Annotated in this window: 58 protein-coding genes, 1 other RNA gene and 2 pseudogenes (2 of these 61 only partly in view); 30 read left to right on the top strand and 31 right to left on the bottom strand. The window is 66.5% G+C overall.

Annotation, left to right across the window (positions count from 1 at the left end; translation table 11 throughout):
* The 3 genes from ACVJNE_RS21445 to ACVJNE_RS21435 form a co-directional block, all read right to left on the bottom strand.
* Positions 1-188: the start of an extracellular solute-binding protein gene (locus ACVJNE_RS21445; protein ID WP_499568820.1), read on the bottom strand. Its footprint begins 1,690 nt before the window's first position; the window shows 188 of its 1,878 coding nt (coding positions 1-188); it begins with the start codon at positions 186-188; its stop codon lies off the left edge, out of view.
* Complete coding sequence (locus ACVJNE_RS21440) at positions 185-2,062, bottom strand: extracellular solute-binding protein (RefSeq protein WP_499568854.1); 1,878 nt, start codon at positions 2,060-2,062, stop codon at positions 185-187. Before ACVJNE_RS21440 ends, ACVJNE_RS21445 begins: the two co-directional genes overlap by 4 nt.
* Before the next feature lie 152 nt (positions 2,063-2,214).
* Positions 2,215-3,027, bottom strand: coding sequence for a c-type cytochrome (locus ACVJNE_RS21435; RefSeq protein ID WP_499568853.1), 813 nt, complete (start codon positions 3,025-3,027; stop codon positions 2,215-2,217).
* Positions 3,028-3,241: 214 nt separating this feature from the next.
* On the opposite strand from ACVJNE_RS21435, the gene ACVJNE_RS21430 reads away from it, so the two are divergent.
* Positions 3,242-3,982: a 3-deoxy-manno-octulosonate cytidylyltransferase gene (locus tag ACVJNE_RS21430; protein ID WP_499568819.1), complete on the top strand. Its 741-nt coding sequence runs from the start codon at positions 3,242-3,244 to the stop codon at positions 3,980-3,982.
* On the top strand, positions 3,979-4,848 hold the full coding sequence (locus ACVJNE_RS21425) for a prephenate dehydratase (RefSeq protein ID WP_499568818.1): 870 nt from the start codon (positions 3,979-3,981) through the stop codon (positions 4,846-4,848). The genes ACVJNE_RS21430 and ACVJNE_RS21425 overlap by 4 nt, the downstream gene beginning before the upstream one ends.
* A gap of 20 nt (positions 4,849-4,868) precedes the next feature.
* Here the strand turns inward: ACVJNE_RS21425 and ACVJNE_RS21420 are convergent, their stop codons facing one another.
* The 5 genes from ACVJNE_RS21420 to ACVJNE_RS21400 all read right to left on the bottom strand — a co-directional run bounded on the left by ACVJNE_RS21420 (position 4,869) and on the right by ACVJNE_RS21400 (position 7,867).
* Entirely contained in the window at positions 4,869-5,579 is a 711-nt protein-coding gene (locus tag ACVJNE_RS21420) for a GNAT family N-acetyltransferase (RefSeq protein WP_499568817.1), read from the bottom strand.
* An 81-nt stretch (positions 5,580-5,660) separates the two neighbouring features.
* Positions 5,661-5,888, bottom strand: a complete 228-nt coding sequence (locus ACVJNE_RS21415) for a hypothetical protein (RefSeq protein ID WP_499568816.1) — start codon at positions 5,886-5,888, stop codon at positions 5,661-5,663.
* Between the two features lie 41 nt (positions 5,889-5,929).
* Positions 5,930-6,370, bottom strand: a complete 441-nt coding sequence (locus ACVJNE_RS21410; protein WP_499568815.1) for a hypothetical protein — start codon at positions 6,368-6,370, stop codon at positions 5,930-5,932.
* Positions 6,371-6,487: 117 nt separating this feature from the next.
* Complete coding sequence (gene nudC / locus ACVJNE_RS21405; protein ID WP_499568814.1) at positions 6,488-7,429, bottom strand: NAD(+) diphosphatase; 942 nt, start codon at positions 7,427-7,429, stop codon at positions 6,488-6,490.
* Positions 7,430-7,444: 15 nt separating this feature from the next.
* Entirely contained in the window at positions 7,445-7,867 is a 423-nt protein-coding gene (locus tag ACVJNE_RS21400; protein ID WP_499568813.1) for an HIT family protein, read from the bottom strand.
* Between the two features lie 142 nt (positions 7,868-8,009).
* Here ACVJNE_RS21400 and ACVJNE_RS21395 point away from each other — a divergent pair, with 142 nt between their 5' ends.
* The 6 genes and pseudogenes from ACVJNE_RS21395 to ACVJNE_RS21370 all read left to right on the top strand — a co-directional run.
* Positions 8,010-8,345 carry an ArsR/SmtB family transcription factor gene (locus ACVJNE_RS21395; RefSeq protein WP_499568812.1) on the top strand — a complete coding sequence of 112 codons (336 nt, stop codon included), beginning with the start codon at positions 8,010-8,012 and terminating at the stop codon, positions 8,343-8,345.
* Positions 8,342-8,827, top strand: coding sequence for an SRPBCC family protein (locus tag ACVJNE_RS21390; RefSeq protein WP_499568811.1), 486 nt, complete (start codon positions 8,342-8,344; stop codon positions 8,825-8,827). The genes ACVJNE_RS21395 and ACVJNE_RS21390 overlap by 4 nt, the downstream gene beginning before the upstream one ends.
* Positions 8,828-8,939: 112 nt before the next feature.
* An RNA gene (gene ffs, locus ACVJNE_RS21385) (signal recognition particle sRNA small type) lies at positions 8,940-9,037 on the top strand.
* A gap of 124 nt (positions 9,038-9,161) precedes the next feature.
* Entirely contained in the window at positions 9,162-10,997 is a 1,836-nt protein-coding gene (locus ACVJNE_RS21380) for a DNA polymerase III subunit gamma/tau (protein WP_499568810.1), read from the top strand.
* An 18-nt stretch (positions 10,998-11,015) separates the two neighbouring features.
* Complete coding sequence (locus ACVJNE_RS21375; protein WP_173187899.1) at positions 11,016-11,339, top strand: YbaB/EbfC family nucleoid-associated protein; 324 nt, start codon at positions 11,016-11,018, stop codon at positions 11,337-11,339.
* 161 nt (positions 11,340-11,500) lie between these two features.
* A pseudogene (locus tag ACVJNE_RS21370) lies at positions 11,501-12,007 on the top strand (cell wall hydrolase); the annotation flags it as partial.
* Between the two features lie 156 nt (positions 12,008-12,163).
* Here the strand turns inward: ACVJNE_RS21370 and ACVJNE_RS21365 are convergent.
* Positions 12,164-12,673, bottom strand: coding sequence for a GNAT family N-acetyltransferase (locus ACVJNE_RS21365; protein ID WP_499568809.1), 510 nt, complete (start codon positions 12,671-12,673; stop codon positions 12,164-12,166).
* Positions 12,674-12,774: 101 nt separating this feature from the next.
* Between ACVJNE_RS21365 and recR the strand changes: the two genes are divergently transcribed.
* The 10 genes from recR (at position 12,775) to ACVJNE_RS21315 (ending at position 22,266) form a co-directional block, all read left to right on the top strand.
* Positions 12,775-13,380 carry a recombination mediator RecR gene (gene recR, locus ACVJNE_RS21360; RefSeq protein ID WP_368801800.1) on the top strand — a complete coding sequence of 202 codons (606 nt, stop codon included), beginning with the start codon at positions 12,775-12,777 and terminating at the stop codon, positions 13,378-13,380.
* 26 nt (positions 13,381-13,406) lie between these two features.
* Complete coding sequence (locus ACVJNE_RS21355; RefSeq protein ID WP_499568808.1) at positions 13,407-14,642, top strand: lytic murein transglycosylase; 1,236 nt, start codon at positions 13,407-13,409, stop codon at positions 14,640-14,642.
* A gap of 104 nt (positions 14,643-14,746) precedes the next feature.
* Positions 14,747-15,313 carry a Kazal-type serine protease inhibitor domain-containing protein gene (locus ACVJNE_RS21350; protein WP_499568807.1) on the top strand — a complete coding sequence of 189 codons (567 nt, stop codon included), beginning with the start codon at positions 14,747-14,749 and terminating at the stop codon, positions 15,311-15,313.
* A 134-nt stretch (positions 15,314-15,447) separates the two neighbouring features.
* A complete protein-coding gene (locus tag ACVJNE_RS21345; protein WP_499568806.1) occupies positions 15,448-15,831 on the top strand; it encodes a DUF6481 family protein in 384 nt (127 codons plus the stop codon).
* Positions 15,832-15,985: 154 nt separating this feature from the next.
* A complete protein-coding gene (locus tag ACVJNE_RS21340; RefSeq protein ID WP_368801804.1) occupies positions 15,986-17,014 on the top strand; it encodes an ABC transporter substrate-binding protein in 1,029 nt (342 codons plus the stop codon).
* Positions 17,015-17,329: 315 nt separating this feature from the next.
* Positions 17,330-18,154, top strand: coding sequence for an ABC transporter permease (locus tag ACVJNE_RS21335; RefSeq protein ID WP_039711742.1), 825 nt, complete (start codon positions 17,330-17,332; stop codon positions 18,152-18,154).
* A complete protein-coding gene (locus tag ACVJNE_RS21330) occupies positions 18,151-18,942 on the top strand; it encodes an ABC transporter permease (protein WP_499568852.1) in 792 nt (263 codons plus the stop codon). The genes ACVJNE_RS21335 and ACVJNE_RS21330 overlap by 4 nt, the downstream gene beginning before the upstream one ends.
* A 9-nt stretch (positions 18,943-18,951) precedes the next feature.
* Entirely contained in the window at positions 18,952-20,013 is a 1,062-nt protein-coding gene (locus ACVJNE_RS21325) for an ABC transporter ATP-binding protein (RefSeq protein ID WP_499568805.1), read from the top strand.
* Between the two features lies 1 nt (position 20,014).
* Complete coding sequence (locus tag ACVJNE_RS21320; protein ID WP_499568804.1) at positions 20,015-21,346, top strand: amidohydrolase family protein; 1,332 nt, start codon at positions 20,015-20,017, stop codon at positions 21,344-21,346.
* Positions 21,346-22,266: a nucleoside hydrolase gene (locus ACVJNE_RS21315; protein ID WP_499568803.1), complete on the top strand. Its 921-nt coding sequence runs from the start codon at positions 21,346-21,348 to the stop codon at positions 22,264-22,266. The genes ACVJNE_RS21320 and ACVJNE_RS21315 overlap by 1 nt, the downstream gene beginning before the upstream one ends.
* A gap of 445 nt (positions 22,267-22,711) precedes the next feature.
* Here ACVJNE_RS21315 and ACVJNE_RS21310 read toward each other — a convergent pair whose 3' ends face one another.
* Positions 22,712-23,887 (bottom strand): amidohydrolase, encoded by a 1,176-nt coding sequence (locus ACVJNE_RS21310; protein WP_499568802.1) that lies wholly within the window; start codon positions 23,885-23,887, stop codon positions 22,712-22,714.
* Between the two features lie 83 nt (positions 23,888-23,970).
* On the opposite strand from ACVJNE_RS21310, the gene ACVJNE_RS21305 reads away from it, so the two are divergent.
* Positions 23,971-24,681: a phosphoribosyltransferase gene (locus ACVJNE_RS21305; RefSeq protein ID WP_499568801.1), complete on the top strand. Its 711-nt coding sequence runs from the start codon at positions 23,971-23,973 to the stop codon at positions 24,679-24,681.
* On the opposite strand, the gene ACVJNE_RS21300 is transcribed toward ACVJNE_RS21305, so the two are convergent.
* The 5 genes from ACVJNE_RS21300 to ACVJNE_RS21280 form a co-directional block, all read right to left on the bottom strand.
* On the bottom strand, positions 24,668-25,873 hold the full coding sequence (locus ACVJNE_RS21300) for an efflux RND transporter periplasmic adaptor subunit (protein WP_499568800.1): 1,206 nt from the start codon (positions 25,871-25,873) through the stop codon (positions 24,668-24,670). The two genes, ACVJNE_RS21305 and ACVJNE_RS21300, sit on opposite strands and share 14 nt — an antisense overlap.
* Before the next feature lie 3 nt (positions 25,874-25,876).
* The gene (locus tag ACVJNE_RS21295; protein WP_499568799.1) at positions 25,877-28,234 is read right to left on the bottom strand and encodes an ABC transporter permease; all 2,358 of its coding nucleotides are present in this window, start codon (positions 28,232-28,234) and stop codon (positions 25,877-25,879) included.
* 4 nt (positions 28,235-28,238) lie between these two features.
* Positions 28,239-28,952 carry an ABC transporter ATP-binding protein gene (locus tag ACVJNE_RS21290; RefSeq protein ID WP_499568798.1) on the bottom strand — a complete coding sequence of 238 codons (714 nt, stop codon included), beginning with the start codon at positions 28,950-28,952 and terminating at the stop codon, positions 28,239-28,241.
* A 95-nt stretch (positions 28,953-29,047) separates the two neighbouring features.
* Positions 29,048-30,058: an LLM class flavin-dependent oxidoreductase gene (locus ACVJNE_RS21285; RefSeq protein ID WP_499568851.1), complete on the bottom strand. Its 1,011-nt coding sequence runs from the start codon at positions 30,056-30,058 to the stop codon at positions 29,048-29,050.
* 443 nt (positions 30,059-30,501) lie between these two features.
* Positions 30,502-31,563, bottom strand: coding sequence for an Atu2307/SP_0267 family LLM class monooxygenase (locus ACVJNE_RS21280; RefSeq protein ID WP_499568850.1), 1,062 nt, complete (start codon positions 31,561-31,563; stop codon positions 30,502-30,504).
* 154 nt (positions 31,564-31,717) lie between these two features.
* Here ACVJNE_RS21280 and ACVJNE_RS21275 point away from each other — a divergent pair, with 154 nt between their 5' ends.
* Together ACVJNE_RS21275 and ACVJNE_RS21270 are read left to right on the top strand one after the other, a co-directional pair.
* On the top strand, positions 31,718-32,392 hold the full coding sequence (locus ACVJNE_RS21275) for a DUF1028 domain-containing protein (protein WP_368801813.1): 675 nt from the start codon (positions 31,718-31,720) through the stop codon (positions 32,390-32,392).
* Positions 32,385-33,257, top strand: coding sequence for an N-formylglutamate amidohydrolase (locus tag ACVJNE_RS21270; protein ID WP_499568797.1), 873 nt, complete (start codon positions 32,385-32,387; stop codon positions 33,255-33,257). Before ACVJNE_RS21275 ends, ACVJNE_RS21270 begins: the two co-directional genes overlap by 8 nt.
* Before the next feature lie 8 nt (positions 33,258-33,265).
* Here the strand turns inward: ACVJNE_RS21270 and ACVJNE_RS21265 are convergent, their stop codons facing one another.
* Entirely contained in the window at positions 33,266-33,748 is a 483-nt protein-coding gene (locus ACVJNE_RS21265; RefSeq protein ID WP_499568796.1) for a CAP domain-containing protein, read from the bottom strand.
* 62 nt (positions 33,749-33,810) lie between these two features.
* A complete protein-coding gene (locus tag ACVJNE_RS21260; RefSeq protein ID WP_499568795.1) occupies positions 33,811-35,091 on the bottom strand; it encodes a DNA recombination protein RmuC in 1,281 nt (426 codons plus the stop codon).
* Positions 35,092-35,159: 68 nt separating this feature from the next.
* Here ACVJNE_RS21260 and def point away from each other — a divergent pair, with 68 nt between their 5' ends.
* The 4 genes from def to truA are packed head-to-tail and all read left to right on the top strand — an operon-like array spanning position 35,160 to position 37,894.
* Complete coding sequence (gene def / locus ACVJNE_RS21255; RefSeq protein ID WP_173189950.1) at positions 35,160-35,687, top strand: peptide deformylase; 528 nt, start codon at positions 35,160-35,162, stop codon at positions 35,685-35,687.
* Between the two features lie 28 nt (positions 35,688-35,715).
* Positions 35,716-36,651 (top strand): methionyl-tRNA formyltransferase, encoded by a 936-nt coding sequence (fmt, locus tag ACVJNE_RS21250; protein ID WP_499568794.1) that lies wholly within the window; start codon positions 35,716-35,718, stop codon positions 36,649-36,651.
* A complete protein-coding gene (locus ACVJNE_RS21245; protein ID WP_499568793.1) occupies positions 36,648-37,148 on the top strand; it encodes a GNAT family N-acetyltransferase in 501 nt (166 codons plus the stop codon). The genes fmt and ACVJNE_RS21245 overlap by 4 nt, the downstream gene beginning before the upstream one ends.
* A gap of 2 nt (positions 37,149-37,150) precedes the next feature.
* Positions 37,151-37,894 carry a tRNA pseudouridine(38-40) synthase TruA gene (gene truA / locus ACVJNE_RS21240; protein WP_499568792.1) on the top strand — a complete coding sequence of 248 codons (744 nt, stop codon included), beginning with the start codon at positions 37,151-37,153 and terminating at the stop codon, positions 37,892-37,894.
* Here truA and ACVJNE_RS21235 read toward each other — a convergent pair.
* Positions 37,875-38,438 carry an Lrp/AsnC family transcriptional regulator gene (locus ACVJNE_RS21235; RefSeq protein WP_368801820.1) on the bottom strand — a complete coding sequence of 188 codons (564 nt, stop codon included), beginning with the start codon at positions 38,436-38,438 and terminating at the stop codon, positions 37,875-37,877. The two genes, truA and ACVJNE_RS21235, sit on opposite strands and share 20 nt — an antisense overlap.
* Before the next feature lie 48 nt (positions 38,439-38,486).
* Here ACVJNE_RS21235 and ACVJNE_RS21230 point away from each other — a divergent pair, with 48 nt between their 5' ends.
* Positions 38,487-39,659 (top strand): MFS transporter, encoded by a 1,173-nt coding sequence (locus tag ACVJNE_RS21230; protein ID WP_499568791.1) that lies wholly within the window; start codon positions 38,487-38,489, stop codon positions 39,657-39,659.
* Positions 39,660-39,666: 7 nt separating this feature from the next.
* Here the strand turns inward: ACVJNE_RS21230 and ACVJNE_RS21225 are convergent, their stop codons facing one another.
* The 4 genes from ACVJNE_RS21225 to dapD form a co-directional block, all read right to left on the bottom strand.
* On the bottom strand, positions 39,667-40,269 hold the full coding sequence (locus ACVJNE_RS21225) for a transporter (protein ID WP_499568790.1): 603 nt from the start codon (positions 40,267-40,269) through the stop codon (positions 39,667-39,669).
* 1 nt (position 40,270) lies between these two features.
* Entirely contained in the window at positions 40,271-41,458 is a 1,188-nt protein-coding gene (gene dapE, locus ACVJNE_RS21220) for a succinyl-diaminopimelate desuccinylase (RefSeq protein ID WP_499568789.1), read from the bottom strand.
* A 341-nt stretch (positions 41,459-41,799) separates the two neighbouring features.
* Positions 41,800-42,168, bottom strand: coding sequence for a DUF805 domain-containing protein (locus ACVJNE_RS21215; protein ID WP_173187859.1), 369 nt, complete (start codon positions 42,166-42,168; stop codon positions 41,800-41,802).
* A gap of 58 nt (positions 42,169-42,226) precedes the next feature.
* Positions 42,227-43,081, bottom strand: coding sequence for a 2,3,4,5-tetrahydropyridine-2,6-dicarboxylate N-succinyltransferase (gene dapD / locus ACVJNE_RS21210; protein ID WP_499568788.1), 855 nt, complete (start codon positions 43,079-43,081; stop codon positions 42,227-42,229).
* 152 nt (positions 43,082-43,233) lie between these two features.
* On the opposite strand from dapD, the gene ACVJNE_RS21205 reads away from it, so the two are divergent.
* The 4 genes and pseudogenes from ACVJNE_RS21205 to ACVJNE_RS21190 all read left to right on the top strand — a co-directional run bounded on the left by ACVJNE_RS21205 (position 43,234) and on the right by ACVJNE_RS21190 (position 46,170).
* Positions 43,234-44,076: an LOG family protein gene (locus ACVJNE_RS21205; protein ID WP_499568787.1), complete on the top strand. Its 843-nt coding sequence runs from the start codon at positions 43,234-43,236 to the stop codon at positions 44,074-44,076.
* Between the two features lie 261 nt (positions 44,077-44,337).
* Positions 44,338-44,742: a DUF2946 family protein gene (locus tag ACVJNE_RS21200; RefSeq protein ID WP_499568786.1), complete on the top strand. Its 405-nt coding sequence runs from the start codon at positions 44,338-44,340 to the stop codon at positions 44,740-44,742.
* A gap of 69 nt (positions 44,743-44,811) precedes the next feature.
* Positions 44,812-45,765: pseudogene (locus tag ACVJNE_RS21195) on the top strand (copper chaperone PCu(A)C domain-containing protein); the annotation flags it as partial.
* Positions 45,766-45,810: 45 nt separating this feature from the next.
* Positions 45,811-46,170 (top strand): copper uptake system-associated protein, encoded by a 360-nt coding sequence (locus tag ACVJNE_RS21190; protein WP_499568849.1) that lies wholly within the window; start codon positions 45,811-45,813, stop codon positions 46,168-46,170.
* Positions 46,171-46,226: 56 nt separating this feature from the next.
* Here ACVJNE_RS21190 and ACVJNE_RS21185 read toward each other — a convergent pair whose 3' ends face one another.
* From ACVJNE_RS21185 to ACVJNE_RS21145, 9 genes are all read right to left on the bottom strand, one after another.
* Positions 46,227-47,312 (bottom strand): ABC transporter ATP-binding protein, encoded by a 1,086-nt coding sequence (locus ACVJNE_RS21185; RefSeq protein WP_499568785.1) that lies wholly within the window; start codon positions 47,310-47,312, stop codon positions 46,227-46,229.
* 11 nt (positions 47,313-47,323) lie between these two features.
* A complete protein-coding gene (locus ACVJNE_RS21180) occupies positions 47,324-48,151 on the bottom strand; it encodes a carbohydrate ABC transporter permease (RefSeq protein ID WP_173187849.1) in 828 nt (275 codons plus the stop codon).
* Positions 48,148-49,020, bottom strand: coding sequence for a carbohydrate ABC transporter permease (locus tag ACVJNE_RS21175; RefSeq protein WP_368801829.1), 873 nt, complete (start codon positions 49,018-49,020; stop codon positions 48,148-48,150). Before ACVJNE_RS21175 ends, ACVJNE_RS21180 begins: the two co-directional genes overlap by 4 nt.
* A 21-nt stretch (positions 49,021-49,041) precedes the next feature.
* On the bottom strand, positions 49,042-50,319 hold the full coding sequence (locus ACVJNE_RS21170; RefSeq protein ID WP_499568784.1) for an ABC transporter substrate-binding protein: 1,278 nt from the start codon (positions 50,317-50,319) through the stop codon (positions 49,042-49,044).
* 44 nt (positions 50,320-50,363) lie between these two features.
* Positions 50,364-51,092 carry an SIS domain-containing protein gene (locus ACVJNE_RS21165; protein ID WP_499568783.1) on the bottom strand — a complete coding sequence of 243 codons (729 nt, stop codon included), beginning with the start codon at positions 51,090-51,092 and terminating at the stop codon, positions 50,364-50,366.
* Positions 51,089-51,823: a GntR family transcriptional regulator gene (locus ACVJNE_RS21160; RefSeq protein WP_499568782.1), complete on the bottom strand. Its 735-nt coding sequence runs from the start codon at positions 51,821-51,823 to the stop codon at positions 51,089-51,091. Before ACVJNE_RS21160 ends, ACVJNE_RS21165 begins: the two co-directional genes overlap by 4 nt.
* 105 nt (positions 51,824-51,928) lie before the next feature.
* Positions 51,929-53,422 carry an FGGY-family carbohydrate kinase gene (locus ACVJNE_RS21155; RefSeq protein WP_499568781.1) on the bottom strand — a complete coding sequence of 498 codons (1,494 nt, stop codon included), beginning with the start codon at positions 53,420-53,422 and terminating at the stop codon, positions 51,929-51,931.
* Between the two features lie 184 nt (positions 53,423-53,606).
* Positions 53,607-54,524, bottom strand: coding sequence for a peptidoglycan DD-metalloendopeptidase family protein (locus tag ACVJNE_RS21150; protein ID WP_499568780.1), 918 nt, complete (start codon positions 54,522-54,524; stop codon positions 53,607-53,609).
* Positions 54,514-54,592: the 3' end of an FMN-binding negative transcriptional regulator gene (locus ACVJNE_RS21145; RefSeq protein ID WP_499568779.1), read on the bottom strand. It continues 557 nt past the right edge of the window; the window shows 79 of its 636 coding nt (coding positions 558-636); its start codon lies off the right edge, out of view; its stop codon occupies positions 54,514-54,516. Before ACVJNE_RS21145 ends, ACVJNE_RS21150 begins: the two co-directional genes overlap by 11 nt.

The following is a 54,592-nucleotide window of genomic DNA, read 5'->3' as shown; positions in this document are numbered from 1 at the left end:
TCCGGGTTCACATAGTCGAAATGCGCAAAGTCGGGTCCGTATTTCAGGTCGCCGAAGACCGATATGCCGTGAAGCGGCGTGTCCGTCGGCAACTGGGCGAAGGCGTCGCGAACCAGCAGAGGCGCCGCGACGGCCGCGCCGCCCAGCGCAAGAAAGTCGCGCCGGGCAATCATTCCACCGACCTTCATTGCGTCTCCTCGAAGCTGCGCTCGATCGCCTTTTCCTGGTCGGGACGGATCCACCAGGATTCGACGTCCACGCCGATATAGGAGGGCTGTTCTTCGGGGATGCCGAACTTGTTCCAGTAGGCGACCCATACCTCGGAGTTGTGGAACTGCGGCACGTAGTAGTAGCCCCAGAGGAGAACACGATCGAGGGCGTGGGTGGCCGCAATCAACTCCTCGCGATCCTTGGCGAAGATGACGCGCTCGACCAGCTTGTCGACGGCCGGGTCCTTGATGCCGGCATAGTTGCGGGTGTCGGGAAGGTCGGCGGCCTCCGAACCCCAATATTCCCGCTGCTCGTTGCCGGGAGACTGCGACTGCATCATCACGCCGGTGATGACGTCGAAGTCGTATTCCCGTACCCGGTTCACATACTGGCTGCTGTCGACGATGCGAAGCGAGGCGTCGATGCCTAGCCGCCGCAGCGTGTTGATATAGGGGCCGGTGAGGCGCTCGCTGTCGGGATTGAAGGAGAGAAACTCGATGCGGAAAGGCTCGCCCTGCTCGTTGACCAGTTGCCTGCCCTGCTGGCGCCAGCCTGCCTCGGCCAGCAGTTGCGAGGCGCGGCGAAGGTGGTCGCGCTGGGCCTCGCGGCTGTCATAGACCGGCAGCTTGAATTCCTCGGTGAAGATTTCCGGCGGAACCTCGTCACGGACGGTTTCGAGGATTTCGAGCTCCAGCCCCTCGGGCAGGCCACTCGACGCCAGTTCGCCACCTTCGAAGAAGCTGTCGGTGCGCGCGTAGAGCCCATGGAACTGGACACGGTTCAGGCTTTCGAAATCGTAGGCGAGCGTCAGCGCCTCGCGCACCCGCCTGTCCTGAAACTGCGGGCGCCGCGTGTTGAGCGCGAAGCCCTGCATCGGCTCGCCGGAGGTCGTTTCGTAGGTGCGCTTTAGCACGTCGCCGCGCTCGAAGGCGGGGAAGTTGTATTCCGACGCCCAGCGCGACGCGCGGTTCTCCACGCGGATGTCGTTCAGACCACCCTTGGTGAACGCCTGCCAGGCGGCGTTTTCGTCCTGGATGTAGGTGTATTTGCGCCGGTCGAAATTGTAGCGCCCGACATTCACCGGCAGGTCTTCCGCCCAGTAGTCCTCGACGCGTTTCCAGGTGATGTCGGCACCGGGACGGAAGGTCTCGATCTGGTAGGGGCCGGAGCCGAGCGGCGGCTCCAGCGTCGGTTGGGTGAAGTCGCGCTTCTGGCCCTGCGCGTCTTCGCCTTCCCACCAGTGCTTGGGCAGGATGGGCAGGTCGCCCATGATGTGCGGCAACTCGCGGTTCCCGGCCTGATCGAACTTGAACTCGACCTCGTGGTCGGACAGCGCGACCGCTTCGGTGACGTTGACGTAGTAGCGATTGTGGGTCTGGCTGTGCTGCTTGAGCATGTCGAATGACCAGACGACGTCTTCCGCGGTGATCGGCTCGCCGTCATGCCAGCGCGCATCGGGGTCGATCCGATAGGTCGCGTACGAATAGTCGTCAGGATATTTGAAGGCCTCGGCGATCAGCGCATGACTGGTGCCGGGATCGGCGATCGACTGCTGCATCAGCGTTTCCCACAGCAGGCCGCCGAAATAGTTGAGGCCGGCCGCCGCCGTGCCGCGCACGATGAACGGATTGAAGCTGTCGAATGTGCCGGACGTCACCGTGTTCAGCGTGCCGCCCTTGGGGGCATCGGGGTTGACGTGGTCGTAGCGCTCAAACGTCTCGGTCTCGGCTGCCTCGCTGATCAGCGACGAGGTTGTGCGCCATTCCGGTTCCTCCTGCGCTCCGGCCGCGCCGGTCAGCACGGCTGTTGCGATCATCGACAGAGCCAGAGTGCGAAAGCGCTTCAATCCCATGCCATCCTCATTCAGCGTGTGGTCCACGAATTCCTAAACTAGCCTTTGCGGCGCATATGAAAACCCTGCGCGGGCAAGTTTCCGTGCACCCCAGATTAACAAAAAAGCCGGGCGAAACCCGGCTTTTTCGTGATGCTGAGATTACATCTTTGTCATTGTTGCTGAGGGGTCGTCTCGCCGCTCTCGGTGCCGGCATCGGTTTCCGGCGAGGCGGCGCTGCCGTCATCGGGCGTTTCCGGCTGGGCCGGCTCGGCCTCTGTCTCTTCGGCGGGGGCAGTCTGTTCCTGGGCAGGGGCAGTCTGCTCTTCCGCAGGGGCGGCCTGATCCTCGGCGGGAGCAGCCCCATCCTCCGCTGCCGGGGCGGCTTCGCCTTCGGCGGCGGGCGCTGCGGCGTCGTCGGCCGGCGCTTCTTCTGCCGCGACTTCCGGCAGCGGGGCCGGGTCGCTGGAGAGCGTGCGCAGATAGGCGATCAGGTTGGCCTCTTCTTCCGGGTTCCTGATGCCGGCAAATGCCATGGCGGTGCCGGAGACGTAGGAGCGCGGCGCCTTGAGGAATTCGCTCAGGTGATCGTAATCCCACACCACCGAGCCGCCTTCGGAGAAGTCGCGCATGGCCGCGGAGTAGCTGAAACCTTCATGCGAAGCGATGGGACGGTTGACGATGTTCCAGAGGTTCGGGCCGACCTTGTTGGCGCCGCCTTCCTCGGGCGTGTGGCAGGCCTGGCATTTGCGGAAGGCCGTCTCGCCGGCGGCGGCGTCGGCCGTCTGCAGCAGCTCGGCGATCGACGGGCCCGCCTCGGCCGGTTCCGCGCCGCCCGCTTCCTGCTCCACCACCTCGATGGCGTAGCCGGGGTTTTCCGGTGCGTGGGTAGCGAAGATGGAATCGGACACAATGCTGACCGAAAAGACCACGAACGCCACCGCGAGAAACGCGCCGATCAGCTTGTTGAGTTCAAACGAATCCATCATCTATCCGAGGCTCCCTTGTCCGACCGCTCCGTCGGGCTTGCCCCCTTCTCGTGCGCAAGCCACATCCCCCGTGCGGTAGATGCCGGTGAAATCGCGCGGAAACTAGGTCTTTTGCTCGGTCCTTGCAACACATATAAGGGCACTTCCCAGTGAGACCTTTTGCCACTCGGGAATGCCCTCGCCATTCGCGCCGGAGACCCGTTTCCCAGCCATGTCCATCCTTGTCCTGATCCCCGCGCGCATGGCGGCGACCCGCCTGCCGGGCAAGCCGCTGGCGGACATTTGCGGCCGCCCGATGATCGCGCATGTCGCCGACCGCGCGGTGGAAAGCGGCGTGGGACGCGTGGTGGTGGCCACCGATTCGGCCGAGATTCGCGATGCCGTCGTGGCCAGCGGGCACGAGGCGGTGATGACCGACAGCGGCCACCAGTCGGGCTCGGACCGCATCTTCGAGGCGCTTCGGACATTGGACCCGGACGGAAAGGTCGAGACCGTCGTCAATGTGCAGGGCGATCTGCCGACCGTCGAGCCGCGGATCGTGCGCGCAGCACTCGAGCCGCTGGCGGACCCCGCCGTCGACATCGCCACGCTCGGCGTCGAGATCACCCATGACGAGGAGCGAACCGACCCGAACATTGTGAAGATCGTCGGCTCGCCGGTCGAGCCCGGCCGCCTGCGTACGCTCTATTTCACGCGCGCGACCGCGCCCTGGGGCGAGGGGCCGCATTACCACCATGTCGGTCTCTACGCCTATCGCCGCGCAGCACTTGCACGCTTCGTCGCCCTGCAACCCTCGACGCTGGAAAAGCGCGAGAAGCTCGAGCAGCTTCGGGCGCTGGAAGCCGGCATGCGCATCGATGCGCGCATCGTCGATGCCGTGCCGCTGGGCGTCGACACGCCGCGCGACCTCGAACGCGCCCGCACATTGATTTCACAAGGTCTGCCGAAATGATTGCAAAGACGAACAGGATTTCCTTCCAGGGCGAACCGGGGGCGAACTCCGACACCGCCTGCCGCGACATGTATCCCGACATGGAGCCGATGCCGTGCCCGACCTTCGAGGATGCGTTCAACGCGGTGGAGAGCGGCAAGGCCGACCTCGCCATGATCCCGATCGAGAACACGCTGGCGGGCCGCGTCGCCGACATTCACTACCTGCTGCCTGAATCGCGGCTGCACATCGTCGCGGAATATTTTCTGCCCATCCACTTCCAGCTCATGGTGCTGCCGGGAGTGAAGATGGAGGAGATCAAATCGGTCCACAGCCATATTCACGCGCTCGGCCAGTGCCGCAAGGTGATTCGCCGCCATCGCTGGAAGCCGGTCGTGGCCGGAGATACGGCGGGAGCTGCGCGTCTGGTGGCCGAGGAGGGCAACCGGAGCTGGGCTGCGCTTGCGCCGCGGCTGGCGTCGTCGCTCTACGGGCTCGACATCCTGGCCGAGAACGTCGAGGACGCCGAAAACAATGTTACCCGTTTCGTGGTGCTATCGAAGGAAAAGAGCTGGGCGCCGCGTGTCGATCCCGACCAGCTCATGATGACGACCTTCGTCTACCGCGTGCACAACATTCCCGCCGCGCTCTACAAGGCTATGGGGGGCTTTGCCACCAACGGCGTCAACATGACCAAGCTGGAGAGCTACCAGCTCGGCGGCAAGTTCTTCTCGACGCAGTTTTACGCTGACATCGAGGGGCACCCGGACGACAAGAACGTCGCCCAGGCGCTGAAGGAACTTGCGTTCTTCTCCCGCGAGGTCCGCATCCTCGGCGTCTATCCGGCGCATCCGTTCCGTGCGACGCAGAGCGTGGACGAGGACTAGGACCCCGCTTCAGACGTGGATCACATCTCCCAGCGGCGGCGCGGGTCGTCGTCGGCCATCACGTCGAATGTGTCGTCGCGCAGCAGGCCGAACAGCCGGAAGCGGCGGGTGTGCAGCATGTGCGGGTCGAAGCCGGCACGCCTGCATCCCTTCAGCGACGGTATGTTTTCGGTGCCGACGAAGGTGTGCACGTAGCGTGCGCCGAAATCAGACGCGTGCTCGGCGAACAGCGCCATCGCCGCCGACATGATGCCGAGGCCACGGTGGCTCGGCGGCGTGTAAGCGCACTCAAGCAGGGCCTCATCGGGACCGAAACGCGGGAAGCCACCGAGATCGGCGACGATGTCGGCCTCGGTGCGGCCGAACAGCCACTGCATGTAGCAGGGCGAGCCATCGCGCTCGTCGACGGCGACGAAGCCGTTGGCGATGCCGGCCTTGTCCAGGAAGAGACGGCGCCACTTGACCTCGAGTTGATCGGCAGGCGGCAGCGCGGAGGCGTCCTCCGGCAGCATGATGTCGATGTCGGCCTGGGTCATGCGGCGCGACGTGATCGGGATCTTGGCGCTGACGTGCTCCAGCGGCGCCGCGAGGTCGCGGCGAAGCCCGTAGCGGACGGTGCGCGTGACGAGCGTCGGCTTCAGGCGGCCGCGAATACGCTGCCCAAGATGGTCGAGCGTGTGGAGAAGGTCGGGCGATTTGCCGTTCAGTGACTTGGCGGTGTCCATGCTCATGACGGTTCCTCCGGGGAAATTTTTTTGCCCCTGCCGACGCCTAGCAACTTCCGTGCCGTCCCGTTGCGGGACAGCGCGGTGTCACAATTCCCAGCGGCGTCTCGGGTCTTCGTTGGGAAAAACATCGAAGCGGTCGTCGACGAGCAGCCCGAACAGGCGAAAGCGGCGCGTGTGCAGCAGATGCGGCTCGAAACCGATGCGCCGCGCGCTTTTGAGGGAAGGCCGGTTTCGGGTGCCGACGAAGCCGTGCATGTAGCGCAGACCGGCGGCGGCCGCCTCGCGGGCCACCATTTCGGTCACCACCGGCATTACGCCGACACCACGATAGGCGCGCGGCGCGTAGTGCCCTTCTATGAGATATCTTCTGGGTTCAGGTGCGGGAAGCCCCCGATGCGGCGCACGAGCGCGTTGTCTGAATGCCAGAACCGCCACAACGCCGCGCATAGCCTGCCGTTGCGCTCGTCCACGCCGACGATGCCGTTAGCGATGCCCGCCTTGTCGATGAACATGCGCCGCCAAACGACCTCTTGCCGGTCTTTCGGGGACAGCGCGGTCGCATCGTCGGGGAACAATATGTTCACGTCGGCGGGTGTCATGGGCCGCAGCGCGATCGGAACCCGCGTGGGGAGCATATCGCGCGGCACCGAAAGATCGCGCCTGATGCCGTAGCGTTCGATGCTGGTGAGCAGTGTCGGCTTGAAGCGGCCGCGAGCGCGCTCGTGAAGTACGGCCAGATGCTGCCAGGGACGCGGTGAGGTTGCCGTGTCGCCGACGGTCGTTTGCATGCTCATGGCGATCTCCCCGAATTCTCACCCTTGGCAACCGGGTTGCAAGGATCGTGCCGTCCCAAAGGGAGACAGGCGTTCAGGGGACTGAGGCCGATGGCGGAGCGCCGTTCTCCCGGACGGCTAACCGTGTTCGGCCCAGGCGCGGATGAGGTGGTTGGCGATGGCGCCGTTGGGTGGGATGCCGAGGCCGTCGGGATGGGCGCCGGCGATCATGGTCAGCACCTCGTCGCGTCCGAACCAGCGGCAATCCTCGAGTTCCTTGCCATCGAACGCGATGTCGTCATTCAGCGCCTCGCCGAAGCAGCCGATCATCAGCGAGTGCGGAAACGGCCATGGCTGGCTGGCGTGGTAGGCAACGCGGCCGAGGCGTATGCCCGATTCCTCCAGCGTCTCGCGGCGGACCGCGTTCTCGATGGTTTCGCCGGGCTCGATGAAGCCGGCGAGGCAGGAATACATGCCGGGCGCGAAATGCGGGCTGCGGCCGAGCAGGCACATGTCCTGCCTGACCGTCAGCATGATGGCGACGGGATCGGTGCGCGGGAAATGCTCGGCCCCGCAGGCGGCGCATGAGCGTTTGTAGCCGCCGATGCGCGCCTGCGTTTCCGCGCCGCAGCGGCCGCAGAAGCGGTGATTGCGGTTCCACGCAAGAAGGGCGGCCCCCTGCGCCAGCTCGCCAAGCATGTCGGGCCCGATCAGGCCCTGCACATAGACCGAGCGATGGTCGATGGCCTTGATGCGTTCGGGCAGGTCGTCGGGCTCGACCGCGCCCGGCGCCATGACCACGGGGCCGGCGTCCGACAGGCCCAGAAGCACGCCGTCGCCGAGCTTGGCGCCCATCTCCCGGGCTTCGGCCAGGGCGAAATACGGATCGAAGCCGGAACCGTTCAGCTTGAGATAGAGCCGGCCGCCGCGCGTCTGCATGATGCGCAGGCGCGGGTCGGCGAGCGCAACCTCCAGCGCTTCGTCAGTGCGGTTTTCCGACTGGCGGTCGATCCGGTTGCCCGCAAAGCCAACAAACTGGCTCGGCTCGCGCTCGGGCGCTGAAAACAGAAAAAAGCTCATTGGGGAGACGAAGTCCTATGGCGAGAGCGCCGATCTTATCGTGTCGACGAAGCGGTGCAAATCCTCGCGGCGGTAGGGCTCGCGGTCTCCGAATCCCCAGACCGGACCGGGCCAGGCGGGATCGCCTTCGTTGCGCGCGATGAGATGCACGTGGAGCTGCGGCACGACGTTGCCGAGCGCGCCCATGTTGATCTTGCGGCAGCCGGTCACGCGCTTGAGCGCCTGGCTGACCATGTTGATCTCGAAGGTGAGCATGGTCTGGTCGAGCGGCGTGAGCTCGTGCAGTTCGATGACGCCCGGACGCTGCGGCACCAGCATCAGCCATGGCCAGCGGCGGTCGTCCATCAGCCGCAATTCGCACAGACCCAGCCACATCAGCGGGCAGGTATCGCGCTCTATGCGCGGATCGAGTTCGAATCCGGCCGGCACGGCGGGCATGGCGTTTCCTCTTTTGTCGTTCCTGCGGAGGCTAGAGGCGCGTTCCCCCGGCTGCAAGCGAATCGTGCCGGCTTCACGGTTCTGCGGAAAGAATGTGTGCGGGGTGTTGACGAAATATGTATCATAGTGCATATACACAACCATGCAATTAGATGCTTTCCAGACACTGGCCGACCCCACCCGCCGCCGCATCGTCGAGGCGCTGCTTGGCGGCGAGCGGCAGGTCAACGACATCGTCGAGGATGCGGGGGTCCACCAATCCGGCGTCTCGCGACATCTGAAAATCCTGAACGAAGCAGGCTTCGTGGTGATGCGGCCGGACGGGCAGCGCCGGCTCTATTCGTTGAAACCGGAGCCGTTTCGCGAACTCGACCAGTGGCTGGCGCAGTATCGCAGCCTGTGGGAGGCGCGGCTCGATCGCTTCGCCGCCGCACTCGAAGTTCGGCAAAAAGCCATAAGGAAGGAACCGGAAACATGAACGACAGGGCAAACATCGTCATCGAACGCACCTATGCGGCTGAGCCCGAGGAATTGTGGGGCCTGTGGACGACGAAGGCCGGGTTCGAATCGTGGTGGGGGCCGCAGGGGTTCCGCTCCGATGTCCACAAGATCGAGGCACGCCAGGACGGCGCGCTCCACTACGACATGGTGGCGGATGCGCCGGAGGTGGTGGCGGAGATGGCAAAGCTGGACAGGCCGCCTTCCCATGGGATCAGAGGCACCTTCAGCGAGTTCAAGCCGCACGAACGCCTCGTGCTCAGCCAAGTCATCGATTTTCTGCCGGGCGTGGAGCCCTACAACAGCACCATCGTCGTGGAGTTCTTTCCCGCCGGCGAGGGGCATGTCCGCATGGTCGTGACACTGTGGCCGATGCACGACACCGAGACCTCCGCCATGCAGAAGGAAGGTTTCCTGAGCCAGCTCTCCAAGCTCGACGAGCGTTATGGCTGGACGGGTTAGGGTCGTGCCGCTGCCACGCGGCATCATGACCGGCGCCATTGCAATGGCTTGATGCTGCCGCGTGACAACGCTCCCCTTGCATTCGCAGCGCGAATTGCCGATATGGGGATTGGGAGGTTGGTGGTGGACGAGCCACTCGCCAACCGGGTCAGGTCCGGAAGGAAGCAGCCCTAACGAGCCACGGCACGGGTCATCGTGCCAGCCTCCCACCCTTCCCCCATCCATCGGGCCCCATCCACAGGAGACCATGGAACGGAGCGGTTGACGCCGCCGGTTCGCGGGGGCGAAACTCGATACTTCGGTGCCGCCGCCGCAGGGAGCTGGTTCAAGCGTCATGGAGACAAGCGGAACAGACGGGACGAAAAGACCCGCCGCATACCGCGTGCTGGCGCGGAAATACCGGCCGCGCGACTTCACCGCGCTCATCGGCCAGGAGCCGATGGTGCGCACGCTCACCAACGCCTTCTCTACCGGCCGAATCGCCCAAGCCTGGATGCTCACGGGCGTTCGCGGCGTCGGCAAGACCACCACGGCGCGCATTCTCTCGCGCGCGCTCAACTACAAGACCGACGCGATCGACCAGCCGTCGGTGGACCTGACGGTGCCGGGCGTCCACTGCGAGGCGATCATGGAAGGCCGCCATGTCGACGTGATCGAGATGGACGCTGCCTCCCACACCGGCATCGACGACATCCGCGACATCATCGAGCAGGTGCGCTACGCGCCGGTTTCCGCGCGCTACAAGGTCTACATCATCGACGAGGTCCACATGCTGTCGAACCAGGCCTTCAACGGCCTGCTGAAGACGCTGGAGGAGCCGCCGCCGCATGTGAAATTCATCTTCGCCACCACCGAAATCCGCAAGGTGCCGATCACCATCCTGTCGCGCTGCCAGCGCTTCGACCTGCGCCGCATCGACGCCGCCCTTATCAAGCAGGATCTGGCGCGGATCGGCGGGCTGGAAGGCGTGGAGGCGGAGGACGATGCGCTGGCCATGATCGCACGCGCGGCCGAGGGCTCGATGCGCGACGCGCAGTCGATCTTCGACCAGGCGATCGCGCATTCTTCCGGCAAGGTGACGGCCGAGACCGTGCGCGACATGCTGGGGCTGGCCGACCGCGCCCGCATCATCGACCTGTTCGAGACGCTGATGAGGGGCGACGTGGCGGCGGCGCTCGGCGAGTTCCGCGCGCAATACGACGCCGGCGCCGACCCAGCGACGGTTCTGACGGAACTGGCGGAATTCAACCACCTCGTCACCCGCATGCGCTTCGTGCCGGCAGCCGCCGACGATCCTTCGCTTTCGCAGGACGAGCGCACGCGGGGGCTGGACTTTTCCAAGTCGCTGTCGGTGCGCGTCTTGTCGCGCACCTGGCAGATGCTGCTCAAGGGCATTTCGGAAGTGCAGACGGCGAACCGGCCGATCAACGCAGCCGAGATGGTGCTGATCCGCATCGCCCATGCGGCGACGCTTCCGACGCTGGACGAGGCGCTGAAGGCGATCGAAAGCGGCGCTGCGGCCGCGCCCGCCGGCGCCCCACGCGGCAATGGCGGCGCGCCGGCCTCGCCGTCATCGGGTCCTGCCGCCTCCGCCGTTGGGCAGCAATATATGCCGGCGTCCAGCAATGGCGGCGGGCAGGCGATGCGGCTGGTCTCCTCGCAGCCGGCGGCCGAAAGCGCGCCTGTCTTCGAGGTGCCTCAGACTGCGCCCGAGCCCGAAGCCGAGCCGCAGGCGCGCATCAGGTCGCTGGCCGACATTGCAGCGCTTGCTGATGCGAACCGCGACAAGCTCTTCGAGATCAACCTCAAGAAATATGTACGGCCTGTGAGCATCCAGGACGGCCATATCGAGGTGGCCCTCACGCAGGATGCACCGAAGAGCCTGCTGAACGATCTGTCCGTGCGCCTGAAGGAATGGACGGGCCGGCGGTGGCTGATAACGACGTCCAAGGAGCCGGGCGGGCAGACGCTGTCGGAAATCGCGACGGCCAGGCGCGATGCCCAGTTCACGGACGCGCGCAACGATCCGGCGGTGGCCGCGATCCTGTCACGCTTTCCCGGCGCCAAGGTGATCGACGTGCGCATTCCCGACGCGCCGGAAGACAATGACGACGAAACGGCGGAGCCGATGCCGGACCCCGGCGTTGGTGACGAAGACGACGAACTCTAGAATAGCGCGGAGACCACGATGAAAGACCTTCTCGGCATGATGAGCAAGGCGAAGGAAATGCAGGCCAAATTCCAGGCCATGCAGGAAGAGATCGCCAACATCGAGGCCAGCGGCCAGGCCGGCGGCGGGCTGGTGCAGGTCACGCTTTCCGGCAAGTTCGAGATGCGCTCGCTGAAGATCGACCCCTCTCTGTTCAAGGAAGACGACGTCGAGGTGCTGGAGGACCTGATACTCGCCGCGCACAACGACGCCAAGTCCAAGGTCGAGGCGGTGATGCAGCAGAAGACGCAGGAACTCACCGCCGGCCTGCCGATCCCGCCCGGCATGAAACTGCCTTTCTAGCCGAGGCGGGAGGGCTTCCTGCGAAGCGTGGCGGGGGCGCATTCGGGTCCCAAGAGGCCCAAATGAGGCGCCGGTAACCATTTTGCCACGCTTTTGCCCGATTGGTCCGGCTCTGATGGACGCTCCGAAGTGGCGGGGACCGTTCGGAGAGGGTCAGTTTCGTGTACCAGAAATCCCGTAGGCTGCGGCTCGCGCCTGTGTGCGTCGTCGCGTTTTCATCCATCCTTGCCGCCTGCTCGCAAAGCGTCGAAGCGCTCGACAGCGTGAAGACCTCGTCGCTCCAGGCGAAGCCGATGGCGTATTCGATGAAGGACAAGGAGTGCCTGACGCGCGCGATGTTCTTCGAATCGCACCGCTCGAGTCGCGAAGGCATGGTCGCGGTCGGCACGGTCGTGATGAACCGGCTCGATTCGGGCAAATATGCCGATACGGTCTGCGGTGTGGTGGGCCAGAAGAACCAGTTCGCGCCGGGCGTGCTTAGCCGCAAGATGAATTCCAAGGCACTGCCGGATGTGCAGGCGGCCGCCGAAGCCGTGCTCAAGGGCGAACGGCATCCCGCCGTGAAGAAGGCCCAGTTCTTCCATCAGGCGGGCCTGAAATTCCCCTACAAGAACATGCACTACGTGCTGGAAGCCGGCGGCAACGCCTTCTACGAGAAGCGCAGCCGCAGGAGTACCCAGGTCGCCGAGGCCGAAAAGCCAGCCGAGACCGTGGTGACGGACACGACGATGATGTCCTACAGCGTCGAGCCGCAGGCCGCCGACGCGATCGGCGCCATGCTCGCGGGCCAGACGCGGCCGTTGGCTGCGGAGTAACGTGCTCCTCTAGGGCAGGGCGCGTTCCATCTCGACCGCGGGCAGCATCACGCCGGTGCCCATCTCGACCTCGATGAGGCCGATGCGCCGAAAGCCGGCGGCGGCGTAGAACGGCTCCGCCGGCAATGTCGACTGGCTCTTCATGATCTTGATGCCGGCGCTCGCTGCCTCGCGCAGGCAGTGCTGCAGCAGCGCTTGCGCCACGCCCTTGCGCAGATGCGCGGGGTGCGTGGCGAAATGGCGGATATGCGCGATCCCGTCGACCACCTCGCCGCTGCCCGGCTTCTGCCTCGTCCAGCCACCGCAGCCGGCCGCCTCGCCATCGATCTCCGCGACGAAATAAGTGCCGCTGGCGAGCAGCACCGGGTTGGCCTTCGACATCGCAGGCATGGCGGCCGCGATGCGGTCCGGCTCGTAGGAGCCGTCGTCCAACCCGGCATAAGATGCGGCGATGAGCCGCCCGAGCGTGTCGAGGTCGTCCGGGGTGGCGACGCGGATGGTGATTTCGGCGCGAGGCATAGGGCGGGCTCCGTGTTCAGCCTCTCGAAGGAAGCATCAACTTAATGCGCCGTGCCATTCCTGCGCTACCCAATTTCGCCGTTCCCCGCTAAACCGGCGTCATGTCGAAACGAATCGCAGGCCCGGAGATCGAACGCCTGATCCAGCTTCTGGCCAAGGTGCCGGGGCTGGGGCCACGCTCGGCGCGCCGCGCCGCGCTGCACCTCATCAAGAAGAAGGAGCAGCTCCTCGTCCCGCTCGCCGCCTCCATGGGCGAGGCGGTCGAGAAGGTGCGGGTGTGCTCGACCTGCGGCAATGTCGATACCAGCGACCCCTGCACCATCTGCACCGATCCGCGCCGCGATGGTGCGACGATCATCGTGGTGGAGGACGTGGCGGATTTGTGGGCGCTGGAACGCGCCTCGGCGATGAACGTGCGCTACCATGTGCTGGGCGGCACGCTGTCGCCGCTCGACGGGGTGCGGCCGGAGGATTTGAACATCCGTTCGCTGATCGCGCGCGTTGCCGAAGACGGGGTGCAGGAGGTGATCCTCGCCGTCAACGCCACTGTCGAGGGGCAGACCACCGCCCACTACATCACCGACCAGCTTTCCGGCATGGAGGTGAAGGTGACGCGGCTCGCCCACGGCGTGCCGGTGGGCGGCGAGCTCGACTATCTCGACGAGGGAACGCTTGCCGCCGCGCTGCGGTCGCGGACGGCGTTTTGACAAAATATTTCCGCAGGAGGATGCCCATGAGACATCTCGCCTACGCGGTCTGCCTTTCGCTGGCCGGTACACTTGTAGCACTTCCGGCCGCCGCGCAGAACGTTACGTCGCAGTTCCAGACATGGCTGCAGAACGACCTGTGGCCGGATGCTCGCGCGCGGGGCGTTTCGCAGGAGACTTTCAACGCGGCGTTCGGGGGCGTGAGCCCGAACCTCAAGCTGCCGGACCTCGTGATGCCGGGTCAGTCGTCGCAGACGCCGAAGGTGCAGCATCAGGCCGAGTTCGGTGCGCCGGGCAATTATTTCGCCGAGAACATCGTCTCGGGCGTGACCGGTGGCGGGCGCAGCCGCGCCGGACAGCTTGGCCAGGCGCTCGGGGCCATCGAGGGGCGCTTCGGTGTTCCGTCCGGCATATTGCTGGCGATCTGGGGACGCGAATCCGGCTTCGGCAACGCCAACATCCCGCACAATGCCTTCGAGGTGCTGGGCACCAAGGCGTTCATGGCGACGCGCAAGGACATGTTCCGCGAGGAGGTGCTGGCCGCGCTCGAAATGGTCCAGCGCGGCCATGTTTCCGTGGCGGCGATGAAGTCGTCCTGGGCTGGCGCGCTGGGGCAGCCGCAGTTCCTGCCGACCTCCTACCTGAAATATGCCGTCGACGCCGATGGAAACGGTCGCGCCGACATATGGGGCTCGCAGGTCGATACGCTCGCCTCGATCGCCAACTATCTGGCGAGCCACGGCTGGGTAAAGGGCCGCGACTGGGGCTTCGAGGTGACCGTGCCGGAAAGCGTGTCCTGCGCGCTCGAAGGTCCGGACCGGGGCAAGCGGATTTCCGAATGGGAGGCGATGGGTGTCGCGCGCGTCAGCGGCCGGCCGTTCCCGGAACACGAGGCGCGGCAGGAGGGTTTCCTGTTGATGCCGGCCGGGCGCTCGGGGCCGGCCTTCATCGTCACACCCAATTTTTATGTGCTGAAGGACTATAACGAGAGCGATCTCTACGCGCTGTTCGTCGGCCACGCGGCTGATCGCATCACCTATGGCGACCGGCGTTTCGCGGGCTCCTGGGGGCGGGTGGCGAAGCTCTATCGCTCCGACATCGCCGCCATGCAGCGCGGACTGGAGCGTCTCGGCTACGATGTCGGCGGCGCCGACGGGCTGCCCGGTTTCCGCACGCGCCGCTCGATCGGCGAGTGGCAGGCAAGGAACGGGCGAGCGCCGACCTGCTTCCCCGATGCCGAGCTGGTGCGGGCGCTCGGCTGATCGGCGGGCTCGCGCGATATGCGGGCTTGCAATTTGCCCGCATATGGGGATCGAATGCGATACTGACGCATTGTGATGATCGAGGGACATCTGGAGGACCGGGAATGCGTTTCCTTTCAATTGCGAAGATTGCGGCCGGGCTGGCCGTCGTTGCCACCGTGCTGGCAGCCTGTGTCGTGGTGGAGGAGGGTCCCGGACCGGGACCAGGTCCGCGCCCGCCGCGTCCCGACAGGCCGCCGGAGATGTGTACCCGCGAATACGCTCCCGTCTGCGGCGAGCGTCGCGGCCAGCGCGAAACCTTCTCGAACGCCTGCCTGGCGCGGTCGGACGGCTATCGTGTCGTCTATGGTGGCGAATGCCGCCGCGAGCGCCCGCCGCAGCGGCCTCCGGAAGTGGGCTGCACGATGCAGTTCGACCCGGTCTGCGCAGTGCGCGGCCGTGAGCGCCGCACCTTCGGCAATGCCTGCTCGGCGCAGGTCGAGGGCTATCGCGTGGTCAGCCAGGGCGAATGCCGTGGCGGCGGAGGCGGTGGTGGAGGCCGTGAAGAGCGGGCCTGCACGCGCGAATATGCGCCTGTCTGCGGAAGCAGGCGGGGTGAGCGCCGGACCTTCGGCAATGCCTGTGAAGCCGAAAACGCCCGCTACCGCATCGAGCGTCCCGGCCCCTGCTAAGGCGCTGGCCTGACCGAAAATCGACTGAGGCCCTCTCCGTTTTGTGCGGAGAGGGCCTTTTTCGTCTTGAATTGCGGCCGTGTAGCCATCAATAAGGCCCCTCGAAGAAAACCTCGCAACCGAGAAGGCGAAGAGTGGCAATTTACAAGGAACAGAGTTTCGCGGAACGCAGACAGGCCGCGATGGACGCCCGCAAGGCGCTGCTGGAAAAGGCGAAGGCCAAGATGCCGTCCGCCGACGATCCGGCCGCGCAGGCAAGGCGGGCCGAGCGCAAGGCTGCGGCCGAGGCGCGCGCGCAGCGTCAGGCCGAGCGCGAGCGTGAGAAGCGCGAGAAGGCCGAACGTGAGGCCCGCGAGCGCGCCGAGCGCGAGGCTGCGGCGGAAGCCGCGGCAAAGGCCGAGGCCGAGGCCAAGGAAAATGCCGAGAAGGACATGATCTCGCGGCTGCTGGCCGACGAGGCCGAGCGCAAGGCCAAGCGCGACGCGCGCTATGCCGCACGCAAGGCGCGCAAGCGCTAGGTTCGCCCCACCGGATTGCCGGCATCACGAGCGCCCGTAGTTGTGCGCTGCACATTCTTTGGGCTTGCGGGGCTTTGGCGGTCAAAATAAGCTTTTGCTGAACATCGAGTCCGGGATAAACCCGGTTCCGACCTATCCAGAAGAGGCGCGAAAAATGACCACTCCCCGTAAGACGATGCTGGCCGCGGCATCCGTGCTTGCCATGACGGCCGGCGCGGCGCAGGCCGAAACCCTGACCATCTCCTGGTGGGGCTTCAACGGCGAGAAACTCGACCAGTACATCGTCCAGCCGTTCCAGGAAAAATGCGGCTGCGAGCTGGTGTTCGAGACCGGCAACAACGCCGACCGCCTTAACAAGGTGAAGATTCGCGGCGGCGCGGGCGTCGACGTCATCTACCTGACCGATTCGTTCTCGCAGCTCGGCGTCGAGGAAGGTCTCTTCCAGAAGATCGACCGCTCGAAGATCCCGAACATCGACGGGCTCTACGAGCTGGCGCAGGACCCGCAGGGCGGCTACGGCCCGGCCTATACGATCGGTCGCGTGGGCATCGTCTACGATTCGGAAAAGGTGAACCCGCCGATCACGAGCTGGGCCGACCTGTGGCGCGAGGATCTTGCCAGCCAGGTGTCGCTGCCGGGCATCACCACCACCGCCGGCCCGATGGTTGTCATGATCGCCGGCGAGAAGGCCGGAACGAACGCCTTCGACGACGCCGACCCGGCCTTTGCCGAGATCGAGAAGATCAAGCCCAACGTGGTGAAGAACTACAACACCGGCTCGGAGATGATCAATCTGTTCTCGACCGGCGAGATCACTGTGTCGCTGGCGCAGGACTTCGCGCTCGGCCAGCTCCAGGCCGCCGTGCCGAGCGTGGTCTGGGCCGATCTCGAGGACGGCGCGATCGCGACGCTGAACACGGTCAACATCCCGAAGGGTGCGGCCAATGTCGAGCTGGCGCACGAGTTCATCAACTTCATCCTCGATCCCGAGCTGCAGAAGACGCTGGCGCAGAACGGCGTCGACGCCCCGGTTGCCGCTTCCGTCGAGCTGACGGAGGAGGAAGCCGCGCAGTGGACCTACGGCAAGGAGATGATCGACGGCCTCAAGCGCGTCGACTACTCCAAGATGAACCAGGCCAAGAACGCCTGGGTGGATCGCTGGAACGAGATTTTCGGGATGTGATGCCGATGGCTGGCGAGGTTTATGCCTCGCCAGCCGTGGTTTTTGGTGCGTCCTTCGAGGCTCGCTGCGCTCGCACCTCAGGATGGGGGATGTTGTGCATAGAGCCAACAATGCAGCGGGTTCGACAAACGGCCATCTTCATATTGAAGTGCCAGCGGATCGAACCCACGGCGTCATGGATTTGACAGAGCACCTCCCTCATCCTGAGGTGCGAGCCCACGGGTCTTGCCCTTGGCAAGCCCGAGGACAGGCTCCGCGAGCCTCGAAGGACGCACCCATGACATACGCGATGACGCGAAGGGAAAGACCGCAGTGCTGAAACGCTTCGCCGGATGGACGCTTTCCGCGCCGGCCACGACCCTCGTCGTGGTGTTCCTGGTGCTGCCGGTGGCTGCCACCATCACCGCGACCTTCGTCGAGCCCGCCGGCATCATCGCACCCTACATGGAATTCTTCTCCAGCGGCTTTCGCCGCACGGTGCTGTGGCGCACGCTGGAAATCTCGCTGATCACCACGATCATCTCCGTGGCGGTGGGCTTTCTTACCGCCTATGTGGTCGCCCGCTCGCCGGGTCGCATTAAGAGCCTGCTCATCATCGCGGCCGTCTTCCCGCTGCTGACCGGTGTGGTGGTGCGGTCCTTTGCCTGGCTCATCATCCTCGGGCGCAACGGCATCCTGAACAACTTCCTCATCGGGATGGGCATCACCGACGAGCCGTTCTCCATGCTCTACACGCAGGGCTCGGTGATCGTCGCCATGGTGTATCTCTTCGTGCCGCTGATGGTGCTCACACTCGTCGGCGTTTTGGAAAACATCCCTGACGACGTTGTGCAGGCGGCAGCCTCGCTGGGCGCCTCGCCGGCCGCAACGTTCCGGCAGGTGATCTTCCCGCTGGCGGTGCCCGGCCTGATCGTCGGCGCGGTGCTGGTCTTCACCGGCTCGTTCACCGCCTATGCGACGCCGCAGCTTCTCGGCGGCGAAAGCCAGATGGTGATGGGCACGCTGATGTACCAGCGCGCCATGGTCGCCTTCGACTGGGTCAGCGCTTCCACCATCGCCGCCATCATGGTGGTGGTGACGGTGGCCGTGGTGCTCTTCATGACGCGGGCCGCCCGCCGTCTCAACCCGATGGCGACCTGATGCCCAACCGTCTTCATCCTGCCCTGATCGGCTTCGCCGTCTTAGTCTACCTGTTCCTGATGGGGCCGCTGGTGATCGTCTTCGGCGCGGCACTCTCGGACACGACCTTCCTGACCTTCCCGCCGCAGGGGCTGACTCTGCGCTGGTTCGAGCGCATCTTCGAGATCGGCGCGTTCCGGCGCACCATCGTCACAAGCGTCGAGATCGCATTCCTGGCGACCGCGCTGGCGCTGCTGATCGGCATTCCGGCCGCCTATGCGCTGAACCGCTACCGCATCCAGCTTCCGGCCTGGCTGTCGACACTGTTCGTGCTGCCGATCCTGGTGCCGGAAATCGTACTGGGCTTCTCGCTGCTGCGCTCGGTCGCCGTGGGCCAGTCCGCTCCGATCTTCCTGACGCTGCTGATCGGTCACACCCTGATCGTGCTGCCCTATTGCGTGCGGGTCATCTCGGCGAGCCTCGCCTCCTTCGACTTCTCCATCGAGGAAGCGGCGATCAGCCTCGGCAGCCGTCCGATCAAGACCTTCTTCACGATCGTGCTGCCGAACGTGCGCTCCGGCGTGATCGCCGCCTTCATCCTCGCCTTCATCACCTCGATCAACGACGTCTCGGTGTCGCTGTTCCTGACCGGACCAGGCATCTCGACGCTGCCGATCCAGATACTTGCCCATGTCGAGCAGTTCTTCGATCCCGTCATCGCGTCGGTCTCCGTGCTGCTCATGCTGCTCACCGTCGCCGTGATGGCGATTGTCGAGCGCACGCTGGGCCTGACTTTCCTCGCCAAGTAGAAACAGCCAATGACCCATCCCCTCGCCGTCGAACACCTGACCGCCCATTACGGGACGACCAAGGTTCTGGACGACCTCTCACTCAGCGTCGGCGCGGGCGAGCTCGTCTCGCTGCTGGGCGCTTCCGGCTGCGGCAAGACGACGACGCTGCGGCTGATCGCCGGCTTTCTGGAGCCGACGGCAGGCACCATTACGCTGGGCGGCGAAGACCTGACGCGGCTTCCCGCCTACAAGCGCCATATCGGCCTCGTCTTCCAGAACTACGCGCTGTTTCCGCACCTGTCGGTGCTGGACAATGTCGCCTTTGGCCTGAAGCAGCGCGGCATCGCGACGGCCGAGCGCAACAAGCGGGCACGCGCGATGCTGGAGCGCGTCGGCCTCGACCAGCTCTCCGATAGGCTTCCCGGCGCGCTCTCCGGCGGTCAGAAGCAGCGCGTGGCGCTCGCACGCGCGCTGGTGATCGAACCGCCGCTGCTGATGTTCGACGAACCGCTCTCCAACCTCGACGCCAAGCTGCGCGTCGACATGCGCGTGGAAATCCGCCAGCTCCAGCGCGCCAACAACACCACCGCCGTCTACGTGACCCACGATCAGGAGGAGGCGTTCTCGATCTCCGACCGGGTGGCGATCATGCATCAGGGCCGCATCATGCAGCTCGATACGCCGGAAGTGCTCTACCAGCGGCCGGCCAACGCCTTCGTGGCGCGCTTCGTCGGGTTCGAGAACTTGATCCCGATGAAGGTGACGGCGCGCGACGGGGGCAACGTGACGGCGCAGGCGCCGGGCGGCGTTGCACTTGCGCTGCCCAAGGCGCGGTTCGGCGACATCCCGGACGATTTCGTGCTGGCAGCGCGCGCCGACGGGCTGGCGGTGACGGCCGATCCCGACGCGAAGGGCCTGCCTGCGACGCTCGGCCTGCGCACCTATCTGGGCCGCGCCTATCAGTACCAGTGCGAGACGGAGGCCGGCCCGCTGATCGCCAACGGCCCGCTGTCCTCGCCGCTGGAGCCCGGCTCGACCGCACGGCTGGTGCCGGTTCCAGACCAGTGCTGCGTGCTGAAGCCGGAATAGAATGACCACCATCATAACCAATGCCACGCTGATTCCTTGCACGCCCGACATGCCGGCGATCGAGGGCGGGTTCGTCCATGTCGACGGTGAGCGCATCGTCGCGACCGGAGCCGGCCCCGCACCGCGGGTCGAGGGCGCCGAGGTGGTCGACGTCGGCGGCGACATCGTCATGCCGGGCATGGTGAACCCGCACTGCCACATGGCGATGACGCTGTTTCGCGGGCTGGGGGAGGATGTCGACGACCGGCTCTACCGCTACGTGCTGCCGATGGAGCGCAAGTTCGTCACCCCGCAGATGGTGCGCGCGGGAACGGCGCTGGCAGCACTCGAGCTGATCGAGGGCGGCGTCACCACCGTCGCAGACATGTACTACTTCGAGACCGAAGTCGGCCGGGTGGTCGACCAGGCCGGCATACGCGGCGTCGTCGGGCAGACCATCGCCGATTTCAACCCGCCCGATCACAAGACCATCGACGAGGGCTTCGCGCTGACGGAAGCGCTGGTGGATGAATTCGCCGGCCATCCGCGCGTGACCGCGTCGATCGCGCCGCATGCGCCTTATTCGACCGACATCGCGGTGATGAACCGCGTCGCGCGCTGGGCCGACGACCACCCCGACGTGCCGGTGCAGATCCATCTCGCCGAAATGGATTCGGAGATGGAGTGGTGCGCGAAGAACCACGGCCTGCGCCCGGTCGAGGTGGTGGAGAAGGCGGGTCTGCTGTGCAAGGGACTGATCTGCGCGCACTGCCTGCATGTCAGCGACAGCGACATCGAGAAGATGGCCCACGCGCAGGTCTGCGTCGCGCACAATGCGCGCTCCAACGCCAAGGCGGGGCGCGGCATCGCGCCAGTGGAGGCGATGCGCGCGGCGGGCATTCCGGTCGGCGTCGCGACAGACGGGCCGATGAGCGGCAACACGCTCGACCTGTTCTCGCAGTTCGCGCCGGTGACGATGTTTCAGAAGCTGCTGGGCCACAGCCGCAAGCCGATGCCGGCGAGGGAAGTGATCCGCATGGCGACTATCGAAGGCGCGAAGGTGCTGGGCATGGATGGCAGGATCGGCTCGCTGGAGCCCGGCAAGCAGGCCGATCTGATCCGCATCGACGTGTCGGCGGCGCGCCTGCAGCCGATCTACGATCATTACGCGACGCTGGTGTTCTCGGCGATGCCGGTGGACGTGCGCGACGTGATGGTTGCGGGCGCGTGGCTGATGCGGGACCGCGGCGTGAAGACGCTGGAGCGCAGGAAGGTGATGCGCGACGCGCTGCAGGTCGCAGGTGAATTCAAGGCGGAGATGGCGCGCATCGACGCCGCCGACGGGCAGGCGTAATGAGCGATGCAACCATCCGCGCCGTGATCGACACCGATCCCGGCATCGACGACGCGGTCGCGATTCTGCATGCGCTGTCGTCGCCCGCCTTCGACATTCTCGGCCTCACGACGGTGGCCGGCAATATCGGCATCGAGACGACAACCCGCAATGCCGGCCGTATCCTGGCGCTGGCGGGGCGCGGCGACATCCCGGTGATTGCGGGCGCGCCGGCGCCGCTTTCGCGCAAGGGTTTCGACACGGCCGACATACACGGCAATGATGGTCTCGGCGGGGTCCGGTTTCCGGAGCCGGCGGTACCGCCGCTGGCGGACGCGGTCGAATGGCTGGCGGGCCTGCTGATGCGCGAGCCGGAAGGCAGCATCGACATACTGGCGCTCGGCCCGCTGACAAACATTGCGCGGCTCGTGAGCGACTACCCCGAAGCGGCGCGGCGCATCCGGCGGCTGATCGCCATGGGAGGCGCCGTCGACGAGCCGGGGAATATCGGCCCCCGCGCCGAGTTCAACATCGCCGCCGACCCCGAGGCCGCCGACATCGTCTTCCGGGCAGGGCTCGAGACGGTGCTGGTGCCGCTCGACGTGACGCGCAAGGTGCGCGCGACCCGCGCCTATACGGCCGCCCTGCGCGAGAGCGGCGTGGCCGCCGCTGCCGCCTCGGCCGACCTGATCGACGCCTATTTCCTGTCGACCTCCGGTGGCGAGAGCCGGCCGCTGCACGATCCCTGCGTCATGCTGTTTGCCGAACGGCCCGACTTGTTCAAGCTGGAGACGCTGCCGATAGCGGTCGACCTGGGCGAGGCACCCGACGCAGGTGCGCTCGACGTCGACCGGAAGGCAGGCACCGCAATTGCAGTGGCGATGAAGGTCGATAGCGCGGGTGCGCTGGAGTTGCTGGGGGCGCGGTTGTCGGGCCGGTAGTGCGTCCTTCGAGGCTCGCTTTGCTCGCACCTCAGGACGAGGGAAGCCGAGCGTGCCTCAATGCGAAAGCGTGGGCTCGAAGCATGCTGTTCTCCTCACGGGGCTGCTTCGCGACCATCCTCTGGCCGGCTGTAGAGGGCAATCGGATATGGCGTTACCCCCACCCCTTACCCCTCCCCACAAGGGGGAGGGGGTTCTGGAACGTGAGCGCTCTACACAGACGCCGCCGGAAATGGCGAAACATCAAGGTCTCCCTCCCCCTTGTGGGGAGGGGTAAGGGGTGGGGGTATGAGACCGCCACGGCGTTGGTTGTTTCCATATGCTGCCCTGTCGACGCATCGGGGGAGGGGCCGCGAAGCGGCCGGATGAGGAGGAACGATAGACTTCGAGCGCGACCTTCCTCATCCTGAGGTGCGAGCGTAGCGAGCCTCGAAGGGCGCACCACTCACCCCGCCTGCAGTTCCTGCTCCACCAGCGTGGTCCAGAAGCGGACGCCGGGTTCGATGGCGGCGTCGTTGAAATCGTAGCGGGTGTTGTGGTGCAGGGCGCCGTCTTGCGCCGGTCCGTTGCCGAGCCAGACATAGGCGCCGGGGACTTTTCCCGAGAAAATCGCGAAATCGTCGCCCGCTGTCGATGGCGGATAGGCGGTCGCCACGTTTGCGGTGCCGAGCGCGGCCTGCGCGGCCGCCAGCGCGCGCTGCGTTGCGTCCGCCTCGTTGATGACGGGCGGCATGCCGCGGCGGTAGTCGTAGGTAACGCGGATGCCGGCAGCCGCAGCTATGCCGGCGGCAATACGGCCGATCTCCGCTTCGATCAGGTCGCGCACTGTGTGGCTGTAGGCGCGCGCCGTGCCGCCGATGCGCACCTCGTCGGGGATGACGTTGAGCGCCTTGAAATCACCGGCCTCGATCGCGCAAGCGCTGACGACGGCCGCCTCCACCGGATCGACCTTGCACGAAACGATGGTGTGGATCGCGCTGAGGAACTGGCCGGTGGCGACCGTAGGGTCGAGGCCGAGATGCGGCTTGCCGCCATGAGTGCCGACGCCCTTGAAGGTGACCTCCCAGCGGTCGGACGAGGCAAGCTGCGGGCCGGGCACCACCGCCATCTCGCCGATCGCGATGCCGGGCATGTTGTGCAGGCCATAGAAACGGTCGATCGCGAACCGCTTGAACAGGCCGTCGTCGACCATCGCCTGCGCGCCGCCCCGGCCCTCCTCCGCCGGCTGGAACACGAAATGCACGGTGCCGGAAAAGGAGCGGCTGCGCGCCAGCTTGCGGGCAGCGCCCAGCAGCATGACGGTGTGGCCGTCATGGCCGCAGGCGTGCATCTTGCCGGGGAATTTTGAGCGGTAAGGGCGCTCCGTGGCGGTTTCGGGCATGGCGAGCGCATCCATGTCGGCACGCAACGCGATCGATGTGGTACCGTTGCCCCGCTTGAGCGTGCCGACCACGCCGGTTCCGCCGATGCCGTGCTCGACCGCGATGCCGCAATCGGCAAGAAACGTCTTCACGATGGCGCTGGTGCGCTCCTCCTCGAAGCCGAGCTCCGGATGGGCGTGCAGGTCGCGGCGCAGCGCAACCAGTTCTTCGAGGTCCTGCGGGTCGAGGAAATCGCTCATCTCTGGACACGTCCCGTGATGCGGTTAGAAGGTGGTGCTCGCCTTTGCAGGTCGCCCTTTTTATTCCGGAAAGCAAGTCGCCGATGCTCGCTCCACACCAGTTCTGGCAGGAAATCCACGCGCCGGGCACCTTTGCCGACGGCATCGCGGAAGGGTTTGCCGATCTTTATCCGGCTACGCTGCCGGACGGGCGGCAGGTGTCGCTGCCGATCCGGGTTCTGCCCGGCGGCGACGATCGCGCAGTCGCCTCGCTGATCGTCAACCAGGCAAGCTTCGCCGTCGAGGACGCGCTTGCCGAAGCGATGATGGAGTCGGCGCGGCACTATCATCCGGCGGTGGTGGTCGGCGTGCCGACGCTGGGCCTGCCGCTGGCGGCCAACGTGGCGCGGCGGCTTGGCCACCCGCGCATGGTCGCGCTCGGTACCTCGCGCAAGTTCTGGTACGACGAGGCGCTGTCGGAACCGCTGCGTTCGATCACCAGTCCCGGCGGTGAAAAGCGTATCTATGTCGATCCGCGCATGCTCCCGGTGTTGGAGGGGCGACCCTTCGTGCTGGTGGACGACGTGGTCAGCACGGGCGCGTCGCTGGTTTCGGTGCTGCGGCTTTTGGAGCGCGCCGGGCTGCGGCCCGCTGCGGCGATCTTCGCGATGCTGCAGGGCGAAAGCTGGCGCGATGCGCTGGCCGAAGCCGGCATGGGCGACCTGCCCATCCATGGCGCGACGGCGACGCCGCTGCTGGCGCGCGGGCAGGACGGGCGATGGCGTCCGCAGGGCGGCGACGTCAGCGCCGCGTGATTTCCACGCCCTCGGTGATCCTGTCGCTGGGGTGCATGATGACCTGTTCGCCTTCCGAAAGGCCGGACAGAACGACGGCGTTGCGGGCGTCGCGTGCGCCGACGTCGACCGTGCGCAGCGCTGCCTTGTTTTCCGCGCCGGCGACAAAAACGGCCCAGTCCGCGCCTTGCCGGAAGAGCGCGCCGAGCGGCACCAGCAGCGCGTCCTCGTGGCGCTCGATGGTGATGCGCGCCGTCACTCGGTAGCCGTGGCCGAGCCCCGGGCGATCCTCCGGCGGGGCGAGAAGGTCGAGGATCGTGCGTACCCGCTGCTCCTCGATGCCGAGCGCCGAGACCTTTGTGAAGCCGGTCGGCTCGACGCGGCGCACCCGCGCCTCCAGCGGCGGACCGCCCCAGCCTTCGATCCGGGCGTCGGCCTCGGGCGGCACGCGTACGGCATCCGCCGAGAGAAGCTCGGCCACCACTTCGAGTTCGGCCGGATCGCCGATCTCGACGAGCGGCGTGCCGGCGGCAACCACCGCCTCGCTCTCATGGTGGATGGTCAGGATTTCGCCGTTCACCGGCGATTCGACGGTGATGCAGCAGCCGCCATTGCCGTTGCTGGTGACGCTTTCGGGGTCGTCCAGCCGCGCCTGTGCGCTTTCGCGTTCGCGCCTGCGCATCTCGACGCTCGCGGCGGCACTGGCAAGCCGGGCCTCGGCCTGGGTTACGGCTCCCCGCGCCTCCTGCAGCGAGCGATCGGAGACGATGCTGCGGCGGCTGAGTTCCTCGTTGCGGGCAGCTTCGGCCCTTGCCAGCTCCAGCGCGGTTTCCGCCTCGCGGTACTGGGCTTCGGCAAGCCGCACCGCCGCGCCGGCCGCTGCAAGGGCGGCTTGCGCCTCGCGTCGCGAACGGGTGTCGAGCAGAGCGGGCGCGGCCGGGCGAACCACGCCGACGATGGTTTCGCCAGCGACCACCTGGTCGCCGACGTGGCCGGGCGTGCGCTGCACCGTGCCGGCCACGGGTGCCGACACCGTATAGACGTCGCGGATGCGCGTGCGCGCGTCATCGCTGACGGTCACCTCCAGCGTGCCGCGCTCGACCGCGGCCATGTCGACCGCCACCGGCTGCGCGCGGAACGCCCACCACGCCGCCGCGCCGGCCAGCGCCAGGCCGGCCACGATCCAGGCAGATTTTCGAAGCGGAATCGCCATCGGTCACTCTCTCGTCTTCAAGACTTCTATCAGGTCGAGCCGGTCGATGCGCCGGCGCACGATCAGCGCCGACAGCGCCGAGGCCACCAGCACCACGACGCTCGCCCAGGCATAGGTGGAGCGCTCGATCACCAGCGGCAGGCGGAACATCTCGGTCGCCAGCCCTTCGGCGGTCGAATAGGCCATGGCGTAACCGAGCAGCCAGCCGAGCGGCAGGGCGGCAAGCGTCAGGATCGCGAACTCGCCGAGCAGGATCCACGACACCTCGCCGCGGGTGAAGCCGAGCACCCTGAGGCTTGCAAGCTCGCGCCCCTGCTCGGATAGCTGGATGCGCGCGCCGTTGTAGACGACGCCGAAGGCGATGATGCCGGCAAGCGCGACATAGATGGTCACCATCATGGTGAGGTTTTCGGCCATGGTTTCGCGGAACTTGGCGACCGAGGCGCGCTGCAGCGCGATCGAGCCGACCATCGGCAGGTTCTTCACCGCTTCGTAAAGGGCGGCGATCTGCGAGGCGTCGGTAGTGACGTGCACGGCCGAGATGGACGGCCCCTCGCGCATCAGCCGGTTGAGCGCCTCGATCTCCATGAAGGCGCCGAGGCCGATATAGCTTTCGACGATGGCCGAGACGGGTAGCTGCACGGTCTCGCGGTGCTCCTCCATCAGCTCGATCTCGATCGTTTCGCCGCGACCGATCTCGAGGATGTCTGCGAGCGCCGTGGTCAGCACGACGCCCTCGCGCGGCATGGTCACCTCCTGACGGTCGACGTCGAGCAGGCGCGACAGGTTCGAGCCGGCCGGCTTGCCGGTGATCGAGAGCCGACGTTCGAGGTGGCCGTTGCGGAACCGCGCGGCCACCATCCGTGCGGGCTCGGCCGCCATCACGCCGGGCAGGCGCTCGACTTCGTAGAGCGCTTCGGCAGGCAGCTTGTGGACGAAACTGATCGTCGCATGCTGCCGCTCGGCGCTGAAGAAGGTGATGTCGATCATCTCCTCGACCGCGTCCAGCGAGAACAGCGAGCCGACCAGCACCGCGACCGACAGCGCGATGCCGAAGCTGGTGAAAAGCGAGCGCAGCAGCCGGCGCACGATGTTGCGTCCGATCATCACCGTGGTCTGCGGCAGCAGCGATATGAAGGGCAAGCCGCCGCCGAAGAGCCGGCGATAGCGCGCAGGCGCAGGCGGGCGCATCGCAACGGCGGGCGGCAGGGCGGCCGCGGCGCGCACCGAGCGCAGCGCGCCCAGCGTCGCGGCCGCCACCGAAACGGCGATGGCGATGACATAGACGTCGAGGCTGAGCCGGAAGATCAGGAACGGGAAGTGGAAGAAGTCGCCATAGAGGCGGGTAAGGCCGCGCCCCAGATATGTGCCCGCCGCGATGCCGATGGCGACGCCGATGAGCGCGATGACGATGACGAGCTTCATGTAGTGCCAGGCGACGCCGGCGCCGGTGTAGCCGACGGCTTTCATGAGGCCGATCTGCTCGCGCTCCAGGGCGATCAGGCGCGACAGGATCATGTTGACCAGGAAGCCGGCGACCAGCAAGAAGATCGGCGGCAGCACGTAGCTCATCGCCTGAAGCTGCGTCAGCTCCGCATCGAGGAAGGCGTGGCTCTGCTGGTCGTCCCGATCATGCGCGCCGCGCCCGCCAAAGGGTTCGAGCAGCCGGTCGATCTCGTCGATCACCGGCTCGGGCGGCTGCCCGCGCAGGAGCTTGACGGAAACCGCGTTGAACGCGCCGTCGAGGTCGAACGCGGCGGCGAGCGCCGTCTGCGACATCCACACGACGCCCAGCCGCCGGTCGTCCGGCATCAGGTCGGGCACGACGTAGATGAACTCGGGCGACAGCGCGACGCCGACGATGGTGAGCGCGCGCTTGCGGCCGTTGATGATGGCGCTGAGCGTGTCGCCGGGTTCGAAGCCGTGCGCATTGGCGAAGGGCTCGTTGACGACGATCTCGGCCGGATGGCCGGGTGAGGGCAGGCGGCCCAGCCGCATATAGAGCTGGTTCAGCACCTGCTGGCCGTCGTCGGGCACCGAGCCCAGCATGCCGCTGGCGGGTTCCAGCATGCCCTCTATGTCGAGCACCGCGTTCTCGCGGATGCGGGTCTCGACGCTCGCGACGCCGGGGATGGCGGCGATCTCATCGGAGAGGCGTTCCGGGGCGCGGGTGGCGGTGGCGAAGATGTCGGCGAAGGCGTTGCGCTCGTAATAGGCTTCGCGCGTCTCGAACAGCGAACGCTGCGCGCCGACGGCCAGCACCAGCGTCATCACGCCGGCGGCCATGACCAGGGCGATCGCCGCGACCTGCGCCCACAGCCGGACGAGATCGCGCATCAGCTTGCGGTCGAGCACACCCATGGGGTCACCACGCGATCGAGGCCGGTGCCTCGCGCTTCTCGTTCTCTTCGATCCGCGCGACGGTGCCATCGGCGAAGTGAATCACCCTGTCCGCCATGCGGCCGACTGCCATGTTGTGGGTGATGACCAGCACCGTGGTGCCGAGGTCGCGGTTAACCTGCGCCAGCGCTTCCAGCACCCGGATGCCGGTTTTCGAATCGAGCGCGCCGGTCGGCTCGTCGCACAGAAGCACTTCGGGCTTCTTGGCGATGGCGCGGCCGATGGCGACGCGCTGCTGCTCACCGCCGGAAAGCTGCGCGGGGAAATGGTCGTGTCGGTCGCGCGGCAGGCCTGCGATCTCCAGCGCCTCGCCGGGGTCCATCGGATCGCGTGCGATCTCGGTGACGAGCGAGACGTTTTCGCGCGCCGTCAGGCTGGGCACGAGATTGTAGAACTGGAAAACGAAGCCGACATGGTCGCGGCGGTATTTCGTTAGCTCGCGGTCGCCGAAGCCGGTGATCTCCTCGTCGCGGAAGAAGACCTTTCCTTCGGTAGCCGTGTCGAGCCCGCCGAGAATGTTGACGAGCGTCGACTTGCCGCTGCCTGACGGGCCGAGCAAGACGATGAACTCGCCGGCCCCGATCTCGATGTCGACGCCGCGCAGCGCCCGCACCTCGACCTCCCCGGTGCGGTAGACCTTGGTCACTCCCTCGACGGTGTAGATCGGCCCGGCGTTCACGCGGCCTCCCTCATTCGCGAACGAATGATCTTTAGCCCAAACTCAGCCCGGCCCGTTGATACACGTCAAAGGTGCATGTTGACAGCCCCGGTCGCCTATTCGGCGGCCTCGGCGCGGTCCAGTTCGTCGCGGGCGGCCGCCAGGATGTCGAACGAGCGCACCCGCGCCGTGTGGTCGAAGATCTGGGCCGTGACCATCAGCTCGTCTGCGCCGGTGCGCGCGACGAAGGCCCTGAGCCCGTCGCGGACGGTCTCGCGCGAACCGACGATGGCGCAGGAAAGCGCATGGTCGAGCATCGCCTTGGCTGACGGGTCAAGATTTTCGGCAAAGCCGGGAACGGGCGGCGGCAGCTTGCCGGCGCGGCCCGTGCGCAAATTGACGAAGGCCTGCTGCAGCGAGGTGAAGAGCAGCCGCGCTTCCTCGTCGGTGTCGGCGGCGAAGACGTTGAGGCCGAGCATCGCGTAAGGCCTGTCGAGATGCTCCGAAGGCTCGAAGCGTGTGCGGTAGACTTCCAGCGCATGCTCCATCTCGGCCGGCGCGAAATGCGAGGCGAAGGCGTAGGGCAGGCCGAGCATGGCGGCGAGCTGCGCGCCGTAGAGGCTGGAGCCGAGCATCCAGACCGGCACGTTGAGGCCGGCGCCCGGCACGGCGCGCACGCGCTGGCCGGGTTCCTCCGGCTTGAAGTAGTGAATGAGCTCGACGACATCGTTGGGGAAGGTATCGACGCCGCCGCCCATATTGCGCCGAAGCGCATGCGCGGTGAGCTGGTCGGTACCGGGCGCGCGGCCGAGCCCGAGATCGACGCGGCCGGGATGGAGTGCTGCCAGCGTGCCGAAGGCCTCCGCCACCATCAGCGGCGAATGGTTGGGCAGCATGATGCCGCCGGCCCCGACCCGGATGGTGGAGGTGCCGGCCGCGACATGGCCGATCACCACGGCGGTTGCCGCACTGGCGATGCCAGGCATGTTGTGGTGCTCGGCCAGCCAGTAGCGATTGTAGCCAAGGCGCTCGGCATGGCGGGCTAGATCGAGCGTGTTGGCGAGCGACTGCGAAACGTCGCTGCCCTCAGGCACGGGCGAAAGGTCGAGTACGGAGAGCGGTATCATCGCCCGGATATAGGATGTCCGCACACGTTCACCAACCGCCTCATGTTTGTGCCAGTCGCGGTTTGCGGGAACCCTCATGAAGGCGTCATCCCAGCCGAGCGAGCCTGCGAGGGAGAGCCGGGAAGCGCTGCGGCCTCTCCATGTCGGGGGGTGTTGCGATCACTTACCGTCATCCCGGCCAAGGTCGCGAAGCGACCGCCGAGCCGGGACCCATTGGTCCGGAAATCGTAAGGCGCGGCCCGGTGCTTACCTTGGCGCATGACAGCGCCTGCCGTGCGTGATCTGCGCCGCGCTAACTGCGGAGACCGGCTGCGCCTCTCAATGGGTCGCGGGTCTGCCCTCACTCCGCTCGGTTGCCCGGGATGACGGCGAAGAGGTCGCGGTTCCGACTTCAATGTCGGCGATTCGTGGCGACATCCATGACGGCGGGGAGGTTGAAGGCTTTATGCTTCGGCGGCGGTTGTTTCCTTCGCCGCCACGGCCTTCTTCACCTCTGGCGCGACCTTCGTGCCGAACAGTTCGATGGCCTTCATGAGCTTCGCATGGTCCATGACGCCAATTGCCATCTGGATGACGAAGCGGTCGAAGCCGAAGATCTCGTGGTTGGCAAGAATCTTGTCGGTGACTTCCGCCGGGCTGCCGGCGAAGTTCGCGCCGCGCGGGGCGGCGGAGGCGGCGAACTGGTCCTTGCCCGTCGGGCCCCAGCCGCGCTCGCGCCCGATACGGTTCATCACGTCGGTGTGTGCCGGAAAGGCCGTGTCGATAGCCTCCTGCGTCGTTTCGGCGACGAAACCATGCACGTTGATGGAGGTCTTCAGGGTTGCCGGGTCGCGTCCGAACTTGGCTGCCGCCTCGCGGTAGAGCTTGAACAGCGGCGCGAAACGGTGCGGCTCGCCGCCGATAATGGCGAGCGCCAGCGGCAGGCCGAGCATCGCCGCGCGGCCGACCGATTGCGGCGTGCCGCCGACGGCGATCCATAGCGGCAGCTTCTCCTGCAGCGGGCGCGGATAGACGCCGCGATTGTCGACCTTCGGCGTGTGCTGGCCACCCGGCCACGAGAAGATTTCACCCTCGTTCAGCTTGATGAGCATTTCGAGCTTTTCGGCGAACAGTGTGTCGTAGTCCTCGAGCGCGTAGCCGAACAGCGGGAAGGATTCGATGAAGGAGCCGCGGCCCGCCATGATCTCGGCACGGCCCTCGCTCAGATTGTCGAGCGTGGCGAACTGCTGGAACACGCGAATCGGATCGTCCGACGACAGAACCGAAACCGCGCTCGACAGGCGGATGTTCCTGGTGCGCGTGGCGGCGGCCGCAAGCGCGACGGCGGGCGAGGAGACCGCATAGTCGGGGCGGTGGTGTTCGCCCAGCCCGAAGAAGTCGAGCCCGAGCTGGTCGGCAAGCTCGATTTCCTCGACGAGATTGCGCAGCCGTTCCGCCGGCCCGACCTTTGCGCCGGTAACCGGGTCAGTGCCGACATCGGCGAACGTGTAGAGGCCGAGTTCCATCATAAAGTCTCCCGAATTGTCTCCGACAGATAGGCTGCCGATCCATCGCGCGCAAAGCGGTTTGCTGTGAACAGTCCATCCTCCGACGCGCGACGCGGGAACCGGGGACGCCGCCCGTCGTTCCCCTGACGTGGTTTCCAGCCAGAGGCGCTTCATGACCTTTTCCATCGTCGCCCGCTGCCCGCGAACGGGCGAGTTCGGCATTGCCGCCATCACCGCGCTTCCGGCCGTCGGCAAGCTTCTGACGCACGCCGCGCCCGGCGCTGGCGCGATCGCCACACAGGCACGGCTGAATCCGTATCTCGGCATCGACGGCATAAGGCTGCTGCAGAGCGGCATGTGGGCCGACGAGGTGATCGAGGCGCTGCGCCAGCATGATCCGCGCATGGATCGGCGGCAGCTCGGCGTGATCGACCGCGACGGCCGCGCCGCGATCTGGACCGGCGAGGGCTGCAAGCCATGGGCGGGCGGGCAGGCGCATCGCGATTTCTGCGTGCAGGGAAACCGGCTCGAAGGGCCACAGGTAATCGAGGCAGCAGTGCGCGCCTTCGGCGAGAAGCCGAACACGCCGCTGGTGGAACGGCTGATCCGCGCGCTTGCTGCGGGCATGGCCGAAGGCGGAGACCGGAAGGAGGAGCGCTCCTCGACAGTCTATGTGGTGGCCAGCGAGGAATATCCGCTTTGGGACATTCGCGTGGACGACCACGACGACCCGGTGGGCGAGCTGATGCGGCTGCATTCGGTCTTCGCGGAGAAGCTGCTGCCGCATATCCGGCGCATGGCGACACGCGCCAACCCGGCCGGCATCTTCGAGGACGGCGATGTCTAGGCAGGGCGAACCCGAAGGCCTGCCGCAGGCGGTATCGGTCCGGCGGCCGGACGGCGAGGAACTACCGCTGCTCTACGATTCGCCGCATAGTGGCCGGGTCTATCCCGAGGATTTCCTGCCGGCGGCCGAGATGCGACTGCTGCTGGGCGGCGAGGACCGGTTCGTCGACGACCTCGTCATTGATGCGCCGAGCCATGGCGCGACGCTCATCAAGGCGCTGTTTGCCAGAACCTATATCGATCCCAACCGCACCGCCGACGATCTCGATCCACATCTTCTGCCGGAAGACTGGGCGGAGGAGACCGCGCCTTCGGTCAATTCGGAGCGTGGCGTCGGGCTGATCTTCCGCCTGATCGGCGACGCGGTGCCGATCTACGACCGGCTTCTGAGCGCGGACGAGATACGGCGGCGCATCGATGCCTACTGGCGGCCCTATCACGCGGCGCTGGAAGACGAGATGGCGCGGCTGACGGAGCGATTCGGCGAGGTGCTGCACATCAACTGGCATTCGATGCAGCCGGTCGGCAATGCGCTGGCGCCAGACCCTGGCCAAAAGCGTCCGGACTTCGTGCTGGGCGATCTCGATGGCACGTCATGCGATCCGGCGCTCACGCGCTTCGTCGCCGACCACCTCTCGGCGCTCGGCTACAGTGTCGGGCTCAACGATCCGTATAAGGGCGCGCTGATCGTGGAGCGCTACGGGAAGCCGGAGGAGGGGCGGCACACGCTGCAGATCGAGATCAACCGCGCCCTCTACATGGACCACGGCACGCTCGACCGCACCGGCGGGTTCGCCGGCCTCAAGGACGATCTGTCGACGTTTACAGATGAACTCGCCGATTTCGCCCGCGCACGGCTTAACTGACGCTTATGCTATTTGCCGAGCACAAGCGTCCAGTAACGCCGGTCGTCATCGGTGCCCGCATAGGCGAGGCCGAAGCGGGTGAAGCGCTTGTCGAGCATGTTGCGGCGGTGGCCGGAGGAGGCCATCCACATCTGGAACAGCCGCGCCATCTCCATGCGCCCGTGGGCGAGGTTCTCAGCTGCCGGCGCGGCGACGCCGTCCGCCTTCATCCGGGTGGCGAAATCGCGTCGCCAGCCGGTGTCGTGCGCCATGCGGCCCGATTGCGCCATGTAGCCGGACTGGCGCAATGCCGCTTTCTCCAGCGTCGGATCGGGTCGCAGCGCCGGCAGGCCGGCTGACGTGCGAATCTCGGCCAGATAGGCCAGCCCGGAGCGTGACGCCCCGGCCGAAGCGCCGGGCGCGGTTCCCGTCTGGCAGCCGGCGACCAGTAGCGCTCCTGCCAGCATGACGGCCGCGCCGGTGGCGCTGCCTGCTTTTGCGATGCGGTTCATGGATGCCCTTCGAATTTGCGACGGTGGGCTTCTTCAAACAGGATCGTGGCAGGATGCGGGCATCATTCGCCGTCTTCGACCACATGCAGCCGCAACTGCCCGGTGCGCGACGAGGCCGTTCGCGGCGCGGGCTCTTCCGCCTCCGGCGCGCCGCCCTCGATGCCGAACTCCAGCGCCTCGATCTTGGCACCGCGCCGCGTGACCTTGTCGACCGAGGTCAGGATCGTCTCGACGTCGCGGCTCGCCTGCGAGAAATGCGTCTGCAGCTTGCGCACGCGATCGTCGAGGCGGCCGACATCTTCCATCAGCCGCACCACCTCGTGCTGGATAAGGTGCGCCTGCTCGCGCATGCGCGCATCCTTGAGCACGGCCTGGATCACCTGGATCGACAGCATCAGCAGCGACGGCGAGACGATGACCACGCGTGCGCGGTGCGCCTTCTGCACGACCGCCTCGAAGTTCTCGTGGATCTCGGCGAAGATCGATTCGGACGGCACGAACATGAAGGCCGTGTCCTGTGTTTCGCCCGCTATCAGGTACTTCTCCGCGATGGCGCGGATGTGGACCTCCACGTCGCGGCGAAAGGCCTGCGCGGCGACCTTCTGCGCGTCCGCGCCTTCGCTCTCGGCGGCGGCACGTATCGCGTTCCACGATTCCAGCGGGAACTTTGCGTCGATGACGAGGTCGGGCGCGCCGTTGGGCATGCGCACGAGGCAATCGGGGCGGTTGTTGTTCGACAGCGTCGCCTGGAACTCGTAGGCGCCGTGCGGCAGGCCATCGGCGACGATCGCCTCCATGCGGCTCTGGCCGAACGCGCCGCGCGTCTGCTTGTTGGACAGGATCTGCTGGAGCTGCACGACCTGTCCGGCCAGCGACTGGATGTTGGACTGCGCCGTGTCGATCACCGCCAGCCGCTCCTGCAGCTTCGCCAGGTTTTCGTGGGTCGACTTCGTCTGCTCGGTGATCGAATGGCCGAGCCGCGCGCTCATCCCGTCAAGCCGCTCGCCGATCGATTTCGTCAGTTCCGCCTGCCGGCTGCCGAAGACCTCGGCGATGGTGCCCATGCGCCCCTGCATCTCGGCCTGCGCGCGGGCGATCTCGGCCATGCGCGCTTCCGCCTCGCGGGCGCGCTGCGAGGCTTCGGCTGCCGCCTCGGCGCGGGAGCGAGCGGAGCGTAGCAGGGCGAACGTGAGGAAAAGGACCAGCAGCAGCATCAGCGCGACCACACCCGCAAGGGCCTGGCCCAGCGTGATTGTGGTCGCGCCGAGATGGGCGACGGGGAGCGAAAGCAGTGCGGCCGGATCATCCATCCCTTCAGGATAGACGATTCGGCTGGCCGGCATAAGACCAAAACGTGAACATTCTCGCCAAAGCCGTTGACGCCTCTGGGGTTAGCGATTACCTGACGGGCATGATCAGACCTCTTGTCATCCTTCCCGATCCCGTCCTGCGCCAGGTTTCCGAGCCGGTGGAGCGCGTCGACGACGCGCTGCGGCGCTTTGCCGACGACATGCTCGAGACGATGTATGACGCGCCCGGCATCGGGCTGGCGGCGATCCAGATCGGCGAACCGCGCCGCATGCTGGTGATCGATCTCGCCAAGGAGGACGAGCCGAAGGCGCCGCATGTCTTCATCAACCCGGAAATCGTCGCCAGCGGCGACGGCGTTTCGGTCTATGAGGAAGGCTGCCTGTCGATCCCGGACTATTACGCCGAGGTCGAGCGGCCGGACACGGTGACGGTGAAATATCTCGACCGCGACGGCAAGGAACAGGTCATCGAGGCCGACGGCCTGATGGCGACCTGCCTCCAGCACGAGATCGACCATCTGAACGGGGTGCTGTTCATCGACCACATCTCCAAGCTCAAGCGCGACATGGTGGTGCGCAGGTTCAAGAAGCTGGCGCGCGACAAACCCCTCAGCCGGATGGCCGGCTAGCCCGCGCCGGCGAGCCGGAGGCCGCACCATGTCCCTACGCGTCATCTTCATGGGAACGCCCGAGTTTTCGGCCGCGACGCTGCGCGCGATCGCCGAGGCCGGGCACGAGATCGCTGCCGTCTATAGCCAGCCGCCGCGCCCTGCGGGCCGGCGCGGACTGGAACTGACAAAGTCGCCGGTGCATCTGCTTGCCGAGGAACTGGGCGTCGAGGTGCGCACGCCCAAGTCGCTGAAAGGCGAGGACGAACAACAGGCTTTCCGCGATCTGGAGGCGGACGTCGCCGTCGTGGTCGCTTACGGGTTGCTGCTGCCGAAGCCGATCCTCGACGGCACCCGTCTGGGCGCGTTCAACGGCCATGCGTCGCTGCTGCCGCGCTGGCGCGGCGCGGCTCCGATCCAGCGCGCGATCATGGCCGGTGACACCGAGACCGGCATGATGGTCATGAAGATGGACGAGGGGCTCGATACCGGCCCTGTGGCCTTGACGGAACGCGTCGCCATCGGTCCCGACATGACCGCTGGCGAATTGCACGACGCGCTGATGGCAACGGGTGCCGCACTGATGGTGCGGGCGCTGGAGGCGCTCGAAGCCGGATCGCTGTCGCTGAAACCGCAGCCGGAAGAAGGCGCGACCTACGCGAAGAAGATCGCCAAGGAGGAGGCGCGCATCGACTGGTCGCGGAGCGCGGCGGAGGTGCACAACCACATTCGTGGGCTGTCGCCGTTTCCGGGCGCTTGGTGCGAGATGACTGCCGGGGGCAAGGCGGAACGCGTGAAGCTGCTGCGCTCGACGATGGCCGAGGGCGAGGGGCCTGCCGGGCGCATCCTCGACGATCGGCTGACCGTAGCCTGCGGCACGGGCGCGGTACGGCTGACGGAGCTGCAGCGGGCAGGCGGAAAGCCGATGGCGGCGGGCGAGTTCCTGCGCGGCGCCAAGATCGGCGAGGGAGACGAGCTGTCATGAACGGCATTACCATCCGCGAGGCGGGCGAGCGGGATCGCGGCGCGATCCGCGCGGTCGAGGAAGCCGCCTTCGGGCAGGATGGCGAGGCACGGCTCGTCGAGCTGCTGGTCGCCGCCAGCGATGATGTGCTCGAACTGGTCGCGGAGCGGAACGGCGAACTTGTCGGCCATGTGCTGTTCTCGCGGCTGATGGTGGAGACACGCAACCGCAGCTTCGCCGCGGTCGCGCTCGCGCCGCTGGCGGTTTCGCCCGCTGCGCAGGGACAAGGCATCGGCGCGGCGCTTGTGGAAGAGGCGCACCGTCGCCTGCGCGCCGCGGGCGAAACGCTGAGCGTCGTGCTGGGCGATCCGGCCTATTACGGTCGCTTCTTCTATGCGCACGAGCGCGCCGCAGGCTTCGAAAGCGACTATCAGGGCGAGGCGCTGCAGGCGATTTCGTGGGGCGAGGCGCCGGTCAGCGGCAGGCTGGTCTACGCGCCGGCGTTCCAGGAGCTCTGACGGTGTCGCGCTACCGGCTCGACATCGAATATGACGGACGGGCTTATGCCGGCTGGCAGCGGCAGGCCGACCTTGCCACGGTTCAGGACGCGATCGAAAAGGCCATCCTCGGCTTTTGCGGCCAGACGGTGACGATCCGCGGCGCCGGGCGCACCGATGCCGGCGTGCATGCGACGGGGCAGGTCGTCCATGTCGATCTCGACAGGGAATGGGACGCCGACAAGGTGCAGGGCGCGCTCAACGCGCATCTGACGATGGCGGGCGAGGCCGTCGCGGTGCTGGCTGCGGCGCGTGTGGCGGACGATTTCGATGCGCGGTTCTCGGCGACCGCCCGGCACTATCTCTACGTCATCCTCAATCGCCGCGCGCCGGCCGCGCTGATGCGCGGCAATGTCTGGCACGTGCCGCGCTTGCTGGACGCGGACGCAATGCACACGGCCGCGCAGCGGCTTCTGGGCAAGCACGACTTCACCACCTTCCGCTCCGTGCAATGCCAGTCGGCAAGCCCGGTCAAGACGCTCGACCGGCTCGACGTGTCACGCGACGGCGACCTGATCGAGATTCGCGCCTCGGCGCGCTCGTTCCTGCACAACCAGGTGCGCTCGATGGTCGGCTCTTTGAAGAAGGTGGGCGAGGGCGGCTGGAGCCCGGACGACCTCGAGGCGGCACTGAAGGCCGCCGACCGCGCCCGCTGCGGGCAGGTCGCGCCGCCCGACGGGCTCTACCTCACCCGGGTCGATTATTGAACGCATCGACGCCGGCCTGCGCGTTCTTCACCAGAGCCGGCCATTCGGCGGTGACGCCGGGCTGCACCGGACGTTCCAGATAGGTGGAAAGCACCACATAGCTGCGGGTCGCCTTGACGCCGGGCGTGTCGTAGAGGCGCGCAAGCAGGCCTTCGAGCGCATGCGTGCTTTCCGTGCGGACCTTGAGCAGCATGCAGGTGTCGCCGGCAACCGAGTGGATCTCCTCCACCTCGGGGTGCTCCTCGATCGCGAGCAGCACCGGCGTCTTGCCCCAGCCCGTGGTGTCGACATGCACGAAGGCAAGCATCGGCTTGCCGCTCGCCTCGGGATCGATAAGCGCGGCGACCTTGCGGATCGCGCCGGAGCGGCGCAGGCGCTTCACCCGCTCGTGCGCGGCCGGCGGCGAAAGGCCGACGCGCTCCCCCAGATCCGCGTAACTGATGGTCGCATCCTCGGCCAGAACGCCTAACAGCTTTCGGTCCATATCGTCGAGGGCGCGGCCGCTGGCGCGTTTACGCCGAATACCATCTGTATTTTCGTTCATATCGCAATTCCATCTTGATGCCGAACGTCATTCTGCAATCATGATGGAATGACGAACATCGATCAACAGGCTATCGCAGCCGCCCCGGCAAGGATGCCGATCCCGCCTTTCGCGTTCGTGCTGACCGCGTGCATCGGCGTGATCGGCTCGAACTCGCTGGCGCTGGGGCCGATCGCGCCTGAGGTCGCACGCGCACTGGGAACCAGCGTTCCGGCGGTGATGACGGCTTCCGCCGTTTTCGGGCTGGGCACAGCGGCGAGTGCGGTCTTTCTCGGCCGGCTCATCGACCGCCACGGCGCGCGGCGCATGCTGCTGGCGGCGTTGGTGCTGCTTGGCGCAGGTCTCGGCGGCAGCGCGCTGGCGCCGGCGCTTGCGGCACTCGTTGCGGCGCAGTTCGTCGTCGGCATCGCCGCCGGCGTCGCGCTGCCGGCAATCTATACGCTGGCGGCCGAGGTTGCGCCCGCCGGACGCGAAAGCCAGACCATCGGTGTCGTTCTCACCGGCTGGACACTCAGCATGGTCGCCGGCGTCTCGCTGTCGGCGGTGCTGGCCGATCTCGCTGGCTGGCGGCTGGTCTATGCGGTGGTGGCGGCGACGGCCTTCGCCGCGGCGCTGACCGTAGTGGGCTCTGCGGCTGGTACGGCCCCGGCCGGCGCAAGCGTCTCGCAATCGCCCTTCGCGGCACTGCGCGTGCGCGGCGTGGTGCCGCTGCTGGCGGCATGTGCCGCCTTCATGACCTCGTTCTACGGGGTTTACGGCTATATCGGCGACTACCTGCACGGGGAACTGGGCCTGCCGCTCAGTGCCAACGGCCTCGTCGCGCTCAGCTACGGGCTCGGCTTCGGCGGCGCTGCGCTGCTCGACCGCCTCATCGACAGGGTGGGACCGGGCCTGCTGCTGCCGCTGATCTTCGTGGGCGTAGCGGCCGTCTTTGCCGGCATGGCCGTTGCAAGCGTCTCATATGCGGCGATGCTGGCCGCGGTCTTCGCCTGGGGGCTGATCAATCATTTCGGGCTCAATGTGCTGATCATGCGGCTGACGGCGCTCGACCCTTCGCGACGCGGCGCGATCATGGGGCTGAACAGCGGCGTGACCTATCTGGCGCTGTTTGTCGGCACGATCGGCTTCGGCAAGGTGCACGCGATGTTCGGTTTCTCCGTATTGCCGATGTTGGCCGTTGCGTTGATGCTTGTCGCTGCGGCATTCGCCGCGCGGCGGTAGGCCTGCCCTAGCTCGGCATCGGGGCCCCGATGCCGAGCAGGTCCTGCAGCGCGAACAGGGTCAGGACCGACGCCATGAACATGCCGGCGAAGACGCCTGTCGCCACGCCCGGCCCCTTGTCTATTGCCGCATCGGTCAAGCGCCACAGGAGCACCATGCTGGCAAGGAAGATGCCGAGCGACAGTGCGGTCGCTGCCTCGCCGAGCCCCGGTGCGACCAGCCGCAAAAGCGAGGCGGGCAGCAGGAACCAGGCAAACAGCGCCGAGCCCCAGTTGGTGGCGACCACGTAGGCGACGAAGCGGTCGCGGATGCCGACATAGCCGGAGATTGCGGCAAGCGCCGCGATCGGCAGAACCCACGAACCGATGTCGACGACGGCCAGCCGCAGCACCAGCAGCACGCGGCCGACGAAGCGGGCTTCGGGCACGGCCAGTTCGTTGGCAAGCGGCACCCAGCCGACCAGCAGCACCGGCAGCGCGATGAGGATTGCGAAGAACGAGTTCCAGAAGCCGTCGACGGAGAGGTCGAGCATGCGCACGGCGTCGCGCTTGCCCGTCATCATGCGCCAGGCGCCGAGGAGGTGTCTCTGGATGTCCTCGGCGGGCGGCATGTCAGGCGAACCAGTCTTCCAGGAAACGCTGGTAGATGCGCGTCAGCGTCTCCAGATCGGAGAGCGCCACGCGTTCGTCGACCATGTGCATGGTCTGCCCGACGAGGCCGAACTCGACCACCGGGCAATGATCCTTGATGAAGCGGGCATCGGACGTGCCGCCGGATGTCGACAGCACCGGCTTGCGGCCGGTCACCGTCTCGACGGATGCGCTTAAGCCGGCCGTCAGCTTCTCGTCGCGGGTGAGGAAGACCGGGCTCGGCCGATCACGCCAGATCAGCTCGAAATTGATCTTCTCCCCACGGCCGGGACGCAGCTTCCTGCGCGCGGCTGCGCGGTCGAGCCGGTTATGGATTTCCGCCTGCAGCGTCTCCGCCGTCCAGGTGTCGTTGAAGCGGATGTTGAACGATGCCTTCGCGCGGGCAGGGATGACGTTGGTGGCCGGATTGCCGACATCGATTGTGGTGACTTCCAGATTGGTCGGCTGGAAATTGTCGGTGCCTTCGTCGAAGGCCGGCGACAGGAGCGCATCGACCAGCATGACGATGCCCGGAACCGGATTGTCGGCCAGGTGCGGATAGGCGGCGTGGCCCTGGCGGCCGTGAACGACGATGTCGCCGGAGATCGAGCCGCGACGGCCGATCTTGATCATGTCGCCGAGCGCCTCCGGGTTGGTCGGCTCGCCGACGATCGCCGCGTCCCAGCTCTCGCCGCGCTTTGCCGCCCAGTCGAGCAGCTTGACTGTGCCGTTGATGGACGGGCCTTCCTCGTCGCCGGTGATCAGCAGCGATACGCTGCCCTTCGGCGCGCCGTGCGCCTCGATATGACGGGCGACTGCCGCGACGAAACAGGCGATGCCGCCCTTCATGTCGACCGCGCCGCGCCCGAACATCCAGCCATCGGCGACTTCCGCTGCGAAGGGCGGGTGCGTCCAGTCGGCCTCGTCACCCACCGGCACGACATCGGTATGGCCGGCGAACATCAGATGCGGGCCGTTGCCGGAAAGCCGTCCGTAGAGGTTTTCAACATCCGGTGTGCCGTCCTCCGAGAAGGACGGCCTGTCGATGGCGAAACCCATCGGCGCAAGCATCGCCTGCAGGGCCGAGAGCGCACCGCCCTCGGCGGGCGTGACGGACGGACAACGGATGAGCGCGGCGAGGTTCGCCGCCGGATCAACAGGCAGGTTCATGTGTGCGATGGATAGACCAAGCCGCCGAAGCTGTCACGTGGAGCGTGACGCAGTCGACGGCGAAAAACATAGGGCCAGAGGGTGCGGTTCGGGTTCTGTCGCGCTTTTGACTTGAACGATGTGGCCGTCATTACCCCCTCCCCACAAGGGGGAGGGGGACCTTGGCATCTTACAGCACTTGGCAGAGTTCGTGCCGAGCGTCCACGGTGCAGAATCCCCAACCCTTGTGGGTAGGGGCAAGGGGTGGGGTATTCCCTTTGCACCCGCACCGCATTCCCGGCGACCGGGCACGATCGGAGACGACACGCGGATCGTGGTGGCGGGCGCCTAGCGCCTGCCTGCTACTTCGGCCGGTTGGTCGCCTGGCCGTACTGGTTGGCGCCGGGCGTGCCTGGCATCAGGCACAAGCCTACGAAGACAATGAAGTTGAGCAGCGGCACGAACAGCAGGGCGGCGAACAGGCCGGGCTTGTCGAGGTCGTGCAAGCGCTTGGCGCCGAGCGCGGCCTGCGCCCACAGCGAGGCGATCATCACCGCACTGAGCAGCGTCTCCCAGAACGCGCCGCCGCTGCCGCTCTCCTGCGCCAGCGTCAGCCGGTAGACCATGAAGACGACGAGGATCATCATCAGCAGGCCGGCCAGGAAATAGGCGGCGCGGCTGATCCGGCCCGAAAAGCCGAAGAAGAGCCATAACATCTGGTTCGCAGGCACGGTGGCGGTCTCCGCAGGATCGCGTTCTAGGTCAGGATGAACCGGCGCGCGGCGCCGATCAATCCCGCAGCAGCTCGTTGATGGAGGTCTTGGAGCGCGTCTTCTCGTCGACGCGCTTCACGATCACGGCGCAGTAGAGGCTGGGGCCCCAGTTCTCGCCGGGCACGTTCTTGCCGGGCATGGTGCCGGCGACGACGACGGAGTAGGGCGGCACCTCGCCGTAGAACACCTTGCCGGTGTCGCGGTCGACGATCTTGGTCGACTTGCCGATGAAGACGCCCATGCCGAGCACCGAGCCCTCGCGCACGATGCAGCCTTCGACCACTTCCGAGCGCGCGCCGATGAAGCAGTTGTCCTCGATGATGGTCGGACCGGCCTGCATCGGCTCCAGCACGCCGCCGATGCCGACGCCGCCCGAAAGATGTACGTTCTTGCCGATCTGGGCGCAGGAGCCGACGGTGGCCCATGTGTCGACCATCGTGCCCTCGCCGACATAGGCGCCGAGATTGACGAAGGACGGCATCAGCACGGCGCCCGGCGCCACATAGGCCGAGCGGCGGACGATGCAGTTGGGCACGGCGCGGAAACCGGCCTTCTCGAATTCGTTCGGGGACCAGCCGTCGAACTTGGAGGGCACTTTGTCCCACCAGACCGCCTCGCCCGGACCGCCCTTGACGATCTCCATCGGGTTGAGCCGGAACGACAGGAGCACGGCCTTCTTCAGCCACTGGTTGACCGTCCAGGTACCGTCAGCCTGCCGCTCGGCGACGCGGGCCTGGCCCTTGTCGAGCATCTCGAGGGCTGCCTCCACCGCATCGCGTACTTCGCCGCGCGTGCCGGTGGTTACGCCGTCGCGCTCGTCGAATGCCTTCTCGACAGTCTTCTCGAGGGCTGCCAGATCCGGCTTGGTCATGAAATGCTCCATTACGCGCTGTTAAGGGGTAGACAATAGGCTGGAGGTGACGAGGTGGCCCTCGAATTGGCGCGGAAACTATGTCATGCGCGATGGGGGGTCAATGACGGGGCGCGCCGCCTGGCGGCGCACAGAGACAGATTGGAATTTTCATGAATCCGGAGGACAAATCCGGCTGGACGCCGCTGCCGCATTCCGACGAGGACCTCGAGCGCGCGAAGGCCGTGCCGGACACCCCGCAGACCCGTGCGCCGGCCTACAGGCTGGCATGGGACGACGAGGACTTCATGACGCGGCGCGAGCTGCGCGCCGTGCGCCTGCAGCTCGAACTGCTGAAGCCGGAAATGATGCTTGCCGAGCGCGGCATCCGCTCGACCGTGGTTCTGTTCGGCGGCGCGCGCATCCCGGAGCCGGGCGGCGAGGCATGGGCTGCCAAGAACGAAACCCAGCGCAAGAACCTCGAGGCGAACGCCCGCTACTATGAGGAAGCGCGGACCTTTGCGCGGCTGTGTTCGCAGCATTCCGCCAAGACCTATTACCGCGAGTTCGTGGTTGTAACGGGCGGCGGGCCGGGCGTAATGGAGGCGGGCAATCGCGGCGCCGCCGACTGCGGCGCTCCCTCTATCGGCCTCAACATCGTGCTGCCGCACGAGCAGGCGCCGAACCTCTATGTCACGCCGGAACTGTGCTTCAACTTCCACTATTTCGCGGTCCGCAAGATGCATTTCATCATGCGCGCCAAGGCGGTGGCGGTGTTCCCCGGTGGCTTCGGCACGATGGACGAGTTCTTCGAGACGCTGACGCTGATCCAGACCGGCCGCATGGAGCGGGTTCCGGTGATCCTGTTTGGCAAGGAGTTCTGGTCGCGGGCCGTCGATATCGACTATCTGGCCGAGCAGGGCACCATCTCGCCCGGCGACCAGCACCTGATCGACGCGGTCGACACCGCCGACGAGGCGTGGGACCTCATCAAGGCGTTCTACGAAATCGCTTGAGGGTGGCGTTGAACAGGTTGAGGCCTGCGCATTCGACCCCCACTCCGTCCCGCTACGCGGGCCACCTCTCCCCCGATCGACGGGGGAGATGAAATGCCGGCAGTGCCGTCGCTCCCCTTCCTCTACGCCTCAGGGGGAGAGGTGGCCCGCATTAGCGGGACGGAGTGAAGGTGATCCGCAAACTCTCGATTCAAGTTCGGTGCACGATGTCGCAGCACGCCGCGCTGGCGGCATTCCGGCAATTGCGCTAAGGGCATGGGCATGAACACGGCTCGCCGCCCGACATGGTTTGCGACGCTGCGGCGCGACCGCGGCCTGTTCGCGCTGATCGGTTGCCTGATCCTGCTCCTGAACGTGCTGCAACCCGTCACGGCGGCAAAGGCTGCCGAGAACGGCCTGTGGGTGATCTGCACCGTCTATGGCGCGGAAAAGCCGCTGGACGGTTCCGACCTGCCGGCGCCGCTGCAGGAAAAATGCCCGATCTGCCTGTTCGGCCACACCGGCCAGAATGCGCCGGTCTACAAGGCGCTGCCGGCTACGGAGCCGGCCTTCCCGACGCCGCTGGCGCTGTCGTTCGTTCACACCTTCGTTGAAGCAGACGAGAATTTCGTTCCGCGACCGGACGATCCGCCGCCGGCGATTCGCGGCCCGCCCCTTTCCGCCTGAAGTCGCGCCGGCCTCGAACAGGGGCCTTTGATACTTCAGACGCTGAAAGGAAAAACCATGCGTCATCTCATGCTTCAATTCGCTGCGGCCAGCGCGCTGACGGCGTTCTCCGTTGCCACCGCCTACGCCCATGCCTCGCTGGAAACGGCAAATGCCGCGCCCGGCAGCTACAAGGCCGTCGTCCGCATCCCGCATGGCTGCGAGGGACAGGCCACCCACACCGTGCGCGTCGAGGTCCCGGAAGGCTATGTCGGCGTCAAGCCGATGCCCAAGGCGGGCTGGACGCTGGCCGTCGATAGCGGTGACTATCAGAAGAGCTACAACCTGCACGGTCGCGAGGTTTCGTCCGGCACCAAGGCTGTCACCTGGTCCGGCGGTTCGCTGGAAGACGGCCACTATGACGAATTCGTGCTGTCTGGTTCGCTGGCCGGCGTCGAGGAAGGGCAGAAACTGTTCTTCGTGACGACGCAGACATGCGCCGACGGCGAGGTGAAGTGGGACGAGATTCCGGCCGAAGGGCAGGACCCGCATTCGCTTGCGCATCCCGCACCGGGCTTGACGATCCTTGCCGCCGAAGGTGGCGGGCATGGCCATGCCGGTCATGGCGGCGGCGAGCAGGCCGTTGTTGCCGGTGACCTCGAGATCACCGCCGCCTGGGCGCGCGCGATGCTGCCCGGTCAGCCTGCCGGCGGCGGATACCTGACCATCGCCAACAAGGGCGACGCGGCCGACCGGCTCGTGGGCGCCAGCGCGTCGGCCGCCGGCCGCGTCGAGATCCACACCATGGAAGTCGTCGACGACGTGATGGTGATGCGCCCGGTCGACGGCGGACTGGAGATTCCGGCCGGCGAGACGGTCGAGCTCAAGCCGGGCGGCCTGCACATCATGTTCCTCGACGTGTCTGACCCGTTCCGCGAAGGTGGGACGGTTCCCGTCACGCTCGAATTCGAGAAGGCGGGTTCGGTGGATGTCGAACTGCCGGTGCGCTCCGCACGGGGTGGAGGCGGCCACGACCACGACCACGGCGGGCACAGCGATCATTCCGGCCATGGCGACGACCATGGCGCAATCGACGATCGCGACGCCATTGAAACGATCCTCAAGGCCACCTGGGATCGTGCCGATGCGCCGCTGGCGATCGAGCCGGTTGTGATCGTCGGCGACCATGCAGTGGCGGGTTGGCAGCAGGAGGAGCGCGGTGGTCGCGCCCTCATGCGCAAGGTCCACGGTTCCTGGCGGGTTCAGCTGTGCACGGGCGACGCGGTCAAGGCGGCCGCGAACCTCGAACAGATGGGCGTGCCGGGAGAAGTCGCGAGCGAGCTGGAAACGGGACTTGCCGCAGCCGAGGCCTCGATGGACCAGCAGGTCGTCGCCCTGTTCTCGACCTTCGACGGCGTCGTCATGATGGACGAACACGGCAACCATTGAGTTGGGCCGTCTTTGCGGGGCGGATGGAGGCGGCCGGTCGGCCGCCTCTTTCGTTTCTAGATGCGCTGCCCCGCATCGTTGAACAGGAAGCAGGCTTCCGGGTGGACGCCGACCGTGACGGTCTCGCCCACGCGCACGCCGCTCGCGCCCTTGAGTTGGGCGATGATCGTCGCGTCGTCGCCGGGCGCGGTATAGAGATAGGAAATCGCGCCGAGGCGCTCGATAGCGTTGCAGGTAAGCGTGATCCGGAACGGCCCGTCAGCCCCTTCACTGAGATGCTCGGGGCGGATGCCGAGCGTGACGGTCGCAGGCGCCTTTGCCGGCATCGCGCGCGGCCGCACCGGCAGGCCGGAAAGACCGAGATCTGGCGCGTCGACCAGCAATGCGCCGTCCCGCGCGCCGGAAACCGCAGCCTCGATGAAATTCATGCGCGGCGAGCCGATGAAGCCGGCGACGAAACGATTGTCGGGGTCGGAATAGAGCGTCATCGGGCTGCCGATCTGTTCGACGAGACCCGCGCGCAGCACCACGATCTTGTCGGCCAGAGTCATCGCCTCGACCTGGTCGTGGGTCACGTAGACCATGGTCGCGCCAAGGTCCTTGTGCAGCTTGGCGATCTCCAGCCGCATCTTCACGCGCAGTTCGGCGTCGAGGTTGGAGAGCGGCTCGTCGAACAGGAAGACATCCGGGTTGCGCACGATGGCGCGGCCGATGGCGACGCGCTGGCGCTGGCCGCCCGAAAGCTGGCGCGGCTTGCGGTCGAGATAGTCTGTCAGGTGCAGCATTTCGGCAGCCTGGCGCACCAGCTTCTGGCGCTCGGCCTTGGCCATGCCGGCCATTTCGAGGCCGAAACCCATGTTCTCCGCGACGCTCATATGCGGATAGAGCGCGTAGGTCTGGAACACCATGGCGATGCCGCGCCTGGCGGGGTCGGTGGTCGTCACGTCGCGGCCGCCGATGCTGATCGTGCCGCTGTCGGAACGTTCGAGCCCCGCGATCATGCGCAGCAGCGTCGATTTCCCGCAGCCCGACGGCCCGACGAAGACGACGAACTCGCCGCTGTGTGCCGCGAGCGAGACGCCGCGGATGACTTCGGTGGCACCGAAGGATTTGTGAAGATTGCTGAGCGCCAGTTCCGCCATGCCGGGATTCCCTATTTGACCGCGCCTTCGGTGAGGCCGCTGACGAAGCCGCGCCCGATCAGCGCGAAGATCGCCACGACCGGAACGATCGCAACGGTCGCGCCCGCGAGCAGCAGGCCCCAGTCGATCTGATATTGCCCGATGATGCCGGAGAAGCCGACCGGCAGGGTCCGCTTGGCATCGGAGAGTATGAGCACGGAGGCGAAGACATATTCCGTCCATGCCGTCACGAAAGCGTAGATGCCGACGGATGCGATGCCCGGCGCGATGAGCGGGATCATGATGCGCCGCAGGATCGTCAGCGTCGGCGCGCCGTCCATCACCGCAGCCTCCTCGATCTCCTTGGGTACGCCGGCAAGGAACGAGCGCAGCATCCAGATCGAGAACGGCAGCGCGAAGGCGACGTTGACGATGACGAGCGCCGGCAGCCGGTCGACCAGCCCGACCTTGGCGAAGAGCCCAAACAGCGGGATCAGCACCACGATGGACGGGAACGCGTAGGCGAGCAGGATCGTGCGATAGAGGATGCCGCGTCCCGGAAAGACGAGGCGGAAGAAGGCGTAAGCAGCGGGTATCGCCAGAAGCAGCGTCAGCACCGTCGAGGATGCCGCCACGATGAGGCTGTTGACCAGATAGACCGGATAGTCCGACGCCTCGAACAGCTTCTGGTAGTGCTGCAGCGTGAAGCTTTGCGGGATCATCGTCGGGCTGCGCGCGATGATCTCCTGCGGGATCTTGAACGATCCCGACACCACCCACCAGAACGGCAGGCCCACCAGCACCACGAAGAAGGCGACAACGGCGACGAGCGCGGCATTGAGGCCGAGCGAGCGGTTCATCGGTCGTCTCCCCGGTCGAGCGCGCGGGTGGCGACCACGGCGAAGGCCATCAGGAGCAGCGTGGCGAGCACGGAGACGGTCGCAGCCTCCGACAGACGATAGCCCTTGAACGCGGTCTCGTAGATGAGCACCGGCAGCGTCCGCGAGCCGCCGGCCGGCCCGCCGCTGGTCAGCAGCCAGATGATGTCGAAGACGTTGAAGGAAAGCAGCGTGCCGATGACGGCGAGAACGCCCAGCGTCGGCGCCAGCAGCGGCCAGGTGATGCGCTTGAAGCGCTGCCAGGCGTTCGCCCCGTCGATGCGCGCGGCCTCGTAGAGGTCGTCGGGAATGCGGGTCAGACCGGCCAGCATCATCAGCGCGATGAACGGGAACCAGCGCCAGGAATTGATGAAGACGAGCGTCGCCATCGCCGTCCACGGCGTGGCGAAGAAGCCGACCGGACGCTCGACGATGCCGGCCTGGATCAGCAGCGGATTGATCATGCCGCCGGAGGTGGAAAACAGCCAGCGCCAGATGACCACGACCACGACTGTGGGCACGATCCAGGTGAGGATGACCCATGTCCGGGCGACGCGCACGCCGGGGAACTTCTCGTTGAGCACCAGCGCCACGGCCAGCGCGAGAACCGTCTGCAGAACGGCGTTGGCGACGACCCAGACGACGCTGAGCCATGCCGCGTTCCAGAAGGACGGGTTGGAAAGCACGCGGCTGTAGTTGTCCAGCCCGACAAAGGCTCCGGGCGCGCCGATGACGCGCACGTCCTGCAGGGATAGCTGGACAGCCTGGACCAGCGGCCACCCGAGGGTGGCCGCCAGGAAAAGAAGGGCCGGTGCGACCAGAACGAAGGCCAGGGCTCTTGTCTGCTGCATCCGGCTGTCTCCGTCAGCGCCTTACTGGGCGACTTCCTGCATCCGAGCCTGGCCCGCGGTCACGGCTTCGGCTGCGGACTGGCCAGACACCACGATCGACTGCAGGGTCTCGGCGATGATGTTCTGCGCCGAGATCGCAGCGATCGAGGGGAAGGTGCGGCCGCTCGTGAATCCGAACAGCCGGCCGTTCTGTGCATTGTCGATGACGGTCTCGATCTGCTCGCGGTACTTTTCGACCATCGGATCGGCCCAGAAGGTCTCGGCCTCGGCGCCGTCCGCCGTCACCGGCATGAACAGGCCCGGCTCCATGTTGAGCAAGCGGCCATAGTTCTCGGGCTCGAGCAGGAAGGACACGAACTTCTTCGACGCCTCCATCTTCGCCTCGTCCTTGGAGAGGAGCATCACGGCGTTGGCGTAGGAGATGGTGTTGTGCTCGCCGCCGTCCTTGGACGGGATGGCCGCGACGCCGAGGTCGGCCGCGTCACCCTCGGCCTGCGTGTCGTAGGTGGCGATGACGGAGAACTGCATCACCATCGCGCAGGCCTTCGACGAGAAGCAGGCTTCCGCCTCACCCCATGTCCAGGAGGTGGAGTCGGCCGGCGAGAACGTGTTGAGGTCGGCATAGAACTCGTAGGCGCCGACGGTCTCCGGATTATCGAAGCGCAGCGTGCCATCCTCGTTGTAGATCTCGGTCGCGCCGCCATTGACCATCACGGAATAGACGGTCTGGTCGGTGTAGAGCTGCTTGTTGGCAGGCAGGCCCATGCCCGAGACGCCGTCGACCGACAGCTTCTCGGCCGCAGCGCGCCACTCTTCCCACGTCGTCGGGGCTTCGATGCCGGCTTCTTCAAGCACGCTCTTCCGGTACCAGAGGTTCATGGCCATGTTGTAGAGCGGGACGGCCCATACGCCGCCGTCATAGGAATAGGCCTCGACGGTGGAATCGACGAAATCATGCTTCGCGTCGAGTTCCTTGACGAAGTCTTCGACCGAGGTCAGCGCGCCGATGTCCTTGAGGATAGGCGTGAAATCCGGAATGGCGAACAGCATGTCCGGGCCCTGTCCGGCGGCCAGCGCCGCCGGCGCCTTGGCATAGACCTCGCCCCAGTTCTGCGGCTCCTGCTTGACCACGATGTCGGGGTTGGCGGCGTTGAAGGCGTCGATCAGCTCCTGCACGCGCGCGACGCGGTGCGGCGGCTGCTCCATGTGCCAGAGCGTCACTTCGACAGGCTCCTGCGCGAGTGCCGCGACAGGCATGAGAATGGTGGTGGCGAGCGCCAGCTTCAGTATCGATTTCATCTCGTGTTCCCTTTCCTCACTCCACTTGAGCCCCGGACAGTGTTTCAAAGGTGCGGGTTTCGGGGCCGAAACCGCGCCACCAGTTGCTCGTTGTTCTCCTTGGCGCCAGGCATGTTCGCGCTCAGATAGATCGGTGCGTTGCCGTCGCCGACCAGACGGGCAGCCACGCCCGCCATGATCGCGTTGATGATCGCGACACCGATGGCGGTGGAAACCGGGCCGACCTTGAGTTCGCTGCCCTCCACGCCGATCACCGCGTCTCCGGGCGGGGCGCCGTTGTCGAGGACGATGTCGGCAAGGTCCGCCAGCCGCTCGCGGCCTTTCGCCGCCGCGCTGGAATAGTCGAAGGAGGTGATCGCGATCACGGTCGCGCCGCGCGCCTTGCCGATACGGGCGGCTTCCAGCGGCGCGGCGTTGACGCCGGAATTGGACGACACGAACAGCACGTCGTTCGGGCCGATCGGGTAGCGGTCCATGATCGGGCCGACCACGCCTTCCATCCGCTCATAGGCGGTGCCTGCGACCGCACCCTCGTGCAGCATGGTGGGGCCGGCAAGGATTGGCACGGTCAGCGCCAGCCCGCCGGCGCGAAAATGCACTTCCTCGGCGAGCATGTGGGAGTGGCCGGTGCCGAAGACGTAGACGAGCCCGTCGCGCCGCGCGGTCTCCACGATCGCATCCACCGCTTGCGCCATCGGCTCGGCGAGCGTGGCCTTCAGCGCCGTCAGCCGGGCGATCAGATCGGAGAAATACGCGTCCTGTATGGTGTTCATGCCTGCGTTCGGGCTCCCAGTGAGAGGTCGACTTTCATGACGAAGAAATCGCCGCGATAGGTGGAGCGCACGAACTCGAACGGGCTGCCGTCCTGATCGCGGGTCAGACGCGTGAGGTCGAGCACCGGGGCGCCGGGGTCGGTGTGCAGCGTGCGGGCGATGTTGGCGTCGGCGAGCCCGGCCATCAGCGTCTGCTCGGCCAGGGTCGGCACGATGCCGTATTCGTCCGTCAACGTGGTGTAGAGCGAGGTGGTGCGGAAGTCGGCGCGCTCCAGCAGGTGCGGGGCGCGGCTGGCGATGATTTCGGTGGTTTCCAGCGCGACCGGCATGCCGTCGACGAAACGCACGCGGGTGAGGCAGTGGACCATGCCTGTGGCGGGCAGCGAAAGGGCGCGTGCCGTCTGCTCGTCGGCGCGCCGCGTGATCGAGGAGACAATGACGGACGAGGCCTGCCGGCCCTGACGGGTGATCTCCTCGGTAAAGCCGCTCAGCGTTTCCAGCCGCTGCTCGATCTGCCGGCTGGAGACGAAGGTGCCTTGCCCGGTGCGTGTTTCAACCAGCCCCTTGCCGATGAGATGGCGCAGAGCCTGGCGCGCGGTCATGCGGCTGACGCCGAGGCGCTCCGACAGGGCGCGCTCGGAATCGATCTTCTCCTCCGCCTTGAGCACGCCGGACGCGATCTCGGCCTCGAGATCCGCGGCGATCCTCAGATAGATCGGTGCATTGTCCATCACGCGTCCCCAGCGGCTGGTATAGTCCAGCTCTGTAGTGGTATATACCACTCACTTTGACGCGCGAAAGCTACTGAGTCAATAGACGCCGCCACCAAGCCGATTTCAGCCGAGAAGCCTGTCGCGCGCCGCGATGTAACGGGCGAAGGCCGGCTCCAGCGCGGCGGTGCCCTGCGGGTCGGGAACGTAGGTGCGGCCGCGGCCGGTGACGGCGGCGGACGCAACATTGATCGTCTCAAACGCGCCATCGGCCGTTGCCGCCAGAAGGGCCGCGCCCCGCGCGCCGAACTGCGAGCCTTCCGGCACCTCGACGGGCTGACCGATGAGGTCGCAGATCATCTGCACCCAGTCGGGGTTCTGCGCGCCGCCGCCGGTGAGCAGCACGCGGTCGCCGTCGAAGGCGAGCAGGTCGAACAGGTCGCGCATGGCAAAGGCCACGCCTTCGAGCACCGCGCGGAACAGGCAGGCCCGGTCATGCCGGGGCGACAGGCCGGAGAACTGCGCCCGTGCAGCGTGATCGACCTTGGGCGCGATGATGCCGCTTTCCGACAGGTAGGGCAGGTAGACGAGGCCGTGCGCGCCCGCGGGAACCGCGCGGATCATCTCCGTCATCATGGCGAACCGTTCCGGCCTGGAAGCGAGGTCGGGCGCGAGCGCGTTGAACGCCCAGTCGAGATTGAGCGTGCCGGCGACATTGACCATGGCGCGATACCAGCGTTCGCCCGGCAACGTGAAGAGGAGCCCGATGTCGGCCGGCTCGAAGATTGGCCGGTCGTGGGCGACCCCGACCATGCAGGTGGTGCCGAGCACGGCCGTCGCGGTTCCCGCAGCCAGACCGCCGGCACCGATGACGGTGGCGGCGACGTCGCCCGCGCCAACGGCGACCGGCAGGCCCACGGGCAGGCCGATGGCCTGTGCTGCCTCGCTCGTGAGACCGCCGACGAAGCTCTCCGATTCGGCAACGGGCGGCAGCAGGTCGGCCGCGTCATCGAGACCGAACAGCGCGATCATCGCGTCGCTGCGGTTGCGGGCCGTCGCAGAACCGGGCAGCACCGAAGCCTCGGTGCGGTCGGTCGCGATCGTTCCGGTCAGGCGAAAGCGCAGAAAATCCTTGTAGCCAAGCACGTGGCGCGTGCGCGCCAGCGTTGCCGGTTCGTGGCGGGCAAGCCATGCGAGCAGCGGCAGCGTGCAGCCCTGCTGCATCACCGAGCCGGACGATGCGAAGATGCGGCTCATGAACTGCGGGTCGCGGGCGACATGCTCGCCGATCAGCGCCTGCGCGCGGCTGTCCTCCCACGTAATGCCGTGACGCACGGACTGACCGTCCGCATCGACGAGCCAGGCTCCGACCATCGCCGCAGACAGGCCTATGCCACGGATACGCGACGCGTCGACGCCGCTCTCGCGCACGACGCGACCCAGCACGTCGAGCGCGGCTTTCCAGGCCTCGGCGGGGTCGAGCTCGCTCCAGCCGGGATGCGGCCGCAGCACGGTCGTACGGTGCTGGGCCTCGGCGAGCTGGTTGCCGGCGAGATCGAAGATCGCGGCCTTGGTCAGCGAGGTGCCGGCATCGAGGCCAATATAGAGATGGTCGCTCACATTGCCTCCGCGAGAAGGGTGTTTCACAAACGGGAGCGAGGACGCGACAATCATCGTCGTCCGTCGCACGGGTTTCCTGCCGCGAGCGCCGACAAAAGGCAGCCGGCGCCGACATGGTCGGGACCGGTCCAATACCAATCCCGAACCAAATGACAAGCCGCCTGTGCGGTCAACAGATCGGGTGTCAGCCGAAGATCAGCGGTGTCGGGTCGGGGAAGAGGTCGTCCCAGATGTCCAGGAAGGCGCCTTCGCCGACACCCGGCATCATAGTGAAATCGGGGTATTTCTCGGCGCTGAGTTGTAGGTGGAGATGCGGCAGCCACCAGCCGTTTTCCTCGAAGTCGCCCATCTCGCAGAAGGCGGTGCCGGCGGCGATGCGGTCGCCCGGCTTCCAGCGCCGCGCGGACGCAAAGCTCAGATGCCCCCACAGCGACCAGAATTTCCCGTCGTCGAACGCGTGTTCGAGGACGAGGACGCCGCCATAGTCCAGCCGCACGTCGACGATGCGCGCGTCGACCACCTCGCCGTCCAGCGGAAGGATGAGTTGCGTGCCGGCATCGCAGAAAAGATCGAGGCCGAGATGATGGTCGCGCCGGACGGAGGGATCGAACACGGAGATGTAATTGTCGGTGCTGTAGACAGTCCGGTATTCGTGCCATGTGCCGATGCCGAGGCGTGCGCCCTCTCGCGCCATGTAGGCGTCGTAGAGGCGCTGGGCCGTCTTCCGATCCTGTGCGGCCGAGGCCGCGGCGATGTCGGAGACCGAGCCGCCGAGCTCCAGCTCGACGGAGGGAATTTCGCGCACCGACGGCGCGATGATGTCGTGCCACGACCCGGCATTGGCTGCGATCCATTGGCGCAGCGCCGCCCCACCGGGAACCGGCTCGAGCCCGGCACGCTGCCGCAGCAGCGCCCGCGCGACCACCGGGTCCATGCGCTCCACGCGCGCTTGCAGCAATGTTCCCTTCGTCAGCTCCGCCAGCCGTGCGAGCACGTCATTCGCTGGCGCAGACAGGTCGAACTCGCCGGCCAGCAGCGGGCCGAGCGCGCGCAGGGACATGCCCTTTTCGCGCAGAAGGGTCTCGATTGCCTCAGGCTTCATCAGTCGTTCCCTTTGGGCGGTAGCACGCCATCCTGTCGGCCAGATCGTTCCGGCCCGCTTCGCGCAAC

It is taken from the genome of Mesorhizobium sp. DxT (assembly GCF_058448885.1).
This window is presented reverse-complemented; position numbering and strand designations above follow the sequence as displayed.

Excerpts from the sequence above, each read along its gene's own strand:
- ACVJNE_RS21440 (WP_499568854.1), bottom strand. The coding sequence starts at position 2,062 with ATGGGATTGAAGCGCTTTCGCACTCTGGCTCTGTCGATGATCGCAACA.
- ACVJNE_RS21435 (WP_499568853.1), bottom strand. The coding sequence starts at position 3,027 with ATGGATTCGTTTGAACTCAACAAGCTGATCGGCGCGTTTCTCGCGGTG.
- ACVJNE_RS21430 (WP_499568819.1), top strand. The coding sequence starts at position 3,242 with ATGTCCATCCTTGTCCTGATCCCCGCGCGCATGGCGGCGACCCGCCTG.
- ACVJNE_RS21425 (WP_499568818.1), top strand. The coding sequence starts at position 3,979 with ATGATTGCAAAGACGAACAGGATTTCCTTCCAGGGCGAACCGGGGGCG.
- ACVJNE_RS21420 (WP_499568817.1), bottom strand. The coding sequence starts at position 5,579 with ATGAGCATGGACACCGCCAAGTCACTGAACGGCAAATCGCCCGACCTT.
- ACVJNE_RS21415 (WP_499568816.1), bottom strand. The coding sequence starts at position 5,888 with ATGCCGGTGGTGACCGAAATGGTGGCCCGCGAGGCGGCCGCCGCCGGT.
- ACVJNE_RS21410 (WP_499568815.1), bottom strand. The coding sequence starts at position 6,370 with ATGAGCATGCAAACGACCGTCGGCGACACGGCAACCTCACCGCGTCCC.
- nudC (WP_499568814.1), bottom strand. The coding sequence starts at position 7,429 with ATGAGCTTTTTTCTGTTTTCAGCGCCCGAGCGCGAGCCGAGCCAGTTT.
- ACVJNE_RS21400 (WP_499568813.1), bottom strand. The coding sequence starts at position 7,867 with ATGCCCGCCGTGCCGGCCGGATTCGAACTCGATCCGCGCATAGAGCGC.
- ACVJNE_RS21395 (WP_499568812.1), top strand. The coding sequence starts at position 8,010 with ATGCAATTAGATGCTTTCCAGACACTGGCCGACCCCACCCGCCGCCGC.
- ACVJNE_RS21390 (WP_499568811.1), top strand. The coding sequence starts at position 8,342 with ATGAACGACAGGGCAAACATCGTCATCGAACGCACCTATGCGGCTGAG.
- ACVJNE_RS21380 (WP_499568810.1), top strand. The coding sequence starts at position 9,162 with ATGGAGACAAGCGGAACAGACGGGACGAAAAGACCCGCCGCATACCGC.
- ACVJNE_RS21375 (WP_173187899.1), top strand. The coding sequence starts at position 11,016 with ATGAAAGACCTTCTCGGCATGATGAGCAAGGCGAAGGAAATGCAGGCC.
- ACVJNE_RS21365 (WP_499568809.1), bottom strand. The coding sequence starts at position 12,673 with ATGCCTCGCGCCGAAATCACCATCCGCGTCGCCACCCCGGACGACCTC.
- recR (WP_368801800.1), top strand. The coding sequence starts at position 12,775 with ATGTCGAAACGAATCGCAGGCCCGGAGATCGAACGCCTGATCCAGCTT.
- ACVJNE_RS21355 (WP_499568808.1), top strand. The coding sequence starts at position 13,407 with ATGAGACATCTCGCCTACGCGGTCTGCCTTTCGCTGGCCGGTACACTT.
- ACVJNE_RS21350 (WP_499568807.1), top strand. The coding sequence starts at position 14,747 with ATGCGTTTCCTTTCAATTGCGAAGATTGCGGCCGGGCTGGCCGTCGTT.
- ACVJNE_RS21340 (WP_368801804.1), top strand. The coding sequence starts at position 15,986 with ATGACCACTCCCCGTAAGACGATGCTGGCCGCGGCATCCGTGCTTGCC.
- ACVJNE_RS21325 (WP_499568805.1), top strand. The coding sequence starts at position 18,952 with ATGACCCATCCCCTCGCCGTCGAACACCTGACCGCCCATTACGGGACG.
- ACVJNE_RS21320 (WP_499568804.1), top strand. The coding sequence starts at position 20,015 with ATGACCACCATCATAACCAATGCCACGCTGATTCCTTGCACGCCCGAC.
- ACVJNE_RS21315 (WP_499568803.1), top strand. The coding sequence starts at position 21,346 with ATGAGCGATGCAACCATCCGCGCCGTGATCGACACCGATCCCGGCATC.
- ACVJNE_RS21310 (WP_499568802.1), bottom strand. The coding sequence starts at position 23,887 with ATGAGCGATTTCCTCGACCCGCAGGACCTCGAAGAACTGGTTGCGCTG.
- ACVJNE_RS21305 (WP_499568801.1), top strand. The coding sequence starts at position 23,971 with ATGCTCGCTCCACACCAGTTCTGGCAGGAAATCCACGCGCCGGGCACC.
- ACVJNE_RS21300 (WP_499568800.1), bottom strand. The coding sequence starts at position 25,873 with ATGGCGATTCCGCTTCGAAAATCTGCCTGGATCGTGGCCGGCCTGGCG.
- ACVJNE_RS21295 (WP_499568799.1), bottom strand. The coding sequence starts at position 28,234 with ATGGGTGTGCTCGACCGCAAGCTGATGCGCGATCTCGTCCGGCTGTGG.
- ACVJNE_RS21285 (WP_499568851.1), bottom strand. The coding sequence starts at position 30,058 with ATGATACCGCTCTCCGTACTCGACCTTTCGCCCGTGCCTGAGGGCAGC.
- ACVJNE_RS21280 (WP_499568850.1), bottom strand. The coding sequence starts at position 31,563 with ATGGAACTCGGCCTCTACACGTTCGCCGATGTCGGCACTGACCCGGTT.
- ACVJNE_RS21275 (WP_368801813.1), top strand. The coding sequence starts at position 31,718 with ATGACCTTTTCCATCGTCGCCCGCTGCCCGCGAACGGGCGAGTTCGGC.
- ACVJNE_RS21270 (WP_499568797.1), top strand. The coding sequence starts at position 32,385 with ATGTCTAGGCAGGGCGAACCCGAAGGCCTGCCGCAGGCGGTATCGGTC.
- ACVJNE_RS21265 (WP_499568796.1), bottom strand. The coding sequence starts at position 33,748 with ATGAACCGCATCGCAAAAGCAGGCAGCGCCACCGGCGCGGCCGTCATG.
- ACVJNE_RS21260 (WP_499568795.1), bottom strand. The coding sequence starts at position 35,091 with ATGCCGGCCAGCCGAATCGTCTATCCTGAAGGGATGGATGATCCGGCC.
- def (WP_173189950.1), top strand. The coding sequence starts at position 35,160 with ATGATCAGACCTCTTGTCATCCTTCCCGATCCCGTCCTGCGCCAGGTT.
- fmt (WP_499568794.1), top strand. The coding sequence starts at position 35,716 with ATGTCCCTACGCGTCATCTTCATGGGAACGCCCGAGTTTTCGGCCGCG.
- ACVJNE_RS21245 (WP_499568793.1), top strand. The coding sequence starts at position 36,648 with ATGAACGGCATTACCATCCGCGAGGCGGGCGAGCGGGATCGCGGCGCG.
- ACVJNE_RS21235 (WP_368801820.1), bottom strand. The coding sequence starts at position 38,438 with ATGAACGAAAATACAGATGGTATTCGGCGTAAACGCGCCAGCGGCCGC.
- ACVJNE_RS21230 (WP_499568791.1), top strand. The coding sequence starts at position 38,487 with ATGACGAACATCGATCAACAGGCTATCGCAGCCGCCCCGGCAAGGATG.
- ACVJNE_RS21225 (WP_499568790.1), bottom strand. The coding sequence starts at position 40,269 with ATGCCGCCCGCCGAGGACATCCAGAGACACCTCCTCGGCGCCTGGCGC.
- dapE (WP_499568789.1), bottom strand. The coding sequence starts at position 41,458 with ATGAACCTGCCTGTTGATCCGGCGGCGAACCTCGCCGCGCTCATCCGT.
- dapD (WP_499568788.1), bottom strand. The coding sequence starts at position 43,081 with ATGACCAAGCCGGATCTGGCAGCCCTCGAGAAGACTGTCGAGAAGGCA.
- ACVJNE_RS21205 (WP_499568787.1), top strand. The coding sequence starts at position 43,234 with ATGAATCCGGAGGACAAATCCGGCTGGACGCCGCTGCCGCATTCCGAC.
- ACVJNE_RS21200 (WP_499568786.1), top strand. The coding sequence starts at position 44,338 with ATGAACACGGCTCGCCGCCCGACATGGTTTGCGACGCTGCGGCGCGAC.
- ACVJNE_RS21185 (WP_499568785.1), bottom strand. The coding sequence starts at position 47,312 with ATGGCGGAACTGGCGCTCAGCAATCTTCACAAATCCTTCGGTGCCACC.
- ACVJNE_RS21180 (WP_173187849.1), bottom strand. The coding sequence starts at position 48,151 with ATGAACCGCTCGCTCGGCCTCAATGCCGCGCTCGTCGCCGTTGTCGCC.
- ACVJNE_RS21175 (WP_368801829.1), bottom strand. The coding sequence starts at position 49,020 with ATGCAGCAGACAAGAGCCCTGGCCTTCGTTCTGGTCGCACCGGCCCTT.
- ACVJNE_RS21170 (WP_499568784.1), bottom strand. The coding sequence starts at position 50,319 with ATGAAATCGATACTGAAGCTGGCGCTCGCCACCACCATTCTCATGCCT.
- ACVJNE_RS21165 (WP_499568783.1), bottom strand. The coding sequence starts at position 51,092 with ATGAACACCATACAGGACGCGTATTTCTCCGATCTGATCGCCCGGCTG.
- ACVJNE_RS21160 (WP_499568782.1), bottom strand. The coding sequence starts at position 51,823 with ATGGACAATGCACCGATCTATCTGAGGATCGCCGCGGATCTCGAGGCC.
- ACVJNE_RS21150 (WP_499568780.1), bottom strand. The coding sequence starts at position 54,524 with ATGAAGCCTGAGGCAATCGAGACCCTTCTGCGCGAAAAGGGCATGTCC.